We start from the raw sequence: 57,113 nt of genomic DNA, 5'->3' as shown, positions 1-57,113 counted from the left end.
CTCCCCCAGACCCGGTACAGGACATGGATCACATAATTGGCCATGAAGAGCATATGGAACCGATTTTCGAGGGTATAATCCTCTTTCTTATGCTTCCCATATAGTTTCCGGTAGAAGCTGTAGAGGTCGATGTTGTTCTCCATGTCATCGGACAGTTCTTTTGCCAGTTCCGCACTGGCCTTTTCGGCACTGGCGATGATTTCCTCCGTATAAGGGGTCTCGATGATGCCCATGAGCCAGGATGGGTCGATCCCGAACAGGGCATGGAAATCCTTCAGTTTCCCCATGGAAGGATTGACCCTCCCGATTTCTAGGTCGCTGATATTGCTCCTGCTTTTGTATCCCAGCAGATCAGCCATCTCCAGCTGGGTCAGTTTGTAGATTTTTCTCAGTCTGATGTATCTGTTCTCATTTTCGATTTTTTCCATTTCCATCTGGGGCTCAACCGATTCGTCCATATCCATCGTCTTTCCTCCTTCTTTCCATCTTTCTCTCCCAGAGGTTCCCGATGACTGTCATCATGTAGCTTTCGATGGGGAGGTCTGACATCCGGTGTATTTCCCGATGGACTCTTCCGCAACCGGATTGAAGCCATCCACTCCGATGGCGTTATCCATTGCAAAGTTCTTCTTGATCAGACTCCCATAGATCCATCCGTCATTCCATATACTCCATCCCCTGAACTTGTAATCCCTCATTTTCTCTCTTGCCTCTTTTCCCATTCAGTGCCCGTGACTTCCGGCCACGGTTCATTCAGCAGGATACTGGACAGTTCTTCAAGGACTCCGTCCCCAGCAGCACTCCAGTATCCTTCGCTTTCGTCCCACTCTACAGTCCACAATTCATCATGATTTCCATTGGTGAGAATATCACCCTCGTAGATATCCTCTTTGTAGTAATCTTGGAAACCAGTGAACTGGCCCACGGATTCCGGGTCCACCGCCAGGGCGGTGCCGGAATCATCCAAGATGGCCGTGACGATTTCTTTCTTTCCGTCATTGCTTTCGGGGCTGATCCTGCAATGGAACAAGTCGCCGTACACCCAGTCTTTTATTTCCTTGTTCCATCCCCGGAACTTGATTTCCCTCATCTTTCTGCTCCTTCCATTATTTTCTCTATTTTGTGTTTTTTGATCTCTTCGGTTCCAATTATGATGATTTTCGTATTTTTTACGATGGCACAATCGATCATCATATCTTTTGTATACTTTGTAATGATACAATCCCTGAATTTTCCGTTCTGGAGCCAGGAGATTGTATCATTGTTCGTGTACCTTTCCTTCTCCTCGAAGGAAAGGTCGCAGGACTGGAATTCGCACCGTTCCAGATCGCTCATCCGGATGATGGCATCCTTGAAGCTGCATTTCCTGAATCTGGTCCGCTCCGCATACCATTCCTCGATCCGGGATTTCTGGAACCGGCAGTCTTGGAACATGCAGTCCTGGAACCACAGATCCTTCAGGTCCATGTCTCTCAGGTCCATGCCCACGAAGGTGCAATGGGTGAACTGGATGTAGACCAGCTCCTTGTCTGAGATGATTTTTTTCAGGAATTCCACATCTCTCTGGCCATGTTTTCCAGAGTAGTTCTCGTCTGTTACATACAGACGAGAAAAATCTATTTCTCTCATGGCAGCCTCCTTCATTTCAGGTCATCCCGGATGAGCTGGCGGACGTATTCCGAAAAAGTGATCCCGTTCTTCCGGGCTTTCTCTTCTGCCGCTTTCTTCATGCTGGGGGCCATGGGGATCATGGCCCGTTTGGTGTACTGTTCCCGGTCTATCCAGCTCTGATAGACCGGGGCCTGGGCATATTCTGTCCCGGATTCCTTTTCGTTCCTGCTGTCCTTTTCCGGTTCTGCCGTCCCCTTAGTCTTGGACACGAACAGTTCCGCCGGGTTGATCCTATCGAACTTTTTCATTTTCTTCTTCCTCCAGTTCGTCGATGAATGTCCGGTAGCTGATGACTGCCGGATTGTGGGGAGCATAGGTGAAGATGCTCATCCTCTGGTACTCCGCTTCCCGGATGGCCACACTCTCCCGGACCATGGAACGGTATACCCTGGACCCTATGGCCGGTGCGATTTCTGTCTGCAAGGTGGCCAGCAGGCTCCGGTTCAGCACCAGTTGGGGATTGAACCGGACCAGGAGGATGCCCCCGATCCGGATTCCCGGGGTGATGTTCTCCTCCACAGCGTCCACCGTCTCTTTCAGTTGGGCGACGCCCTGGATGCCTAGGAGTGAAGCCTCCGTCGGCACTATGACCTCGTCACAGGCCGCCAGCCCGTTTATGAGGAGAGTTCCCATGGCGGGAGGGGTATCTATCACGATGAAGTCGAAATCCTTCCTGAGAGGCCGTATGGCCTTCTTCAGGGCTTCCAGTTTCCCGATGGCCTTCAGCCCGGTCAGGTCCTGGTCGATGTTGGCCAGGATGCCGTTGGCCGGGCTGATCCAGCCGTGCTCTCCAGTCTCCTGGAGGGTCTCTCCGATGGGTATTTCCTTCTTGATGACTTCTGCCGTCCCAGGAGCTTCCGTATCCGCCTTCACCCTCTTGCTGAGACTCATCTGGGGGTCCAGGTCGATGCCCAGGACCCGGTATCCTCTCCTGGTGAAGCCGGACAGCATGGCCGCTGCCGTGGTGGTCTTTCCGGCTCCGCCTTTCTGGTTGGCCACCACATAGATCTTTCCATTTTTCTTTTCCATGTCTTTCTCCTTCCGCATATCCATGCAGTTCTTCATCTGCATGGATATATATAACTTTTGTTTCCAAAGGAAAGCGGACGAGGGGTCCGCTTTATTTCCGGGGTGCGGTCGGGTCGATGAAACGGGAAAGATTCCGGCCCGTTACCGCATTTTTGGAGTCCCAGACTGGATTCGAACCAGTGACCTGCCGATTATAAGTCGGTAGCTCTCAGCCTCTGAGCTACAGGGACATCATTTCTTTTCACATCTTTATTTTATCACATATGAACGATGGGTTCCAGGGATTTTGTCATTTTAAATGACATTTTTCTGCTCTGGTTTTACTTTTTTTCCATGGTGTTTTTGGTCATTTCAAAAGTCGATTTGAATCTTCTTCTTTTCAGCTGTTCGAAGCATTCTTTCCGCCATGCCAGGGCATCCGGATTTTCCGTCCGGGTCAGCATCATCAAGATTTTCTTCGTCGCTCGATGGTGGGGCGGGTTCGTGTCTTCGTATTCCAGGGTATAACGGTATACGCCTGTGACTCCGGTCTTCTCCCATACCACCACGGCAGCAAAGATTCTCCGGGTCCGGGCATCCCGGAAGGCTGCATAGCCGATGTGCCGTCCCTCCTCCTTCCGTATGCTCTGGGCTACCAGAGGATACGGTTGGATGGAATGGATGAATTCTCGATTCTTTCCGTAAAATGTCACGATTTTCCATTGTTCCATCTTCCCATCTCCTGCCGTCGTATTTTTCATTCCTCGAAATCGCAGCAGGTGAGTACGCCATCCACGAACACACTCCATGGTTTCCCAGGCGAGGTAAAGGCCACCAGATGATACTCCGGATGTTTCCGGCAGATATTCCGGACCATGACATAGATGTCATTGCTGGGCACGTGTCTGAGTCCGATTTTAAGAGCGATATCATGGATTGGGATTACGGTCATCGTATCCACTTCGATGGCTTCCAACAGGGCTTCTTTCAATCTTTGAGTGTCTTTCATATCTATCCTTTCCTTCCATGGCCCCAGCCCGGATCGGGCTGGGGTGATTTTTTGGGGAATCATTCAATCCAATTCATTTTTTCTCCTCCCATCACTTGAAACGGATGAGCAGGCCCATTTCGCCAGCCCGATAGATCTGGAATCCGTCCTTGTTGTACAGGTCCAGGGTCTTTTCGTTATCGTCGTAGAGCCACAGCCATGGTTCCTGGGTATCCAGGACAAGGCTGTAATGGCCCGGCACCGGGGTCATGCCAGCGATGAGGTGGGCTTTGTATCGTCCGTCCTCCCCAAAAGGAATCTCTCCGATTTCTTTCGAATCACTGGTCCGATAAATCAATGAAGCGATGTCACTGATTCCTGCGTATTCATCGCAGTAACGATAGTCATCAGGTCTGAGATTCTTATCCATGTTTCTGTGGTTCAGCACATAGGTCTTGTTGATTTTCATATCCATTTCTCCTTTCTTTTCTAGGTGGCGGGGCTGTGAGCCCCGCCCGGCCTTCACTCTTCGTTCTTTTCGATGTCTTCCAGGATTTCACAAAGGGTTTCTACTTCCCGGTCCGTGAAATTGTACTGATATTGGAGTTCTTCCCGGTCATCGGCCCGCCAGCCGGAGCCGTACAGGTTTAATGCAAAGTAATTTTTCAATTCTTCTTTTTCATATTCTTCATATCCTTCCCCGACAGCTTCATCTCTGAGTCGATGGCTCCCGTCTTCCTGCTCTTCCCAGAGGGCGAATCTGCGCTTTACACAAGGATTGGCTTTGGTGGCTTTCCATGCATCGGAAATCTGTTCCCAGCTCCCTACATCGACGGTCTCCCCTGTTTCGTCCTTGATCTCGTAGAGCGGTTTTTCCCCGAAAAGCTCATGATATTTTTCAGGGAGGTGCTTCCTTACCACTCTCCGGGCAGTGCTGTCTGCCAACAGGCGGATTTTCTGTCCCCCCGCCCAGGAATCGAAGCCTACGTACCGCCCATAGGCCGTCCGGGCTCCGCCCCGGCCATGGATGAAGAATTCATGGTCAGCGGTCATGTACAACTGTTCCTGGATATAATCCAGGCAATCGGTCGGCGACTCTCCGTTGTCCCATTCCCCGATAAAAGTCGCTTTTTCCGTATCGTAAGTTTTCTTGTTGATGATTTTCTTCATGGTAAATTCCTCCTTTTTTCAGCCTAATACAGCCAACACACAACCGAACAGGAACAGGCCTGTCAGCATCCCCACGATTTGGGCGAACGCTTTCACGCTCATCCTCTGGATTCCCTTCCAGGCAACCCGTCCCATCCAGAAAGGGATGCACAGGATGAGCAGGGCCACGGTCAGTAGGTCTTCCAAATCTTCAGCGAACGGGCTGTTCCGGATGTTTTCCAACGTTCTTTCCATTTCGTTTTCCCTCCTTTGGTCGCCCCAGCCCTTCCGGGCTGGGGCCGGGCTCTCAGATGAGTCCGTGTTCCTTGAAGCTGTAATAGATGCTGTCCCCGATGATGATATGGTCCACCATCGGGATTCCCAGGATTTCCCCGGATTTGAGCAGACGTTGGGTCAGATCCCTATCCTCCCGGCTGGGGGTCGGGTCCCCGGACGGATGGTTGTGGACGGCCACGATGGCGGCTGCATGGTTTACGATGGCCGGGGAAAAGGCTTCCCGGGGATGGACCACGGAAGCATTGAGGCTCCCGGTGCTGATGTTCACGATTTTGATGGCCTTTCCCTTGCTGTTCAGCAGGATGACCTGGAAGTGCTCGATGGGCTCATACCGGAGCCGGGGCATCATGAGGTTGGCTGCATCTTCCGGGCTATGGATGCTCGCTTTCCGCAGGGTTTCTGCCTGGACCATCCGTTTGCCCAGTTCCATGGCCGCCAGGAGCCGTTGGGAATCTTTCTGGCTGAGCCCGTATTCCATCTGGAACTGTTCTGCACAGTTGAAACGGCTCCCATTGTTAAAGAATCCATTCTCATCGGTCACGATTTCATCGGCCTTATTTTCATTTCTCTTGTCCAGGATCAGCCGTACCAGCTGGTTCACGGTCAAGGAAGAGATATCGCTCCCGTAGGTCTTTTCGAACAATTCATCCATCTGTAACATTGCCATTCCCCTTTCTCCATCGGCACCCCGGCACCCCGGCTCCCGTTCCAAGGGCCTGTGGCCCATGGGAGTTTAGAGGGGCGTTGCCCCTTTAGGTCTTGCCGGTGTCCCGGCTGCCCGTTTTTTGAGGCTTTTTTCTTGGCCCCTTTCTAATGGCGGAAGCCGTGAGGACAAGGGTCTGCCCGGAGGGACCGGAAAAATTTTGGCCGGTGATCTTCCGGACAAAAATTTTCCGGCCCTTGTCCGGTAGGCTGGAGCCATTAAAATGGGACAGGAAAAAAGCCGAAAAAAGTTCAGCCCGTTGCTTGGCAACGGGCTTCCTTATGGAATGGTTCTATGCGTCTTTCACTTCCATTTTTCTTTCCATGTCCCGTTGGATGTCCTGTTTTTTGGATTTTGCTTCTGTTTTTTCTTTAGGTTTTCCATCCTGTAGGGATTTCTGGTTCTCTTCTTTCTTTTCTTTCAGGTTCTGGATATCTGCTTCCATGTGTTCTTTATGGTCATGGACAATTTCACCGGCTTTCTGTTCATCCAGGCCTTTCATGCCACCGGCCAGTTCCACCTGTTCATTCATCTCCTGCCGTCTCTCTTCCGGTATCCGGTGGTCATTGACCAGGTCCTTCACTTTTTCCTTGAGGAGACCCTGCCGTTCTTTCTGGATTTCCCTGATCTTCGCCAGGTCCTTCTGGAGCTGTCCCGGCAGCTCCGTCCGTTGCCAGTGTTCCTGGATATCCTTCCATTTTTCGGAAGGGATCTTCTCGGTCTCCGGTGTCTTCTCCCTCCGGCTCCGGTAGTAGGCTTCCACAGCATTTTCCAGGACCATCTGTGTGGTCATGGTGTCGATGAGGACGGCAGCATCTTTCTGCCCATCTTTTTGTCCTCTGTTTTTTTCCTCTTCTTTCTTTTGTTCTTCCTGTTCTTTTTTCTCTTCTTCTTTTTTCTCCAAGTCTTTTTCTTCCTGGCGGAGTTTTTCTTTTTCGTATCGGATGATGTATTCGTGGTATTTCTCATCCGCCAGGCGGAGCTTCTCCACCAGTTTGCAATACAGCCGGATCAGCAGGGCTTTCAGCTGTCTTTCCAGCATCTGTTCCTTTTGGACCTGAGCTTCTTTCAGGATTTCCTGTCCTTTGTTCTCTCCCATGGTCATCCTTCCTCCAGTTCTTTATCCAGCAGGGCTTTCAGTTCGCTGCATCCCCATCCCAGCAGGGCGGCGATTTCCGGGAGCCACAGAATCCTGGCGGGGCCCTCCAGGTCTCCGTCCCGGTATCTCTGGACCCGGCAGCGGAGCCCGCTGACCCGGATTAGGGAATACCGGTCTGATGGTGTTTTCGGGTCCTGGAACAGCACATCTTTTTCTTCCAGATGGGAATCCTTCAGATATCCGGCTTTTCTCTTGGGATAGAGCCATTTTCCTTTTTCGTCCGACATATCATCCCTTCTTCCAGGAAAAGGCCCTGTCGCTGTGCAGCAGGGCCTTTGGACATCTCCTTACAGAGCGGGGGCTTCCCCGTATCTGGCTTCATATTTCCGGCAGTACAGGTCGTAGTATTCCTGGGCCGTGGAATCGTCCGGTAGGGCGATTTCCGTGTCCACCATCACATCAGGATCCATACAGGCTTCCACCAGCCCGAAGGGGATCTTGTCACCGCTCTTCACCATGATCTCTTCGTCTTTCATTCCTTTTTCCTCCTTTACCGTTCCATCTCGTTCTGTTTCTTCTTGGAATTTTCCTTGGATACCAGGGCTTTCAGCTGTTTGTGGGCTTTTTCCCTTTCCTTGTCGGCTTTCCATTGGACACCCTGTTCGCTCTGCATGAATTTGGCCGTCCGTTTCCGGGTGTTCTTCTCCAGATCCATGTCGGTGAATTCCTTGTCCAGTTTTCGATACAGATTCTTCCGTTTGGTGCTTTCCCGGGAGGTCACTTCCGGATCCATGATGAAATCTCTCAGTTCCACTTCCGTGATATCCTGGGTCTTGAATTCCGGGTGGTCTTTCCCGTATTCTTCTGCCCGTTCCGGGTGCTTCATCAGGTCCTCGGATACATTGACCAGGGTCCTGTCGAAATCCCGGTTGTAGACGTAGCTCTGGGTCCCGTCATGGTTCAGGATGGGTTTCCCATCCTTGTCCATGGCCGGAGTCTGGGTCTGGGCCAGAGTCTCCGGATATTTGGCCGCATACTGCATCAGTTTTACAGGATAGTTCTTGTCATCGAATTCCTGTTCCAGGTCTTTGATGACATTCTGGGGCGTGGCTTCTTTCATGGGGAATTTGTCGGGATAGGTCTTGGCGAAGTTCACAATCTGGTACTGGAGCCGTTCGCCGTTCTTCTTCTCGTTGAACAGCTGGGCCCGTTCCTGGGCCTTCTTGACGATTCCCTTATACTCTTTGGAGAGCACGCCTTTGTTCTCACTGTAGATCAGGGCGACCTGTTTGGCCCGCTGTTTGTAATCAGCGGTCTGGAGGTCGAAGCCCTCCCGTTCGTTGATCTTCTGGAACCGGGGGTCGTTGAGGATCAGGTTTTGGATTTCCCAGCGTTCCCGGGGATTGTATTTGTAATCCTTCCCCTGGCTCACTTCCTTTTCTGGATGGGCCTTTTGGAATTCGGCACAGGTCTCTTTCCAGACTTCCCGGTATTTTTCCGGATGCTTTTCTTTCATTTTGGAGACGAAATGGAATTTCACCTGTTTCCAGTCTTTCCCGGTCTCCTTCAGGTAGGCTTCCTTCTCTTTCGGGAAAGCTTTCCCGATGTTCTCCTGGAGGAGCTTCCCCCGCTCCGCCTTCATCTTCCTGATTTCCTCGTTGTCCTTCTGGACCTTGTCTTTCTCTGCCATGATTGTTTCTCCTTTCTATGCCAACACTGCATCTATTTCTGATAGATGTACACGTGTTTGGTATCATCGGTATAGAGTTTCTTCATTGGAGGCCGTACGATATAGATCGGTTCCATCCTTGCTTCCCAGACGGCAGGTTCATTGGTATCCTGATTTTTAAGAGGCACCGGCTTCCCATCCGGGTCCCGTGTAGTGAAATAGAGATTGATATCACTGATGGTGACGGGAAATTCGATGCCTGTGGCTTCATCTTTGCATTTCTGCTCTTTAAGGGTCTTGAACAGGATCTTCAGGACTTCCGCCACGAATTCCGGCGTTATCTCTCCAGTCTTAGGCGGAATGATCTGGACTTTCATCTTTTCTCCTTTCTTCCACTTCTTCGAAGTAGAATCGGATCGGTTTCTCATGGACTTCCACCAGGCCGTATTTCTGGGCCAGGCGGAACTGGAAGGGACGGATGGTGTTGGGCAGGAGACATTCCTGCAATTTATCCCGGAACATTTCTGGGTTCCCCGTCCCTTTGTAGAAGTTGCACATCCTGCAAGAGGGCATCAGGTTGTCCAGCTGGTTCAGTTCATCGGCGGATTTCTTCACCTCGTTCCCCGTCTTGCTTTCCGGGTCATTCCGGTAGCAGGGGTCCACGTGGTCTACCTGCATATCCTTGTATGCCAGCTCACAGCCACAATAGGCGCAATGGCCGTCATACTTCTCATAGACCTGCTGCCGTACTTTCCTGCTCAATGTTTTCCGTTTCACTCCCATGCCTCCCCGCTGGCCCGGCGGGGCCGGGTTCCCCCGGCCCGTCCCGGCCTTCTTTCACTTTGTGTAGGGTTCATATTCCTTTTGGATTTTCATCAGCTCCTCGGAATATTCATCCACTATATCCTGGTCCACTTTCTTCCCTTTCTCCAGGGCTTCATAGAGCATCTTGGCGTATTCGTACCGGGTCATTTTCTTGTCTCCCTGGAAGTTCCCGTCCGGATAGCCTTCCACCACACCGTTGCCCTTCAGGGTCTCCACGGCCTTGTTGGCCCAATGGCCTTTGGGCACATCGGGGAAGCTGCTCCGTTTGGAATCGTCCGGCAGGAGGGCGTTGATACGGCTGGTCAGTTTCATGACCATCTTCTTCAGGGCGTTGTTGTCGTCCTTCAGCTGCTTGATTTCGGCCTTGTCTTCGTCCGTGAGGCTCCGTTTCACGCTGGGCCCCAGGGCGAAGGTGATCCCTCCGTTGACCATCCGGTCATCGGTGCCCAGGGTGGCCCCCACATGGGCACTGATCCGGTCGGTGAAATGGTACCGGGCCCCCAGGGCCGTGGCGTTCTTGCTCTTGTAGCTCCCGACACCGGCTGCAATCTGCCACCGGGAATCGGAATTGTCATACTGCAAGGCAGCCAAGGCGGCAGCTCCGGCCCCTACGCCGCTGATCCGGTCGTTCATCTTGGCCATCTCGCTGTTCATGCTCTTGCCACCCAGGATGGCATCTTCGGCCACGACCTTCCCGTCCACATGGGCATCGCCCTTGACGGCGAGGTCCTTGCCTACGGTGTAGTTGCCCTGGGTGCCACTGTCACCGGATGTGAATACGGACCCGTTCACCGTGAGGTTTTTGTCCACGGTGAGGGACCCTTTATAATGGCCATCTCCGTCCACAGTCTGGTTCCCGTGGATATTGGCGTTCCCGCCCACTTCCAGGTCATGGACGATCCCGGCGCTGCCTTCCACCAGCATATCTTTCTTGATGTTGGCTCCGCCATGGACCGTCAGATCCGCCGGAGCACTTTCGCTGCCGATCACGGTATCGCCGTGGAGGTTGGTGGTCCCATGGACCGTGAAGCTGGTGGGAGCTTTCTCGGTGCCGACAGTGGTGGCACCGTCCAACTGGCTGGTGCCCTTCACATGGAGATTCTTTCCAATCTGGGCATCTTTCCCCACAGTGAGGTTGTTCTCAGTCAGCACGTCCCCTTTCAGGTCGCTCGTGCCTTTGACCGTCAGGTCCTTTCCGATGGTGCCATTGCCTCCGGCCTGGATGTTCCCGGCGAAATCGCCGTCCTGGGACAGGACATTCCCTTTCAGGTTGATGTTCCCATCCACCTGAAGGTCTTTCCCTACATGGGCGTTGCCCTGGAGGTCGGAATTCCCATTGACAATAAGATCTTTGCCGATAGAAGCATTACCGTCCATGGTAGCATCGCCCACCAGATGGCTGGTGCCATCCACCGTGAAGTCCTTCTTTACATGGGAACTCCCTCCTACGGTCTCATTCCCGGCGATGGATACGTCCTTCCCGAAGGAAGCGTTCCCTCTTGTCTCGGTGTCCCCATCGAAGGTGGCCTTGCCGGTGGTTTCGAATGTGCCATCCACCCTGGTGTCCTTCAGGTTGGTGCTGCCATTGACAGTCAAATTCTTGCCTACGGTAGCATTGCCGTCCATGGACACATCGCCTACCAGGTGGCTGGCACCGTCCACTGTCTGATTGCCTTTAGTATGGATATTGCCATCTACCGTCAGGTCTTTGCCTACATGGGCGTTGCCCTGGAGATCGGTATCTCCCTTGACGGTGACATCTTTCCCGAATTCAGTGTCTGCCAGGGCTTTGAGGGCTCCTTCCAGGGTGGTCTCACCCTGGACATCGAGATTCTTCCCAACTTCTGTGTTCCCCTGAAGGTCAGAATCTCCTTTCACCGTCAGGTTTTTCTCCACGTTCTGGTTGCCCATGGTCTGAGCATCTCCTTCCACGTAGGAATTGCCCCGTGTAGTGGTATTGCCTTTCACGTCAAGATCCTTCCCAACAGAAGCATTACCATCCATGGTTACATCGCCCACCAGATGGCTGGTGCCATCCACCGTGAAGTCCTTCTTTACATGGGAATTCCCTCCTACGGTCTCATTCCCGGCGATGGATACGTCCTTCCCGAAGGAAGCGTTCCCTCTTGTCTCGGTGTCCCCATCGAAGGTGGCCTTGCCGGTGGTTTCGAATGTGCCATCCACCCTGGTGTCCTTCAGGTTGGTGCTGCCATTGACAGTCAAATTCTTGCCTACGGTTGCATTGCCGTCCATGGACACATCGCCTACCAGGTGGCTGGCACCATCCACTGTCTGATTGCCTTTAGTACCGATATTGCCATCTACCGTCAGGTCTTTGCCTACATGGGCGTTGCCCTGGAGATCGGTATCTCCCTTGACGGTGACATCTTTCCCGAATTCAGCGTCTGCCAGGGCTTTGAGGGCTCCTTCCAGGGTGGTCTCACCCTTGACATCGAGATTTTTCCCAACTTCCGTGTTCCCCTGAAGGTCAGAATCTCCTTTCACCGTCAGGTCCTTCTCCACATTCTGGTTGCCCATGGTCTGGGCATCTCCTTCCACGTAGGAATTGCCCCGTGTAGTGGTATTGCCTTTCACGTCAAGATCCTTCCCAACGGTAGCATTACCATCCATGGTCACATCGCCCACCAGATGGCTTGTTCCATCCACGGTGGCGTTCCCTTTGGTCTCGGTATCTCCTTCTAAGGTAGAGTTCCCCTTCACGTCCAGGTCCTTCCCAACGGTGGTATTCCCTCCTGTGGTCACATCTCCTGTGAGGATACTGGTGCCATCCACTGTCTGGCTTCCTTTGATATGGGAATCTTTGTCTACTGTAGAATTCCCTTTGGTTTCGGTATCTCCCTCGATGGTGGAATTGCCTTTCACATTCTGGTTTCCTTGGACGGTGGAATCTTTGTCCACCGTCTGGTTCCCTTTCACGTGGGCGTCTCCTTCCACGGTCTCATTGCCTTTGACGGTGGAACTGCCTCCCACGGTCTCATTGCCTTTCACATCCAGGTCCTTCCCAACGGTCTCATTCCCATCGGTCACGGAATTTCCCTTGGTATGGGAATCTTTGTCCACGGTCATGCCACCTTTGGTGTGCAGGTCCTGGTCCGTGGTCCCGTCGGTATCGAAGATTCCTCCGGAAGCAGCTGCCAGTGCTTTTTTGGCTTCACCCATATCAGTGAATCTGCTAACCGTTACTTGGTATCCTCCGTTCCCTTCATTATCTGCACCTGTCCAGTAACTATCTACACCAGGACTGAATTTATATAAGTGACCTGCTTTTAAACCATATGTGCTGTTATAAGCGGCAGAATATACTAATTGGTATTCTCCTTGGTCGATTATAAAATCTTTGCTAAAATTTAAGTTTTTAGTGTCAATAGGTGATCCTGTAACATTTGCTTTTCCCATCTTATCCTTATTTATACTGCCACTGTTATAGTATGTAATATTTCCTGCCAGAATATCTGGGGCAAGTACCGGTGTTCCAGCCTGTACCAGGCTCCCACACCAGAAATTCCCCAGCAGGATGGCCAGAGCAATCCGTCTTTTCGTTTTCTGTTCCATTTCCATTTCCTTTTCGTGCCTTTAGGCACATTCCATAATCTTCTGGAATTCCCGGATCTCTGCTTCCAGGCGTTCTTTCTCTTTCTGCACTTCTTCGGTCTTCCACCAGCGGCTGAGACTGGCCATGAAGGCCAGCCCTCTCTCTTTCTCTCCTTTGAGGAAGCTCCGGAAGGCTTCCGCCTTCTCCGGGTCCTGGGCCTCGATGGTCTTGAAGGCCCGGTACCGCTTCTTGCTCTCCTCCGGCAGAAGGAAGTCCATATGGGCCTTCATCTTGATCTGGCAGGGCACGCAGCATCCACAGGGTTCCCCATGGATAGGGTCCTGGCAGAACCAGATGTGGGCCATGATGTCCTCGTCATGCCAACGTTCCACCATCTCTTTCATCTCCACTTCCTTATACCGGGCGATGGGGAAGCTGTAATTCCCGAAGAGGAGCCGGATGTCCGGGTCCAGGACGGTCCCGGGGAGATGGCCGATACCGTCCCCATCGAACCGGAGCCCTCCCACGGCGTTGAAGATGGAATAGAGGGTGCCGGGCTTCTCGTAATAGTGTTCCTCTCCCAGTTCCACTCCCGGATGGAGGGCTGCATAGGCCCCCAGCATCCGGTACTGGTCGCCCAGGGCGGGGAACCGCTCCTGGAGCCTCCGGTAGGCCTCGTCAAAGGCCCGGGGGACGGCGAAATCTTTCCCTTTCTCCACATATTCCACATGGTGGAACAGGCACTTGGGATGTTTTTCCATGAGGGCCCTCCAGATCTTCCGGATGGCCTTCTTCTCCTGCTCCACACTGGCTTTCTTCCCGGTGATGTATACTGGCTGGACCTCCACCCCTTCCATATGGGAGAGCTGGACCATCCGGAAGGTGGAATCCCACCCTCCGGTCCAGAGCAATCTCACTTTCTTTACCATGTGCTCACTTCCTTATATTCAGATTATCTTGGCCCGGGACAGGTCCTCCAGGAGGTTCTCCACCGGTTCCAGGCCCACGAACAGCCTCACATAATCCCCCACGGTGTAGTAATCCGGGCTCCGGACGTACCCCCAGGTGGAATAGGTGGTGCCGAAGGTGGGCAGCTTCCGGAAGACCTCCAGGTCCTTGCAGAAGTCCTGCTTCTTCCCGGGGAGGATCAGGCTCCCCCCTTTCCCGGCCCAGAGGACCGTATGGCCAGCCCCAACGAGAGCATCCCGGATTTTCTTGGCAGACTGGGTATGTCGTCCCAGCCTTATGTCCAGGGTCTCCAGGCCTCGGTCGATGAGGTACAGGGTCTCTGGCGGAATGTACCTCCCGGCCCGACCGATCCGTCTCTTCACCTGCTTGTAGGCCAGATGGGCCCCTTCTGAATGGCCGAAAATAATCCCTCCGGCCATGCAGTCTCCGTGGCCCATGACGTATTTGGTGTAGCTTTCTACCACGATGTCCGCTCCCATAGTCAGGGGATCCGCTCCCCCGATGGACAGGATACTGTTGTCCACCATGAGGATGGCCCCTTTCTGATGGGCCATTACCGCCACTTTCCGCAGGTCTACCATGGTCCCGAAGAAATCCGGATAATCCAGATAGACGATCTGGATGGGGACCACCTCCATGACTTGGGAGAAGATTTTCTCCCAATCTTTTGGATGCTCTTCTTCCATCATCTTCTTGAAATCCAGGTAGATCACCTTGTGGGAGGTGAACTTCTCCACCAGTTCCCGTGTCTCATAATAGGTGTTCCGGTCCATGAGGATGGTGAAGGGTGGGTTCCAGTCTATCCGCTTCTCCTCGTCCCAGATGGGGAAGCTGTCGAAGAAGGTGGAGATGGCAGCCATGCCGCTACTCGTGAGCAGCACATGGCTGGCACCGTACAATCCGGCCAGTTTCTCTTCCATGGCATCCACTTCCTTGCTGTGGTTCCTTACATAGGTGTAATCTGTCCCGTCAACGATGCTCTTTCTTATCGTTTCCAGCATCTTTCCTCCTTGTCATCAGATGGACTGCCGGAACCCGGGAGACAGTTCCCGGGTTCCGGCAGGTCCTGTTTCATTTGTCCGCTTTGGCCATGAGGGTCTGGACCAGGCTTTCCAGCCGTTCAACTTTGCTGTTCAGGCCCTGGATCTGGGCCATGGCCACCTTGTTCTTCTCTTGTTCTTTCCGGAGGGCGTTGGTGAGGGCGGTCCGGCTGAGGGCGGCGTGGCCCTTGGGCCCCAGTTTGAAGGTGACACCGGCGTTCACCATGGAGTTGCCGTTGCCCATGGTGCCTCCCAGGCTGAGGATCACGTTCTCATCAGGATGGTAGAAGGCAGCCAGGGCACCAGCATTGGCTCCCCGGTAATGGCCGTAGCCACCGGCGAATTCCAGCTTGTTGTCCGGATCGTAGTCCAGAGGATGGAGAGCGGCCAGGGCGGCAGCATTGGCCCCGGCCCGGTCGATATCCTGGGTGAGTCGGCTTCCCATATCCTGGATATCTCTCTTCAGGTCCTGGGTCTTGCCTTCCACATAGCCCACGTTGGCAGCAGAAGTGGCATCTGTCCCATCGGTTTCCACGCCTTTGACGATGCGGGCATTGCCGTCCTTGTTGGTCATATCGACTACGGTAGAAGCGGAATCACTGGACACACTGACCGTATTCCCGTCATCTTTGACGAGGCCGGAGCTTGCGGAAATATCCTTCAGAGCTTTATAGACTGTCCCGCCAGTCACCATGCTGGTGTTTCCGTCCTCCACCTTGCCGGTGGCCAGTTTTTCGGTCCATGCGTCGGTATCGATATTGGAACCTTCGGTATCAGCTTTCTTGTCAAGATCGGCTTTCAGGGTATCCTTGATGACCTGTTTCCCGGCATCTGTGATATTATCCAGGCTGGTGTTGGCTTTCCCATCCAGAGCCGTATTCATGCCAGATACCTTGCTGTCGATTTCACTCCGGTTATAGGTCTCATCCTTCGTATAGACAGAATCTTTGTCGGCCTTATCTTTCACAGCTTCATAAAGTGCATTGCCATTTACCAGTCCGGTGTTACCAGCTTCGGCCTTGCCGGTGGCAAGTTTTCTGGACCAGCTTCCAACATCGATATTGGAAGCATCTGTATTGGCTTTCGTGTCCAGATCAGCAGCCACGGCTTCTTTGGCCAGATCTTTCACAATCTGCTTCCCGGTATCGTTCAGATTGTCCAGAGCCGTATTGGCTTTCCCTTCCATGGCTCCCACGGTGGGCGTATTGGCCAGTGCCTTGTATACGGCATCCCCGGTCACTGCATGGGTGTTTCCGGCTTCCACTTTTCCGGAGGCAGCCAGGGCAATCTTGATGGAACCATTGTTGTCCGTCAGCTTCACATCATCGCCGGTTGCAAAGTTCAGGTAGTTGGCACTGGGGTTGATGGTCTTCACTTTTGCACCATCGATGGTGGCGTTCCACCCGGTAGTTACCTGGGTGTTCAAAGTATTCACAGTGGATTTCAGCTGGCTGTTGGCGGTCTTGATATTGATTACATCACTCTGTACAGAGCCGATGTTGCTGGCGTTCTCCAGGACGCTGTTATTCAGGTCAGCGATGCTCTGGTTGGTGGCGTACAGCTGACGGCCATTGACGGCATCCTTGCTCCCGGCTGCCAGCTGACCATCCGCCACGTTGCTGACGGTGGTTCCGGAAGCACCGCCCAGGGAAATAGTTGCTTTCGTAGAATCATCATAATTCACAGGGACTGCCGTATCGCTGGCAGTACCGGTATCCGCAGCCATCAGGCTGGCCATGAGGTTCACTGGAGCTTTCTTGGTCAGGAGGCTGGTGGAAAGCAGCGAATTTGTACTGACCGTGGTGGTCGCTGCCTTGGCCGGGGAAGCCGTGGTACTGGTGGAAGGACTTCCCCCGGTCTTCAAGTTCTTCATATATGCCTGGATGGCATCGTTGGCAGCGTTCACGATGACCTGTTTCCCGGCATCGGACAGATTGTTCAGGGATGCATCCGCTTTCAGGCCGTCCATGGAATCCACGCTGGATCCGATGGCGGTCACGCTGCTCTGGGTATTGGTCACAGCCTTCCTGAGGGTAGCGATGGTCTTGGTGTTATTGGCGATATCATTGGCGAACCCGGCGATGCTCTGGTTGGTAGCATACAACTGACGACCCGTCACGGCATCCGTAGAAGATTCGGTAAGCCGTGCATCCATCAGGTTGGTCAGCCGGGTACCGTTAGTCCCGGCGAAAGTGACCACATCCTTCAGAGAAGAATCATAGAGGACTACATTCCCTTTCAGATCAGCAATGCTGGTCTTCAGTCCTTCCATTGCGGTGTTCACGGTGTCCCCGCTTACCAGATCCGTATTGCCTTTTTCTACTTTGCCGTCATTCTTGGCAGAGATGGTGTAGGTCTTGTTGCCGGTGGCATCACCCACGGCTTCATCTACCTTCACCCGGTCTCCAGCCTTCACCTGTACGGCATCCTTGGACAGGTTCTTGATCACGGTCTGTCCTGCTTCCGTGATGTTCTTCAGATCTTTCAGGTCCTTGATATCTCCGGTATTGGTTCCTACCTGGGTATCCAGGGCAGCCAGGTTCTCGCCCGTGGTCTTCGTGGTCTTCACATATTTCCCATCGGCAGTGGGACGGACCTCGCTGTACACTGTTTTCCCCGTCACCAGCTGGCTGGAATCGGAAGCGATGCTGCCGGTGCCGATGGCTTCGCCCCATTGATTCAGGTTAGCCTTCTGTTCTTCTTCCGTGGCCGGAGTAATGCCATCGGATCCTTTCAGGTTCTTACCGATATTGGAAGCGTCTACATTAGCCTTCAGGGCCAGTTTGCTGTCCGTATCTGTGGTGGAATCCTGGATGGCATTTTCGATGGCGGTGTTCACGGTGTCCCCGCTCACCAGATCCGTATTGCCTTTTTCCACTTTGCCGTCATTCTTGGCAGAGATGGTGTAGGTCTTGTTGCCGGTGGCATCATCCACGGCTTCATCCACCTTCACCCGGTCTCCAGCCTTCACCTGTACGGCATCCTTGGACAGGTTCTTGATCACGGTCTGTCCTGCTTCCGTGATGTTCTTCAGATCTTTCAGGTCCTTGATATCTCCGGTATTGGTGCCCACCTGGGTATCCAGGGCAGCCAGGTTCTCGCCCGTGGTCTTCGTGGTCTTCACATATTTCCCATCGGCAGTGGGACGGACCTCGCTGTACACTGTTTTCCCCGTTACCAGCTGGCTGGAATCGGAAGCGATGCTGCCGGTGCCGATGGCTTCGCCCCATTGATTCAGGTTGGCTTTCTGTTCTTCTTCCGTGGCCGGAGTAATGCCATCGGATCCTTTCAGGTTCTTACCGATATTGGAGGCATTTACATTAGCCTTCAGAGCCAGTTTGCTGTCAGTATCGGTAGATAAGGTGTTGATGGCCTGGTAGACTACATCTCCGGAAACCACATGAGTATTCCCTACTTCTACCTTGCCGGTGGGCTTCACGGAAATCTGGATGCTCCCGTTGCCAGGGTCTGCCAGTTCGATGTCATCCCCGGTTGTAAAGTTCAGGTAGTTGGCACTGGGGTTGATGGTCTTTACTTTCGCACCATCGATGGTGGCGTTCCACCCGGTAGTTACTTGGGTATCCAGGGTGTTGACCTTGCTCTTCAGCTGGCTGTTGGCGGTCTTGATGTTGATGACGTTGGTCTGGAGGTCGCCGATGTTGGCGGCGTTCTCCAGAACGCTGTTATTCAGGTCAGCAATGCTCTGGTTGGTGGCGTACAGCTGACGGCCATTGACGGCATCCTTGCTCCCGGCTGCCAGCTGGCCATCTGCCACGTTGCTGATTTTGGTACCGGAGGCCCCGCCCAGGGACACTGTGGACTTTGTGGAATCATCGTAAGTCACAGGATCCGCTGCATATGCCATGTTCCCGGCTGCCACCATGCCCGCAAAGATGGTGGCCAGGATCTTCCCGGTCAGGGATTTCTTATGGGTGCTCCGACCATATTCACTGGTCACGACCCAACACCGTTTTGCTTTGCTCCATACCACTTTGAAAATCTTATTCATCTTTTTCTCTCCTTTTTTTGGGGATTGTTTTATGAAACCATCTGATGGGTCCGGCCCAGGAGATGTTTCTTTTATTTTTTCTTCATGTTTTCGATGGCTTTCTGCATTTCGGCCATCTGAGCTTGCAGGTCAGCAATCTGTTTCTGCTGGCCATCGATGACGGAGCCCTGGTTATTGACCACCTGGATGAGCTGGCGTTTGTTCATCCCGGCATAGGGGCTGCCTTTCCCCAGTTTCAGGGAAACGCCCAGGTTCATCATGTTTTCTCCATTCCCGAAAGTTCCGGCTACAGAAAGGGTCGTCCGGTCGTCCGGTCTATAAAAGGCACCTACAGCAGCTGCCTGGGTTCCGTTGTAGTTGCCCATACCGGCTGCAAATGAAAGTTTGTCATCCGGGTCGAAGTCCTGGGGATGCAGGGCTGCCAGGGCAGCTGCTCCTGCTCCCACCTTGTCGATCTTGGTATCCAGCTTGTTCACCTGATTGCCCAGCCGTGTCACATCCTGGTCCAGCTGATCCAGATGGGCTTCGTTGATGGCGTTCCTTTCGCCCAGATTTCCCACGCTGGCAAGGATGGCTGTATCCGCCTTCTTCCGTTCCACCTGTTCTTCATGGAGCTGGTCTCCATTCACGGCTTCTCTGGACCCGGCTTCCACCTTCCCGGCCTTGACGTTGGTAAGGGTAGTACCATCTTTCCCTTTCAGTGTCACTCTGGACCCATCGGCGGAATCATATTGGATGGTCTTGGATTGAAGGTCTTTCACATCGGTCTTGATGGTCTGCATTTCGTCTTTCAGCTTAGAGGTTTCGGTATCTCCGGCACCCGTGTCCATCAGGCTGGCCATGAGGTTCACTGGATCTTTCTTCGATAGGAGGCTGGTGGAAAGCAGCGAATTTGTGCTGACTGTGGTGGTCGCCGTTTTGGCCGTAGCAGCTGTCGTACCGGAAGCAGTCCCGGATTTCAGATTCTTCATATACGCCTGGACAGCATCGTTGGCAGCGTTCACGATGACCTGTTTCCCGGCATCGGACAGGTTGTTGAGGGATGTATCTGCTTTCAGGCCGTCCATGGAATCCACGCTGGACCCGATGGCTGTCACGCTGCTCTGAGTATTGGTCACAGCTTTTCTGAGGGTTGCGATGGTAGAAGTATTGTTTGCAATGTCTTTTGCAAATCCGGCGATGCTCTGATTGGTAGCATACAGCTGACGGCCTGTCACGGCATCCGTAGAAGATTCGGTGAGCCGTGCATCTATCAGGTTGGTCAGCCGGGTACCGTTAGTCCCGGCGAAGGTCACACTGGCCTTCGTAGAATCGTCGTAGTCGATACCGGAGCTTCCTGCACTGACTGTAGCCATTATTTTGTATTTTTTCTGGCCGATATCATTGGTCCCATCGGCAACGATACTGATGCCATTACCGGAAGTCAGTTCGATTGTCTGGCCGACCGTCGCAACATCATGGGGAGACTGACCATCGGCCACTTTGACGAGACGGTTGTAGTAGTCGGAGGTGTACTTGTTCTCCGTGATGGTAGGAGTCTTGGTATAATCATTATTTCCGTTGGAATCTTTTTGCCAGGTCACGGTATAGCCGGATACGTCGCCGCTGTCATGGCCGAAAGCGATGGTGCCATCTTTATTTGTCGTGGCCTGATATCCAACAGCCGTACCGTTCTTGATGGTTACAACAGACTGATATCCAGCTGCAAGAGCCTGGTCAGCAGAACTCCCAGTCGATCCACCAGCAATGCCGGTCGAATATCCCCCTTGTACTATTGCGTTCTTACCTCCCAAAACTGAAGAGATATTTCCTAAAGTTGTATTAGCTTCTCCTCCTAATATCGAGGAAACGCTGCCATTTGCGATATTGCCTTGTCCCCCGGAAACGAGAGAATCATATCCACTTGCCGTATTGCCTTGTCCCCCAGAAACAGAGGAATAGTCTCCAATTGTTTTACTATAAGCACCTCCAGAGATTGAAGAAGCATATCCATTTGCTGTATTTTGAGTCCCCCCCGAGATGGATGAGTAATTACCGCTCGCAGTATTGTTGCTTCCCCCAGAAACTGAAGAACTATTCTCAGTTGCTTTATTACGCAGTCCTCCTGAGATAGAAGCGAAGGTTCCGCTTGCTGTATTTGCATCTCCCCCGGAGACCGAGGAAGTATCTCCGCTTGCCGTATTGGCTGTTCCTCCGGATACAGATGCTCCATTTCCGCTCGCAGTATTGTCGCTTCCCCCAGACACAGATGCGTGATCGCTTTTTGCTGTATTTCCCCATCCTCCAGAGACAGATGAGTAACTTCCGCTTGCTGTATTTGCATCTCCCCCGGAGACCGAGGAGGAATCACCGCTTGCCGTATTGGATTTCCCCCCAGAAACAGAGGACCAGCGACCACTTGCCGTATTGCTTTGTCCCCCGGAGACAGAGGATTCGTTACCGCTTGCCGTATTGGAATATCCTCCAGAGACAGAAGAATAGGGACCACTTGGCACATTTTGATCACCAATATAAATACCAGTAACAGAAGAAGCTACTGTAGCATAGGTATCATCAGAATAAGTAACCAGCGCATAGCCTTTTTTTGAGGTATTATAATAAATTCCCATCAACCCCGACGCATGGTCATAATCATACGTAACCCCATCTTTCGTGTAGGTGGAAGGCATGGAAGCTGCCGATGCCGTTTGCCCTCCTCCAAAAAAAAGCGTGTTACAGGCTAAGAAGGTGAATGTTGCCATGGCTACTCGGCAGAATCGGGTGCTCAAGCGAAAGTTGAGAGGCGCCAGCTGCTGGCCGGTGCTGCTCTTCTTGTGGTTGCTGCGGCCGTATTCGGAAACCACCACGTAACACTTGCGGACTTTGGACCAGACTACTTTGAATATCCTGTTCATCTTTTCTCTCCTTTTCTTTGTATAGGTTTGTATAGGTTTGTTCGGGTCATGGATCCATCGTCCATGAGACCGGACAGATCATCTCTTTGGCACACCTCATTACAAAATCAGCACAGGGTTGGGCCATCCCATTCCCGATGGCCTTGTATCTCTTGGCATCGCTCCCACCGGCTGTCCAGTGGTCCGGCAGCCCTTGGAGCCGTTCACATTCCAACGGTGTCAATTTCCGTATGGTAAGTCCCTGCCGGTCCCTTTCCACGAAGCATTTATCCTCCTCGATGTCGAAGGTATCCAGGCCTTTGTAATCCCTGGCCAGCAGGGTCCCTGTCATCTTCTGGTACAGGACCGGGACGTTCAGGCCTCCCGTCCCCATATGGGCGGTCAGCGTAGGAGCAGTCCCGTCCTGTATCCGGACGGCAGCATCATGATGGGCGATATCCATCAGGAGGGTTCTGTTATCCTGGCCTGGACCCTGATGGCTTCCAGAAGAGGTCCCGGGATTTTCTTCTTCCGTCTTGCGATTCTCCTCAAGATTCCCTGACAGGCTCTGGGGCTCAAATAATATTTCTGTTCCGTCGTTCCCTGATAGATTTGCGATAAGGAAGATTCTTTTCCTTCTCTGGGGTACTCCCCAAAATTGAGCGTCCAGCACTCGCCAGCTGGCAGCTCTTTGTTCAGTTCGAACCATCCCGGCGTTTGCCCATCTTCCACTAGCAGGATCTGGAATCTCGGTTTGGAGGATTTCCTCGAGGACGATACGGAAATCCTTGCCACCATTGGAAGAAAGAGCTCCCGGAACATTTTCCCAGATAAAGCAGCTGGGATACTTTCCAGCGGATTCTCCCCGCATCTTCCAAACAAGTCTTGTTGAACATAGAAACAGGCCACTTCTCTCTCCTTTCAGCCCTTCCCTCTTCCCCGCCACGGACAGATCCTGGCACGGGGACCCTGCACATATGATATCGGCGAAGGGCAGTCTCTCTATCTTGGTGATGTCTCCCAGTTGGTCCACTTTCGGGAAATGGGAATGGCTGATGGAAGCAGGGAACGGGTCGATTTCGCTGGACCACAGAGGTCTCAGTCCGGCCCTTTTTGCCGCCAGCAGCCACCCTCCGATTCCGTCGAAGAGGGAGCCTACCGTGATTTCTTTTCCCATGTTTTCTCTCTTTTTCCTTTCCCTTCTATTTGTTTCATAAAGAAATGATTGATTACTTCTTTGTGAATATTTTAGGCATAAAAATCCACCTTCATTATACCATTTTTCCCTGTCTTTTGAAAGGAAAAATCATGGTTCCAGCAAGGCTTTATCTTGTTTTTCAGGTCTGTAAATATCGAAGAGAGCGAAGGGTTTGAAGGTTTCCATAGAAGGTCTTTTTCCTTTCATTTTCACATCTTTCATCTGTTTTTCTGATTTTCTTTTTTCTGTATCCCTTTCGGTTTTTTCTTCTTCTCTCTTTATCAGTTCTTTCTTTTCTTTTCCCTGTTGGAAGGAAAATCCTAGGGCAGATTTCCGGTAATCCGGTTTCTTTTTCCGCTTCCTGACGATGACCATCCCGCCCTGATCCGGGACCATTTCTGCCCCATAGATGCTGGTCTCGATGTAGCAGTCCACGGACCCGAACATGGAGGCCGGAGTCTCGTCGCTCTCCCAGACTCCTCCATGGCTCTCCCCGTTCTGGATGGTCCCTCCGTCTTCTGTCACCATGACAGCGTGGTTCCCGTTGTTCACGACGGCGATATCCCCGGCCCTCGGGATATATCGGCTGGGGTCCCGGAGAAGCCCGTATTCCCCACCTGTTATGATGGCCTGGTCCACATTGATTTCCCCTTCGAATGGAGTCCCTGTGAGAGCGATTCCGATGGTCCTCATGCAGTTGGTCCCATCGGGAGCATAGTAGCCGATTTTCCCTTCCAGATATCTCATGTTGTCCACTACGCTGTTCCCGGCGAATGCTGGAGCGGACAGCAGCAGGGACAGTCCGGTTAGCAACAATGTCTTTTTAAGCAAGTGTGGTCGTCTCCTTTGGTTGTCTCATCCCATGATCCGGAGCTTGGTTTCCGGTACATTTTGGCCAATCATCAGGTCATACAGTTTTGGTGTATTTATTTTATTTCCTTGGATGTAGATGCCTCTTCCGGTGATCAGTTCTTCTTCGAACCCATTTTCATCCCGTTTTTCTTTGATTGCTACCATTTCATAAGACTGGTAATATACCTGGAAACTTTCGCTTACTGGATCCCATTGTACGATACCAAGATAGGTCTCGTTTCTTTTGTTCCGCTTTGCCAGGATATCTCCTTCATAGATGATCCGGTTCCTCTGGTCCCTGATCCCGGTGCATCTGCCCAATGTAGTCGGGTCAGGGATATAGATCAGTCCGCCCCCTTTGTCCGGTTCCAGATAGAAATGGCTGTAACTGGTGAAGTCCGGATACAAGGTCCTGTTCGCTGCTGTATACAGCGACCCTTTCTTCAGTCCTCTCTGGAACAGCTGGCCATACTGCCATTGCTCTCCGTCCCAGCCTCTCCATCCCAGTTGTTCATTGTCCATGATCCGCATCTTCTTGGCTCCTCTCTTTGCAATCCAGATTGTAGAATTTCGTGATGTCCTTCCGGAAGAACAGGTTCGCTGTACCGGTAGGGCCGTTCCGTTGTTTCTGCACGATGATTTCGGCGATGTTCTTCTTCTCGGAGTCCGGATAGTAGTAATCGTCCCGGTAGATGAAGGAGATTACATCGGCATCCTGTTCCAGTGCCCCGGAATCCCGGAGATCGCTCAATGTGGGTCGTTTGTTCGTCCTCATCTCCAGCGACCGGGACAGCTGGGACAGGGCCAGCACCGGTACATCCAGTTCCCGGGCCATCATCTTGATGGACCGGGAGATTTCCCCGATTTCCAGGAAGCGGTTCTGGTTCCTCGGATTCTCCCCTTGGATTAGCTGGAGATAGTCGATGATGATAAGGTCCAGTCCATGGGCCTTCTTCCATTTTTTCGCTGTCTCCTTCATCTCGCCCACGGTGATTCCGGCCCGGTCATCGATCAGGATTTTTTTGTCCCGGAAGCCGTCCGCCGTGTTGATTATCTTCTGGAGCTCCGTCCCTTCCATCCTGCCATTCCTCAGCTTGACGGAATCGATCCCCGTCTGGCTGCTCAGGAGCCGCTGGACCAGTTGTTCCTTGCTCATTTCCAGGGAGAAACAGGCCACGGATCCGTCTTTCCGGATGGCCACGTTCTCCAGGATGTTCAGGGCGAAGGAGGTCTTCCCCATGCTGGGCCGGGCAGCCAGGATGATGAAATCCGATGGCTGGAGGCCGCTGGTCAGTTCATCGAAATCCTTGAAGCCCGTGGCAAGGCCGGTGAAAGGATTGTCTGCATCGAACTTCTGGCAGATACTGTCCAGGGTCCGGTCGGTGATGGTCCCGATCCCTTCCAGGGCCGTCTCCGTCCGGCCATTGGCAATCTCCCCGATGGTCTCTTCGGCTTTGGTCAGGGTCTCCCGGATGTCTTCCGTCTCCCGGCAGCTCTTCCGGGCGATTTCCTGACAGGCCTTTATGGTCCGTCTCCGGAGTGCCATCTCTGCTACGATCCCGGCATGGTGTTCCACCATGGCCGATGTGGGGATCAGGTTCTCCAGCACGGTCAGTTCCTTGATCCCGCCGATCTTGTCCAGCTGATCTCTTTCCCGGAGCAGCTTGGCCAGGCTGACGGCATCCGGTTGCAGGTCCTGTTTGTACAGGTCCACGATGGCACTGAAGATGATCTGGTCATCAGGCCGGTAGAAATCTTCCGGTTTGAGCCGGGCCATGGCTTTCTCGATGGCTCCTCTGTCCAGCAGCATGGCCCCCAGTACGCTCTGTTCGGCTGCTATGTCCTGTGGAAGCATCTGTCTCATCTGGTTCTGTCTCTTCATGCTTCTTCCTTCTCCTCTTCTTTCTTCAAAGCGGGATATCTTCGTCGAAGAGCAGGGAATCTTCTCCCATCATAGTCTCTCCATACTGTCCGAACCCCTCTGTCGCTTCCAAATCTTCGTTCTGAGCGTCTTTTTCCCGTTTCCAGGTAAAATGTACCTGCTGTACTACAATGTTGTTCCTGTACTGTTTTTCACCGTTCTCATCGGTGTAATTGTTGTTCCTCATCTCTCCCCGGACAAGGACCTCGTCCCCTTTGCCCACATGGTTCCCGATCAGTTCTGCGATACGGCCCCAGGCCACACACATGAAGAAGTCCGTAGGGTACTTCCCCTCCTCATCTTTCCGGACCCGTTTCACGGCGATGCGGAACTGGGCCATGGCGGTCTGTTCCCCATTCCCTTCGGTCACTTTGATTTCCGGGTCATTGACCATCCGTCCGTACATGGTCACACAGTTGTTGATGCTCATCTCATCGTCTCCTTTTCTGGCAGTTCTTTGGTCTTTTTTCCTTCGATCTGTCTTCTCTTCTGTTCTTTCGCTGTCTGCATCCACAGGGTACAGAATTCTTTCCTGTTGCTCTCCGTGTCCGATTCCGTCTGCATGACCAGCTTCGGCCACCCCATAGCCCGGATGGTCTGTGCTGTAATCGGGTTCTTGAAGGCCGGTGTCTCGTTCCAGGGGCATCTCCGGATGGTCCTGTAGACCTCCATCCATTCCTTCTGGCATTGTTCGCTGGCCAGCTGGATGTGCTGGCTCTTCCGGACTACTTTCACAGCTTCCTCCCGGATTTCAGCCACGGTGGGAGGGAACGTCTTGGTCTTGACGGTTTTCGCCACGCTGGCCTTCAGGACAGGGAGCGGGATGTCATTCAGCATCCCGGGATAGGCCTTGACCTGTGCATCGGTGAAACCGGGATAGTACAGTTTCAGCGATGCGATGACGGCTGTGATCTGTTCCAGCCAGTTCTGTTGTTGCTCCATCTTGGTTCTCCTTTCATTTGCAGGATTCAAGGAATCCTTCCGTGTCCCCTTCTTCCAGGCCGCTTGTCTTCAGGCTCTGTAGGGCCGGATTGTAGATCTGCTGGCGGATATCTTCCACCGTCCTTGCCTTCCGGTCTTTCCGGTTCTTCCAGGTGAGCAGGATTTTTTTCACATACTCGATGCTTCCAGCTCCGTTCCCGTAGGCCACGTCGATGGCATCCAGGACCTTGTCGGCCCCGTATCCCTCTACCAGCATATAGAGTTTCCCGGCAGTCATCTGGTTCACTGGACCGACCTTTCTCTTGTATGTCTCGATGATGGCTTCCAGTATATTTTCTGTCACTGTTCTTTCTCTTGCCCCATCCACTTCTTGGAGGGGGGTCTCTCTCTCTTTTTTCTCCCCTTCTTCCATTCTTCCGTCAGGAAGGTCTAGAGAGAGATTCTTCCTTGTTCTTTTCGTATTTTGTTCTTCTTTATTTTGTTTTTTCTTACTTATTATATTCTTATTTATTTGTGGCGGTTGTACCGACGACGATTTTTCGGTTGACGGAAATTCGGTCAACGGAAATACAGCCGACGGGAAATCCGCTGATAAACCGTCATTTCCGTAGGAATCTCCGTCAGCTGGAAATCCGCCGACGGAATCTGCTCCGACGGTGGCTTTTTCCGTCGTACCCCCGTAATATCCATCCATGAGATCTTCGTCTCGGATTGGCTGGTCGGAGATCAGCCAATCGTTCTCTCCGAACCTTCCTCCTTCTCTTTTCTGGAGCCGTCTCAGGTAGCCCATCCTCTCCAGATTATTCAGGGATTTCCGGAGTGCATCCCTTTTATCCAGGGCGTCATCGCCTCCCAGGACTTTCTGGAGCCCCATGATGGAGAAATTCCAGTCTTCTGGAAGATGATAGATGAATTGGAGGAGCCCACGGTCCCGGAGGGACAGCCGGTTGTCTTCGATGGCACTGTTGGCCATCGTAGTGAATCCGCTTCTCTTGATTTTCTTCAGTTTTGCCATATTTTCCGCCTCTCTGTCAGAACAAGGATTGCGTGATGATGGACATGTTCGTCCCAGGGATTTTGATTTCCTGTTCTTTTTTCTTCAGTCTCTTGGGTTCTTTTTCTCCCCTGATCCGGAACGCTGATTTGCAATGCGGACAGATTACAGTACATCCACCATGTCTTATCCCTTTTCCCACGTCCCGGAAAAGTTCTCTCTGGCATCTCGGACAAATGATCATCTTCCTTCCCCTTTCTTCATCTCTATATATATGCTCATACGTATCTACATGAACATATATATATTGAAGTTACATGACTTTGAGTTCTGGATATCTTTCCCCTCCTCCTTCCATCCATCTCATGAATTCAGCACGTGTCACCCTTTTCTGTCCTCCCACCTGGAATGTTTGGAGGTTCTTGCTGTTCATGACCTGCCTGGCATGGTAGTAGCTGACCCCCATGTATTTGGCCACATCGTTGGTGGAGAGAACTGGCGGCAGCTCATCCAGCATGGCCTTTCGGTCGGCCAGGGCTTTCTCCAGCTTTCTGATTCGGTTATTCTGCTCTTCATACTTCTCAGCCATCTCCTGTAACAGCCGGGACATATCCTCGAAGGGGTTTTCCATGGCGTCCACCTCCTTTTCATTGTTTGATATAAGAATGGGTCCAGTTTGTTATGTTCTGCATACATATCTATATCTCTATATAGATATGTAACTTTAAGTAACTTATTCATGCATAAAAAATGGTCCAGTCAAAATTCAGAATCTTGGCGATTCTTTTAGCGACTTTGGGACTAGGTTTTTTTTTCCCATTTTCAATCATGGTGTAATAAGATCTGGAAATACCTGCTTTTTGTGCCAAATCATATTGTCTCATGTTTTTATCTTCTCTAAGTTGTTTCAAGTTATTTATCATTCCATCAGCCTCCTTTTTGTTACTTTAAGTCACAAACATATTATAAGTTACTTTAGGTAACGTGTCAATACCCTTATTTTGTTTCAAGAATCTACTTGTTTTTGACGTAACTAAAGGTAACATATATGTAGGAAGGAGGTGTTCCCATGTCGTCTCTTGGCCAAAAATTAAAAGAATTACGGATAAATAGCGGGAAAACTCAGGAAGATATGAGTAAATTGCTCCATTTGAGCAGAGTTTCTTATACTCAATACGAAAATGATAAACGGATTCCTACCTTGGAAACGATGAAACGATTATCTGAAATTTTTAATGTTTCAACTGATTATCTCTTGGGAAAAAGTTCTACTGGTTCTCGTTTGAAGGCCTTACGGTTAGAGAAGGGCCTTTCCCAACAGGAAGTTGCCGATGTGCTCCATATCAATCGTTCTGCATATGCATCCTGGGAAAATGATACCAATAAGCCCATCCGGAAGCTGGATGAACTTTCAGATTTTTTCCATGTCTCATCTGATTATCTTCTTTGTTTGACTGACAAGCCAGATCAAAAGAGAGTACCTCCTGAACCCTTGGATTTGAAAAAGCTCCTCAAAGGGACCGAGGTTTTATATGATGGTGCCACTCAACCGATGAATGATGTGAAGAGGAAGATGATTGCCATGATTATCCAATCTGAATTAGGAGAAAAAACGCCTGACAAATGAAGAGGATGTACCCTTTGGTCCTGGATATCGTGAAGCATTTCCAGACCAATGATCCCAATGAAATCTGTGAGATGATGGGGATCCGGGTCCGCCGCCAGCATCTGTTGGATGGCCGGGGGTTCTATATCAAGAATCCTTGGCTGAGGATCATCGTGCTGGATGACCGGTTGAGCCTCAATATGGCTGATATCGTGCTGGCCCATGAATTGGGCCATATATTTTTGCATCATTCAGGAGAAAGGCTTTATTTTTATGACACAGCGAATAATCCGGATTATCGCAGGAAAGAGTACGAAGCGAACAAATTCGCTTTCCTGCTCATCGCCCATACGTGTCTGAGGAACAGCCCATTGATGATCGATTCCATCCGGAATGAAAAGAAACTGTCTTTCGAAGAGCTCCTCGCTCTTCTGGCACAGTTCGAGAAAGTCCAGTGTTACAGCAGGTGATAGAATGGAAATAATTAAGTCTTCCGGTTCCTGGGGGTTCCGGGTCGATGTAGGGATAGACCCGGCTTCCGGAAAAAGGAAAAGGATTTCGAAGTTCGGGTTCCGGCTGAAACGGGATGCCCAGGAAGCCGGAGTCAAATTCCTGAAGGAATTCCAGGAAAAAGGATATACTCCTGATAGGAATATCCTGTTCAAGGATTTTGTCAAAGAGTGGCTGGAGCTTTATGCTCTGCTCGTAAAGCCCTCTTCTGTCCGGGTCCGGGAAAAGAGTATAAACATCGCCCTCCCTTATTTCGCCATGCTGCCTCTCTTCAATATCACGAAACGCACTTATCAGTCAGCCATTGCTGATATCAGCAAGAGATATGCTGTCGGGACGGTCCGGTTAGTCCATACCACCTGTCGTATGATTTTCAAAAAGGCGAAAGAGCTGGAAATCATCTATCAGGACCCATCGGAATTCACCACGATTCCTCGGCCTCCCCGGCGGATCACTGATCCGGATATGGAAATCCCCAAGTATCTCGAAAAAGAAGATCTTTGGCGATTCCTGGAAGCCTGCAAGGGATATACAGGCTGGCCCATCTATGAATTCTGTTTCCTCTTGGCTTTCACCGGTCTCCGTGTCGGCGAAGCCATTGCCCTGACCTGGGACGATATCGATCTGGAAGCCGGTTCCCTGAAAGTCGTGAAGACCATCTACAATCCCAACAACAGTTCCCGTGAATATGCCTTCACCTCTCCAAAGACGGTCCGTTCTACCCGGGTCATATCCATTCCAGATGAACTCTGTACGGTCCTGAAGGAATACCGGAAAAGATATCTGAAATGGCGGTTCAGCTATGGCCCGGCGTGGCACCTCCCGGCCCAGTACCACCAGGGTATTGTCTTCCCGGCACTAAGGAATCCGGGGTATCCGACCACCCAACGATTCATCCAGATGAATATAGACCGTATACAGAAGTCCATGGACCCTCCCCTTCCCATTCGTATCCATCCCCATCTCTTCCGTCATACTCATGCTTCCCTCCTTGTAGAAGCTGGAGCATCTCTGGAACAGATTATGGACCGGCTGGGCCATGCTGATGATTCGACCACGAAGCTCATCTATCTGCACATCACAAGGACCCTGAAACTGGAAGCCGCCCAAAAGTTTTCTATACTGATGAAGAAAGCAAAAGACGGCATAGATTCTCATGGAAAAGCATAAAGATACATATAGAAAATTCCCTCCCAGAAGCAGCCTTGTTCAGCAAGGTCCGGGAGGGAATTTTTTTGAGATTTCTTGCCCAATTTTTTGCCCAATTTGGGCCATTTTTAGGCATAGAAAATCCGCATAGAGCTAGGTTCTATGCGGATTTTTTGATTTCGTATTACATCATCCCGGGCATGCCGCCGCCCATGGCAGGGGCTGCTGCGGCGCCTTTTTCAGCCGGTTTGTCGGCTACTACGGCTTCCGTGGTCAGGATCATGGAAGCGATGGAAGCGGCGTTCTGGAGAGCACTGCGGGTTACTTTGCAGGGATCCACGATACCGGCTTTGATCATATCCACATATTCTTCGGTGGCAGCGTTGAAGCCGGTGCCTTTGGCAGCCTTCTTCACAGCTTCCACGATGACGGCGCCTTCCAGGCCGGCGTTGTTGGCGATTTGCCGTACCGGTGCTTCAATGGCCCGTCTTACAATATCGATACCGGTCTTTTCATCACCGTCAGCCTTGGCTTCCAGTTCGTCCAGAACCGGCTGTACCTGCAGCAGAGCGGTGCCGCCGCCGGCCACAATGCCTTCAGCCACAGCAGCACGGGTGGCGTTCAGGGCATCTTCGATACGGAGTTTCTTGTCTTTCAGTTCGGTTTCGGTAGCAGCACCAACCTTGATCACGGCTACGCCGCCGGACAGTTTGGCCAGGCGTTCCTGGAGTTTTTCTTTGTCGAACTGGGAGGTGGTGGCAGGGATCTGAGCCTTGATGGAGGCGATCCGGTCAGCCACAGCCTGTTTGTCACCGCCGCCGTCAACGATGGTGGTCATGTCCTTGGTTACCCGTACCTGACCGGCAGTACCCAGGTCAGCCAGGGTAGCGCTGTCCAGTTTCCGGCCCACTTCTTCACTGATCACCGTAGCACCGGTGAGGGTGGCGATATCCTGGAGCATGGCCTTCCGGCGGTCACCGAAGCCAGGAGCCTTTACAGCCACAGCCTTGAAGGTGCCACGCAGACGGTTCACAACCAGGGTAGCCAGGGCTTCCCCTTCCACGTCTTCAGCAATGATCAGCAGTTCACGGCCCTGTTGTACAACCTTTTCCAGGACAGGCATAATGTCGTTGATCAGGGTGATCTTCCGGTCCGTAATGAATACGTACGGGTTGCTCATAACGGCTTCCATCTTGTCAGGATCCGTTACCATGTAGGGGGAGATGTACCCACGGTCGAACTGCATGCCTTTTACGGTTTCCAGGGAGGTGTCCATGGTCTTGGATTCTTCCACGGTGATTACGCCGTCGTTGCCCACTTTTTCCATGGCATCGGCGATCAGCCCGCCGATTTCTTCATCACCGGCGGAAATGGAGGCAACCTGTGCCTTTTCTTCCTTGGTGCTGACAGCCTTGGCGCTCTTCTTCAGTTCGTCAACCAGGGCATCGGTGGCTTTCTTGATCCCTTTCTTCAGGACCATGGGGTTGGCACCGGCCACCACGTTCTTCATCCCTTCATGGACGATGGACTGGGCCAGCACCGTAGCAGTGGTGGTACCGTCGCCGGCGATGTCGTTGGTCTTGGTGGCCACTTCACGGACCAGGGCGGCGCCCATGTTTTCAAACGGATCTTCCAGTTCAATATCCTTGGCAATGGTTACCCCATCGTTGGTGATGGTGGGAGAACCGAATTTCTTTTCCAGTACAACGTTCCGGCCTTTGGGCCCCAGGGTTACCTTTACGGCATCAGCCAGGGCATTGACACCCCGTTCCAGGCCACGGCGGGCATCTTCATCAAATTTAATCAGTTTAGCCATATTGATCGACTCCTTAATTCCAGATAATGTACGGTTTGGTATTTTCTACCAGATACGGGACGGAGGAAAGCTTTCAGTCTTCCACAACCGCCAGGATATCGCTGTCTCTCAGGATGATGTAGTCTTTCCCGTCCAGGGTTACATCACTGCCGGAGTATTTGGCGAATACCACCACATCCCCTGCCTTCACTTCGGAAGGGACCCGGGTGCCGTTTTCCAGGAGACGGCCGGTGCCTACGGCAACCACTTTGCCGGTCTGGGGTTTGTCTTTGTGAGCAGTATCCGGCAGGTAAATGCCGCTGCTGGTTTTTTCTTCTTGTACAATGGGTTCAACTACAACATGATCATCCAAAGGTTTTAACATCTTACGTATCCCCTTTCATTCTATGAGCAATGGGTTGTTTGCATTTTTTATTAGCACTCATTTCACTGGAGTGCTAACTACAGTATCTATAATAGCATGTTTCCAAAAAAAATCAAGCCCTTTGACTATTTTTTGTCAAAAGGCTTGAAAACTTTTTTCTCCAGGGTCCGGACCACCTGGTCGTACCGGTCCGGGTCGTGGGGCAAAAGGCAGCGGCTGCAGTCTTTGTTCCCATCTCCCAGCCGGGTGAAGTCCCCGCCGCAGTCCGGCACCAGGTACAGGGGGCAGTAGCAGAACAGGCAGTTGAACCGGTCCGGGTCCGCCCCTTTGTGGCAGGGAAAGAATTCGCACTGCCGGTGGGCAAAGAACTTGTACCGGCAGCTCATGGTTCCAACAGCTTCCCGTAGGACCGGGCCAGGCTGCCGAATTCGTCCATGGAAAGGGATTCCCCTCTCCGCTTCCCGTCGATGCCGGCCCCATCCAGCAGTTCCTTCACCTGGTCCGGGGTGATCCCCAGGGTCTTCAGGCAGTTGCTGAGCATTTTCCGCCGCTGGGAAAAGGCCGCCTTCACCACCTTGAAGAACAGCTTCGCCGGAACATCCACCGCCGGGTGCTCCCGTTTGTCGCAGACCACCACCATGGAATCCACCTTGGGGGCGGGCATAAAGTCCCGGGCGGGCACCGGTATGGCCAGCCGGGGCTGGGAATAATACTGGAGAGCCAGGGACAGAGGGCCGTAATCTTTCCCTCCCGGGGCAGCGATCATCCGCTCCGCCACTTCCTTCTGGACCATCACCACCAGCCTCTGAAGGGGCAGATCCTCTTCCAAAAGGGCGAAGATGATGGGGGTGGTGATGTAATAGGGCAGGTTGGCGGCCACAGTAAAGGGCCGGTGCTCCGTCACTTCCCCCAGGTCCACCTTCAGCACGTCCCCGGGGACGATTTCCACATTGTCATACCCTTCCAGGGTTTTGGCCAGGACGGGCAGCAGGGTCCGGTCGATCTCCACGCTTTTCACCTGGGCCCCGGTCTCTGCCAGGGCCTGGGTCAGGGTGCCGATTCCCGGGCCGATTTCCAGCACCAGGTCTCCGGGGCCCACCTGGGCTTCCCGGGCGATCCCCCGGACCACCTGTTCATTGATCAAAAAGTTCTGTCCGAACTTCTTCTTGGCCCGGAGGCCAAAAGTATCGAGGATGTACCGGGTCACGTCCCGGCTGGCGATCACTGGATGCAGCATGTCATTTCCCTTCCCCGTCGATTTCTGCCAGAGCGGCCTGGAATTCCTCCCGGGTCACTCCGTAATTGTTCAGCCGATGGACCATCTGCTTGGCGTTCCCGTAGCCGATGCCCAGGATGGCTCCCAGTCTGTCCCGCCGGGCCACCGCCTCCGGAGACCCTGACAGCCCGGAAACAAACAAGTCCCGAGAGGAAAATTCCTTTCGGGGCTCCATTTCCTGGAAACGGACCTTGGACAGGGCTTTCCGGATGGCCTCCGGTTGGGCCTGTTCAATGCCCACATCATGATGGGCCAGGGCCTCCGCCTTGGGCACAAAAGCCTGTCCGGCTTTGGGGAAGCGCTCCGTCAAGAATTTCCGGATCCGCTCTCCCGCGCCGTCGGGATCGGTCATGATGATGATCCCCCGTTTCCTGTAGGCTGCTTCGATCAGGGCCAGGGTATGGGGCGCCAGGGTGAATCCCCCGGTCTCGATGGTCTCAGCATCCACTGCCTTCTTCACCGCCACGGTGTCCATCTTGCCTTCTACTACCAGCACTTCTTTCAGCACGATTTTCTCCTGTCTTTTACTCCAAGAAATACACAGTCACATCCCGCCGGCCCCAGGAAATGGCATCGCCATAATCTTCCATGAACAGGTCGATGGTATTGCCGTTGATGGCGCCGCCGCAGTCCGCTGCCACAGCAAAGCCGTAGCCAGGGATGTACATCCGGGTGCCGTAGGGGATCACGTCCGGATCCACGGCCACCACCCCATGATAGGGGACCACGCCGGTGGAGGTGAGCCCTGTGCCGCTGCCTTCTGCCATGGTGTAGGCGGATGCTTCCACCGTCCGGGCAGAGCGGTAACGGACGAAACCACGGGAGGTTTCGATCATATTCAGGTTGTTCCCCGTACCCACTTCCACGATTTCAGGAACCGGTTCCGAGAGCACTTCCCGGTTCAGCTCCTGTCTTACGGTTTCGCTGCCCACCTTGATTTCCCGGTAGGTGACCTTTTCCTGCCCGTTTTGGCCGGGGGAGATCACATTCTGCCGGCCCCGGGGCAGGTTGTCATTGTTCCGCATCTCCACTTCATAGGGGATGTCCCGGGTTTCGGTGGTCAGTTTATTGGTGGGAGAAATAATGTGGATGGTCATGTCCGGGGTCACTTCCGTGTCCAGTCCCGGATAGACCTGGAATCCTTTGTAATCCACTCCCACGGCATTCAATACGTCTCGCACGGTTTTGCGTCCGATGGTGTATTCGGTGGTTCTTCCTGCTTTCCAAACTTTCACGGGCATGGCCCGGGTCACTTCGATGGTAGCTCCATCATTGAGTTTTTCCTCTTCGCCGACCAGTTCATATCCGTCGGCTTTCTGAAGAACAACACCGGCTTCTTCCAGGGCTCCCTGAACGGTCAGGGCTCTGGTCTGCAGGGTTATGGTCTGTCCGTCCACTTTGATGCTCACGGTTTTGGGCTGGGCCGCAAAGCCCACCAGGTTCACGCTGGCAGCCAGCAGCAGGCAGACAACAATCCACTTGTAGGGACGCTTAAAAGGTTGTGATTTTCGCAAAGTTTCGCCTCCTTAAAGTGCTTGCATCATACCATAAGGAGGCGATTCCTGTCAAAATTAAATTAGTACCAGGTGCTAAAATTATACACTCTAGCAGGTGTAATTTGTGACGTTTTTGTAGACTGTACAGCTGTTTTACTGGTTTGTGAGACGGAAAAACAGCTTTTTCGCATTATTTGTTGAACTTTCCATGATTTTTTCCGGTGTGGTCCCCCGGAGTTCCGCCGCCCGCTCTGCCACAATGGCGGTGTACAGAGGGTTGTTCCGCTTTCCCCGGTAGGGCACAGGGGCCATGTAGGGGGAATCGGTCTCGAACAGGATCCGGTCTTCCGGCACCCGGGCCAGGATGGATCTTACCCCCCGGTCGTTCTTGAAGGTGCTGGTGCCCCCGAACCCCAGGTACCAGCCCAGGGCCAGGGCCTCTTCCGCCATGGCCCAGTCCCCGGAAAAGCAGTGGAGCACCCCCCGGACGCCTTTGCCTTCTTCCCGGATGATCCGGAGCACGTCCTCATGGGAATCCCGGTCGTGGATGATCACCGGCAGGCCGGTTTTCCGGGCCAGGTCCAGCTGGCGGATCAGAAATTCCTGCTGCAGGCCGTGGGGGGAATGTTCATCGTTGTAGTAATCCAGACCGATCTCCCCGATGGCCACCACCCGGGGATCGGCGCACCAGGCTTCGATCTGTTTCAGGTCCTCCAGGCTGCTGTGGCTGATCTCTTCCGGATGGATCCCCACTGCCGCCCACACAAAGGGGTACTGGTGGGCCAGGGCAAGGGCCGTTTGGGAGCTGGGAATGTCACAGCCGGGATCAATGATCCCGGCCATGGTCTCTCCGATGGAACGGAGCAGCTCTTCCCTGTCTTCGTCAAAATCCTCCACGTCCACATGGGCGTGGGTATCGAACAAAGGAAGCTTATGCATGTTATTTCACCTTGCTGCCGGAGGCGATCCCCGGCACTTCCGCCAGTTTCAGGTTCCCCTGGCCGTCAGACGCGGCCAGCAGCATCCCCCGGGATTCCACGCCACGGAGTTTGGCCGGCTTCAGGTTGGCGATGACGATCACGTTCTTGCCCGTCAGTTCTTCTTCCTTGTAATAGGGAGCGATGCCGGAAACGATGGTCCGGACTTCGTCCCCCACCTTCACTGCGATCTTCAGCAGCTTGTCCGCGTTGGGCATTTTTTCCGCTTTCTGGATGGTGCCCACCCGCAGGTCCAGTTTGCCGAAGTCTTCGATGGTGCACTGGTCCGGGGTCACGACCCCTTCAGCCTTTTTCTCCGCCTTCTTGTCCTTTTTGGCCGGTTTGGCTTCCTTTTTGGGTTCCGGAGCCTTGTCTTCTTCCTCTTCTTCGATCCGGGGGAAGATGGGCTGGCCCTTGGCCACCTTGGTGCCGTCAGGGAAGTTGCCCCAGGCCACGTCGTTCAGGTCGAACTGTTCCGGAGTCTCCAGGCCCAGCTGGGCGAAGATCTTGGGTGCGGTGAAGGGCATCATGGAGGAGATCAGGATGGCGATGTTCCGGACCGCGTCTGCCAGGTTGTACATCACCGCTTCCAGCCGTTTGGCCTGGGCGGGATCCTTGGCCAGGATCCAGGGGGTGGTTTCGTCGATGTACTTGTTGGCGGCCCCCACATAGGCCCAGATGGCCTTGATCCCGTCGTTGAGGGCGTATCTGTCCATGGCGGCCCGGTAGTTCTTCAGGGTTTCGGCGGCCAGGCTGCGGAACTTCTCATCGGTTTCGCTGTCCACCACGGTCTTGTGGACGATGCCCCCGTGGTATTTGTCAATCATGGAAACGGTCCGGTACTGGAGGTTCCCCAGGTCGTTGGCCAGGTCGGAGTTGAACCGTTTGATCAGGCCCTTCCGGGAATAGTTCCCGTCGCTGCCCAAGTTGATTTCCCGGAGCAGGAAATACCGGACGGCGTCAGCGCCGAATTCTTTGATGGGCTGCACCGGATCCACCACATTGCCCTTGGACTTGGACATTTTGTCCCCGTCTACCACCAGCCAGCCGTGGCCGTACACTTCCTTGGGCAGGTCGAAGCCCATGGCCATCAGCATGGCCGGCCAGATAATGGTATGGAACCGGACGATTTCCTTCCCCACCAGGTGGAGGTCCGCCGGCCAGAACCGGTTGAATTTGTCCATGTCCTGACCGAAACCGATGCCGGTGAAGTAGGCCAGCAGGGCGTCGAACCACACGTACACCACATGTTTGGGGTCAAAGGGCACCTGGATGCCCCAGTCGAAGCTGCTCCGGCTGATGCACAGGTCTTCCAGTCCCTGTTTGATGAAGTTGATCATTTCGTTCCGGCGGGAAACAGGCTGGATGAAATCCGGATGGGTCTCGATGTATTCCAGGATCCGGTCCGCATATTTGGACATCCGGAAGAAATAGCTGGATTCCTTCATCTTTTCCACAGGACGGCCGCAGTCCGGGCACACGCCCCCGGCTTCCTCCACCTGGTGTTCGGTCCAGAAAGATTCGCAGGGCACGCAGTACAGGCCTTCGTAGTCTTTTTTGTAGATGTCCCCCTGTTCCCACACCTTCTGGAGCAGGGTCTGGACGGTCTTTTCGTGTTCCGGGCTGGAAGTGCGGACGAAGGAGGTGTAGCTGACCCCCAGCATCTCCCACAGCTTCTTGAAGTCCGCCACGATCTTGTCGGTGTATTCAATGGGCTTTACCCCGAAGGATTCCGCCTTCCGCTGGATCTTCAGCCCGTGTTCGTCACTGCCGGTGATGAACTGGACATCAAAGCCGTTGGCCCGTTTGTACCGGGCGATGGTGTCGGCAATGGTGGTGCAGTAGGCATGTCCAATGTGCAGGTCGGCGCTGGGATAGTAAATGGGCGTCGTAATATAAAAAGCAGGTTTCGTCATGGTCATTCCCCTTTGTCAAATAAAAATAATGCTCTAGTATATTATCATATCACAAATGGGCGGGAGATGCACGAAAAGGGGATGTTGCACGTGAAAAATATGCGTGCAGCATCCCCGTCAATGGTCAATTGTCAATGGTCAGCGGCTGGTGGAAGCCAAACGCGGCTGGCGTTTGGCAGGAAACGGAAACGCAGCTGCCGCTGCTAACCCACCACCAGCCCTGGGGCTGGTCCCCCGCCCTTGAAAAGGGCGGATAAAAACGCGGGGCGCAAGGGCCCCTTGTTTTGATGCTGAGAACCGCACAGAACTCTTCTGCTTTGAGATAAAAAAGCAATGGGCGTCAGCCCGAGCGTATATCCGCCCTTTTCAAGGGCGGGGGACCGTTGCGCCTGCGCAATGGTGGTGGGTTAGCAGCCTCCGGCTGCGTCTCTGTTCAAAACCATTTGCCCCCGGCAAATGGTCTCCTTCAGCTGCTGACCGTTGACCGCCTCTTACCCCCTCACTTCCCGGAGCAGCTCCCGGATGTTCTCCTGCTGGTTTTCTTCGGTCACTTCTTCGGAGAAGGGAATCACGTTGGCGGCGGGGCGGATCTCTTTGACCGGCAGCTGGCAGTTGTAGAAGCTTTCCAGCTGCTGTTCTCCGTGGGTAAGGCCGTAGAGGATCTCCAGGCCCCGTACCGCCACTTCCACCGGCTGTCCCTTTTCTTCATAGGGCACCGGGCTGAGAGACAGCAGGTATTTGTAGCTCATTTCCGGCATCAGTTCCTGGAGGACTTTTTTCCGGTAGCTGTACTTGGCGTCCAGGATCAGGTAGTTCTCCCGGTTCCCCTGCTTCCACCGGAGCAGGTAATCCGGGGTGTAATAATGGCCCTCTTCCAGGGGCTTGAAGGCGTAGGTGGTGTTCCGGTACAGGTGGATGGCCCCCGGGCCCTGTTCCGGCTGGTCCGTGAGCACCGGCTGGAAGAACAGGGTCAGTTCCTCGTCCCCCCGCTCCAGCCGGTACACGTTCTGGTACCCGGAATGGTCGTACAGGTTCCGGCTGCCCAGGGTGTACACCTTCCGGCGGCATTCCTCCAGTACAAACCCTTCCTGCCGGAGCCCCTGGAGCAGCCGGGCCAGGCAGTAGATCTCGAACACGAAGGTGTTTTCGTACAAATTGAGGAGCATCCGCTCCCGGGGAAAGTGGCGGCAGGTGTTCTGGTACCACTGGTGGATGCACAGATAGATCCGGTAATACTGGGGCACCCGGAAAAAGGGCTCCGTAGGTTCCGGCATCTGGCTGGCGTCCAGCAGGGTCACCGGCAAAATCTGCCGGTAGGACACGAACATTTCCTGGAGCCGCTCCTCCACCTCATCGCACCGTTCCAGGAAGCCCTTCAGCATGTGGGCGGCGTTGGCGTAGAGCACCTGGGAGGACAGCTGGTACCCCTCCCGGTCGGCTTCCGGCAGGTCCAGCCCCTGGACCAGGGCCCGGATTTCCTTTCCCTCCTCCCCGATGTCGTAGAGCATCCGCTGGAGGAAGCTGAGGACCACCTGGTTCTCGTACACGTCCCGGCTCATTTTGTCCTGGGTCATCAGGAGTTTTTCCGGCAGGTAGTGCTTGTCCCCCACCTGGATCCCGAAAGGGGCCTCCCGGAGGTATTCCGGGTGCCGGACCAGGTACTGGAGGGTGTGGGGGCTGACAGTCTGGACCTTTTCCGTCCAGTCCACCACTTCGGCGGTTTCCAGGGTATGCCGGCAGTTGGCCTTGAAATACCCGTAGCTTTCCTCATACACCTGGAGGATCTCCTCTGCCAGGGTCAGCTGGGACAGGAAATCCTGGAACCCGTTCCGGCTGTCCGGGCCGGTGCCCTCCGGGGCTTTATCCCGCAAAAGCGGCGCCTGGTGGGCGTAGATGTATTCCACCATGGCCTTCAGGTTTTCCTGCTGCTGGGAAGGCTGGATCAGTACCGGCAGCAGATCCGTGTACCAGGTCTCTCCCGGCTCCTCCCCTTTCTGGAGGGTGATTTCCAGTTCCACCAGCCCCATATGGTAGGCAAAGATATTGTAGGGAAACAGGATCATGTGCCGGCGGCTGTCCCAGAGACTGTTGAGAGGCTTCCCGTTAAGGGAGACCCCGGCCCCTGTGCAGTCCCAGTCTCCCGGCAGTTCCAGGTCGTAGTGGAGGTTTTCCCGCACCCCCTGGTGACCGGCGGCGGCCAGCACCCGTTCCGCCGAATGGGGACGGGGCTCCCGGGTCACCGGCAGGGTCAGGACTTCTCCGTTCTGTTCCCGGAGACGGATGAATTGTTCCATGGCCATCTTAGTGGAAGAACTGGAAGAACTTCATCCGCCGGTTCCCCCACTGGAGGATCTGGTCCAGCAGGGCCGCACTCTGGACCATCCGGTTGCCTTCACAGTCGTCCCGGAACTGGATCAGCCATTTTTCGTATTCCGCCCCGTTGCCGCTGAGTTTGGGCAGGATCTTCTGGGCCACCGCATAGTCCAGGGCGATGATCCCGGGCCGGATGTGGTCTTCCGGTTCCATGAGCCGGGCAGCCACCTTCCAGTACCGGCGGAGGGCCAGCTCGATCCGCATGCTCAGGTAGATGTTCTGTTCCGCCAGCCGTGCCTTGATCCGGTCGTACACGTTCTGTTCCACGCTGGTCAGCTGGCAGCTTTCCCGGGGCGCCACGTCGAACAGGCTCTTCAGCTGGCTCCAGGACAGCAGCTGGATATCCCCCTGGCTGATCCCCTGGGTCATTTCCGGCACCGCGTCAGTCCGGGGCAGGGTGATGATCCAGGCCCGGTCGATGAGCCGGGGAGACAGGGTCTCGGTGGTGTGGTCGTTGTTGATGGTGGCCAGGAAATGGAGGGTCTCCGGCAGCTGGAGCCGGTGGTTGTACCCCAGGCTCAGGGTGTGTTCCCCGTCCCAGTCGTCGCACACGTTCATAAAGTCCGCCCAGTAGTATTCCATGGGGGACAGGTTGGCCTCATCCAGCAGGATGTAATAGGGGAACTGGCGGATCCCCCGGGTCTTTTCCCAGTCCAGCAGCTTCAGCCCGTCGTACACGTCCCGGTTGCTTTCCTCAAAGGTCCGGGTCAGCGGGTTGTAGTACCCGATCAGGTCCCGTTTGGAGGTCCAGCCCCGTTCCACGGACACCGGGATGTACCGGTTGGCGGTGCTCATGAATTCCTGTTCCCCGATTTTCCGGTCGAACTGGGTGAGCCCCAGCACCTTCCCCAACAGGTTGCAGAAGGAGGTCTTGCCGCTGCCGGGAGCCCCGGAGAATACGGTAAGGAACCCCTGGTGGGTGCAAATCAGCAGGTTCAGGATCAGGTTCCGGCTGTACTGGGGCCGTTCCTTCTGGATGGCGGTGATCAGATAGTCCAGGGCCTTCCGGTTGTTGGTGCCGGAGGCAGGCAGGCTGTTGATGGCTTCCGCCAGTGCTTCCGGGCTCTGGGGCCGGGGCTTCTGGTTCTTCCGCTGTTCCGCCTGGGCCAGGGCCTTCCGGGTACGGGCGGGCAGCCCTTTGGCACTGCCCAGGTCCTGCCAGATGTCCGGATACCGTTCCAAAAGGGCGGTGATGAAGTCCTGGCTCCACCGCTTGTTCAGGTTTTCCAGCAGATGCCGGTAGAGGAAGTCCCCCACCTGTTCATACCCTTCCCGGGCAGCGTCGTCCCCTTCCAGGATGGCTTCCAGCCGGGCGATCCGTCCCTGGCGGATGTGGGCCGGGAGACCGCTGAACAGCTGGGTCTTTTCCCGTTCCAGGAAGCTTTTCAGCACCCCGGGCTTCACCAGGTCCCCTTCGTCCACCTGGACGGATTTCACCAGGCTCCGGAGGAGCACTTCGTCCGGCACCCGGTCCACCAGCTGGGAGGGAGACCCGGGCACCCGGTGCCAGAACACCCATTCCGTCTTTTCCTGCCGGCTGGCCCAGGTGCCTTCTGCCGGGTAGAAGGTGACGGGCTGCCAGGCTTCCGGCGGGCAGGCGGTCAACAGGTACTGGTTTTCCGGCACATCGCTCTGGAGGAAGAAGCCGAACCGGATGTTCTTCTGGACCTCATAGGGCCCGGCGATCCACCCGTCCCGGAGCTGGAGCAGGATCTGCTTGCCGGCGAAAAGGCCCGGTTCCTGGAGCCGGAGCACCGTATCCATGGAAAGAGGATCCAGGAGATGGGTCTCCGGCACCTGTTCATAGAGCCCTTCCCCAAAGGGGAACCGGAGCCGGCCGTCCTTCAGGGCGTCGATGCAGAACACCCGGTAGGCGGTGGACCGGAGATTCCCCTGGCTGTCCTTGTTTTCCACCAGGGAATGGGGTCCCAGGTCCAGGAACACAATGTCGTTTTCGTGGAAGTGTTCTTCCATGTATTTCTGGTCGCTGTGGAGGCTGTACCACAGGTTGATGTTCTTGTACTGTTCCGCCCGGGGAATCAGCTCATCGATCTCTTCCGGGGTCAGGGCCCGGTAGGTTCCCTGTTCCCATACCCCCATGGGGGTGAAGTTGTAGAAGCTGTCCACAATGTTGATCCGGCCCACATAGGTGGTGAAGGGTTCTTCTTCCGGGGCTTCCGGTTCCGCCGGAGCGGCCGGTTCGTCAGGAGCCGGGGCCGGTTCTGCCGGTGCCGGGGCGGCTTCCGGCTGGGGAGCCGGGGCGTTCCGGGGTTCCGGAGCAGGGGTTTCCGGGGCTTCCGGCCGGGCCGGGGTGGCTGTTTCTTCCGGTGCTGCCTCTTCTGCCGGAGCCGGGGTTTCTTCCGGGGCCGGTTCCGGAGCGGCGTTCTTCTTCCCCCGGCGGTTCCGGGCGGCCTTGTCCCGGTTCCGGCTGTTCCGGGGCTTCCGGGAGGCCGGTTCCTCCGGGGCTTCTTCCGGGGAAGCTTCCGGTTCCCGGTTTTCTTTGTTATCTTTGTTATCTTTGTTATCTTTGTTATCTTTGTTGTCTTTACTATCTTTATTTTCTTTGCTGTTCCTGGCTTCCTTGTTCTCTTTGGCCCCTTTCTTCTCTTTGGAGTCCTGGGTTTCCCGGGCCTCCTTTTCCTTCTTCTTCATCAGGGATTCCGCCTGGTGCTGTTTCCCTTCCGGATAGGGCATTCCGGCCATTTCCAGCACCATCCACAGGGCATTGGGACGGAAGGGCTGCTTTTTGTTCTGGCAGATCCGTCCATATTTCAGCAGCAGTTCCGCCATGGCATCCGGGCTGTATTTGCAGATTTTCCTGATATTCTCCGGATCCTTCCCTACAATCTGCTGCAGGTTCCGGCATACCTGGCCCAGGAAGGCCTGGAAGGTATAGGCGGCAATGTCCCGGTAGATCCGGTCCCCTTCCTTGTACAGTTCCACCGCAAAGGGGACGATTTTTTCCCGGACCCGGGGGGACCGTTTGTCCAGTTTCCCCAGCTGGATAATGTATTTCCGGTATTTCCGGCTGTTCCCCTTCATGGGCTTCAGCAGCACTTCCACCGGGGTAGTTTCATAGATCAGCTGCAGATACCGGTCGTTGATATTCTCCAGTTCCTCCTCAGAAACGGTCAGGGAGGAGGGTATAACAGGAGATTTTGGCTTTTTCGGCGATTTCATGGTGTGACCTCCAAAAATAAAATATAAGAGTAATTTGACAAATAAAAAGAAAGCCCACGCCTCAAAAAGCGCGGCTTTCTTTATTATACCCGTGGATGTGGGGCCGGGTCAAGGAAGAGGTCTACCCCTTCCCCTCTTCCAAGCCTTTGTGCCTTCTTTCGTGAAGAGCATAATAGGAGGCCTTGTCCTGGTACATTTCCCGGTCAGCCTGGCGGATGGCCTGCCTGATCCGGGCGGAATCCTCCAGCCACAGGGACCCTACAGCCAGGATGGGTTCCGGGTCTTCAGCCAGTTCCCGGCGGATCTGCTCCACCCGGCGGGAAAATTCCCGTTTCCCCAGGTTCCGGGCCAGCACGATGAATTCGTCTCCCCCTTTCCGGAACACCTGCTCCCGGGAAAAGTTCCTGACCAAAACCCCGACGGCCCGGCGGATCAGCTCATCCCCGGCCTGGTGGCCCTGTTGGTCGTTGGTGGCTTTCAGACCGTTCACATCGGCGTAGATCACCCCCAGGGGACGATTCTGCCGGGCCAGGCTGTGGAGAGTCTCCTGGAGGGCGTTCCGGTTGTGGACCCCGGTAAGGACGTCGTACCGGCTCATATGCTCCAGCTGTTTCACCAGCTTGTGGTTCCGGATCTTGAAACTGAGGAAATAGGAAATGGTTTCCAGCACTTCCCGGGTGTTGATCAGGTCATTTACCTCGTAATTGTCCGCTCCCAAAAAGCCCACGATCTGTCCCTGCAGGTAAAAGGGCGCAGCGATCAGCCGCTGGATGTTCTGCCGCTTCAGGTTCTCGTAGTCCACCGGATCATCTTCCCGCAGCAGTTCGATGTCTTCAATCAGCACACAGGTGGAACTTTCCAGGAACTGGCTCCAGCCTCCCATGTACAGCTGATAATCCTTGTTCTGCAGGGTCTGGATTTCCGGTTCAATTCCCGGGGCGCACCATTCAAAGGTGTTGGAGACGGTTTTCCCGTCGGTTTCCAGCACATACAGCCGGTCCGGGTGGATCATTTCTCCCAGGGCTTCCAGGGCGTGGTCCATGGAAGCCTCATACCCTTCCTCTCCGTTGAGGATCCGGGAAATCTGGAGGATCACGTCATCGGTCATCTTTCCCCGGCGCATGGCGTGGCCCTCTTCCCGTTCCCGGTCGGCAACCATGAACACAAAGGCCACCCATCCTGGATGGTTCTCCAGGGGCTTTACGGCAAAATCCAGCCAGTGGCCGATGGCCTCTTCATAGAGGCTGCTGTGGATTTCCACCCGTTCCGACACTGCCTTGTAGCAGCATTCCATCCACAGCGGATTCCCCTGGGGATACACCTCAAAGAACCGGTGTCCCAAAAGATCCTTGGGGGCGCGGCCCGCAATGGTGCAGTACAGCTGGTTCACATAGACATACCGGGCATCCATGGCTCCAGATCCCCCCTCATTGGGGATCATCTGGAACACCGCATAGGCAACCGGTACGTCCCGGAACAGATCCAACCCCATCCTGTCTTCGTCCATAGCATACACTCCCTTACAGGCATTGTCATCATCCGCTGTTGGGTAGAATGGTGAGCCAAATTGTCAGTTTACAATTCCATTATACCATGAAAAGATACATGTGACTATACAGGAAAGGGGCTGCTGAATGGGCAGCCCCTTTGGTCGCGGTCAGCGGCAGGTGGAGGCCAGATGCCCTGGCATCTGGCTTTGAACGGAAACGCAGCCCGGGGGCTGCTAACCCACCACCAGCCTGACGGCTGGTCCCCCGCCCTTGAAAAGGGCGGATAGACAGCACACCGGGATGGTGCCCTGGTGCCCCAATAGATATGGGCGGCCGGGACGGGCTCGCCTGCGGTAAGCCCCTACCACGTTGGGGTCAAAGGTTCATCACGATGATCCCCGCCAGACGGTCCTTCGATGAAACCCGTTGTTTCCCTACCCTCCGACCCTGACGCCGTAGGGGCGCGCCAAAGGCACGCCCTTCCGTGGCCGCCGGTTTTCCTATATTTCCAGGAACCCGCCCTGGGGGTTCCTTCCATAAAAAAGAACCCGCCCCCAAAAGGCGGGTTCTTTCCTTTGACCGTTGACCGAGTTGCTGTTCTTATTTCTTCACCCACACCCGTTCCTTCACATCCAGTTTCTCGATGGGTTTGGGATCGGCGGTGGGTTCCCCGAAGGGCATCTGGGCCACCAGGGTCCAGCTGTCCGGCACTTCGAAGGCCGCCTTGATGGCATCGTCGATGATCGGGTTGTAGTGCTGGATATTCACCCCCAGCCCCAGGTCCGTGAGAGCCGTCCACAGGGCGAACTGGAGCATTCCGTTCCCCTGGCTGGCCCATACCGGGAAGTTGGCCGCGTACCCCGGGAACTGTTCCTGGAGCTTTTTCACCGTGTCCGTTTCCTCAAAATACAGCAGGGTGCCATAGGCAGCGGCGAACCCCTTCACCTTGGCTTCCGTAGGGGCGAATTTCTCCGCCGGCACGATTTTCCGCAGGGTTTCCATCACAATGTCCCACACCTTGTCATGGTACTTCCCCAGGGCCACGATCACCCGGCCGCTCTGCATGTTGAAGGCCGAAGGCACCTCCCGGGTCACCTTTTCCACCGTGTCGATGATGGTGTCCTCCGCTACCGGGATGTTCCGTCCCAGGGCATAATTGGTCCGCCGATGAGCCACCGCCTGATAAAAATTCCGTTCCGTCATGATATTCATCCCCTTAACTGTTATTTTACAAAGTACATTTGATGGGTATAGTATACCATATGGGTGGGGAAAAGGGAAGGGGCGCGCCACAGGCACGCCCTTCCGTGGCCGCCGGTTTTCCTATATTTCCAGGAACCCGCCCCGGGGGTTCCTTCCATAAAAAAGAACCCGCCCCCAAAGGCGGGTTCTTTCCTTTGGCCATTGACAATTGACCATTGACAGCCCTATTCCATTTTCTCCGTCAGTTCCTTCAGATAGGCCTTGAACGCCGGGCCCAGGTCCTGTCTCCGCAGAGCGAATTCCACGGTGGCTTTCAGGTAGCCCAGCTTGTCACCGGTGTCGTACCGTTTCCCTTCGAAATTGTAGGCATAGACGCTTTCGTTGTGAGCCATCACCCGGAGGGCGTCGGTGAGCTGGATTTCCCCACCCTTCCCGGGCCGGGTCTGTTCCAGTACATCGAACACATCCGGGGTGATCACGTATCGTCCCAGGGCGGCAAACCGGCTGGGAGCCTCTTCCACGCTGGGTTTTTCCACCATGTCCTTCACCTTCAGCAGGTTGTGGTCGTCGGTTTCCTCCCCGTCGATGATCCCGTAGGCGGACACCTGTTCCGGCTTTACCACCTGGCAGCCGATCACCGTGCCCCCGGTTTTGTCATACTGGTCCATGAGCTGCTTCAGGGCCGGTTCACCGCTGCCGTTGTACACCACATCATCCCCCAGGATCACACCGAAGGGTTCCCCGTCGATGAAATCCTTGGCACAGAGGATGGCATCCCCCAGGCCCCGCTGGTATTTCTGCCGCACATAGTGGATCTTGATGCTGGAAATGGCCCGGACCTGCTTCAGCAGTTCCATCTTCCCGCTTTCGTACAGGTGCTCTTCCAGTTCCGGAGAGCTGTCGAAATGGTCCTCGATGGCCCGTTTGGCATGGCCGGAGATGATCAGGATCTGTTCGATGCCGCTGTGGAGGATTTCTTCCACAATGTACTGGATGGTGGGTTTGTCCACAATGGGCAGCATTTCCTTGGGCATGGCTTTGGTTTCCGGCAGGAACCGGGTACCGAACCCGGCAGCCGGGATCACGGCTTTACGGACTTTCATCATTGGGCATTCTCCTTTGTTTCTTCATGGGCGGCCTTTTTGGGTGCTTTTTTGTTGAACCGCTGCATCAGTTCTCCCACGTCGGCTCCCTGCATCCAGGCTTCCACCGCATCGGCGGCCTGTTCCAGGGCGTCCTGGATCTTTTCCTTGTCCTCTCCCTGGAAGGGATGGAGCACGTGGCTGATCACCGCCTGTTCCTGGTGGACCGGGTGGCCGATGCCCACCTTGATCCGGGGATAGGCCTGGCTCCCCAGGGCCCGTTCAATGGATTTCAGGCCGTTGTGGCCTCCGGAAGACCCTTTCCGGCGGATCCGCAGGGTCCCCACCGGCAGGTCCATGTCGTCCTGGATCACCAGCACGTCTTCCGGGGGGATGTGGTAAAAGTTGGCAAAATCCGCCACTGCCGCCCCGCTGTTGTTCATGTAGGTGGTGGGTTTGATCACCCAGCATTTTTCCGGCATCCGTTTTTCCAGGTAAGCGGCATTGTCCGCCTTCCGCCAGGCGTCCGTGTCCCCCCACCTGCTGGCCAGGATGTCCGCGGTCATGAACCCGATATTGTGCCGGGTCCCGGCATATTCCCGCCCGATGTTCCCCAGGGCAACAACTAGTTTCATAAGATTCTCCTATAAACGCAAAAAGGGTGCTGCACCGCAGCACCCTTTTACCCTTTAAATTTCAAACAGCTGGCTGATGGACAGCTGGTTGTAAATCCGCAGGATGGTCTCTGCCAGGATCGGAGCCACAGAAAGCTGGGTAATCTTCGGATGCTTTTTGTTGGGCGGCAGAGGAATCGTGTTGGTCACGATCAGTTCCTTGATTTCGGACTGGGCAATACGACTCAGTGCCGGATCCGTCAGGATGGGATGGGTTACGCAGGCGTAGATGTCCTTGGCGCCGAATTTCTTCAGAGCCTTGGCCCCTTCGCACAGGGAGCCGGCGGTATCCACAATGTCATCCACCATGATGCAGATCTTGCCTTCCACATTGCCGATCAGGTTCATGACTTCCGCCACACCAGGTTCCGGCCGTCTCTTGTCGATGATGGCCAGGCCGCATTCCAGACGGTTGGCAATGTTCCGGGCACGGCTTACCCCGCCCAGGTCCGGAGAAATCACCACCATGTCTTCCGGTGCAAAGCCTTTTTCCTTCACATAGTCTGCCAGGATCGGGCCCCCGGGCATATGGTCCACAGGAATGTCAAAGAAGCCCTGGATCTGGGCTGCATGGAGATCCACCGTCACCAGACGGGTGATCCCGGAAACGGTCATCAGGTCCGCCATCAGTTTGGCAGTGATGGGTTCCCGGCCCCGGGCCTTTCTGTCCTGACGGGCATAGCCGTAGAAGGGAACCACTGCGGTAATGTGCCGTGCGCTGGCTCTCTTGAAGGCGTCGCACATGATCAGCAGTTCCATCACGTTGTCGTTGACAGCCGGTCCGCAGGTGGGCTGGATCACAAATACATCCTTGCCCCGGACACTTTCATTGATCATGACCTGGACTTCTCCGTTGTTGAACCGGTTGATCACCGCGTCCCCAACCGTAGTTCCCAGATAGGCAGCGATTTCACGTGCCAGATCAGGGTTGGCGTTCCCGGAGAAAATCGCCATGTCTTCGCCTGTTTTATCACCCAACATACAATCAATACCCCCACTGCTTTATAATGTAATTCTATTAAAAAGTATACAACTCATTGAGGTTTGTGGCAAGGGAAAAAAATGAGAGGCAACAGCCTCTCATTTTTGGCCGCGGCCAAAAAAGGGGCCCAAGGCCCCTTTTTTATTTCTTATTCCGGTACTTCTCCGCCCAGCCGGGGATGTTTACCTGTTTCCCCCGGGCTACCCCCAGGGCGTTTTCCGGCACATCCTTGGTAATGGTGGAGCCGGCGGCGATGTAGCTGCCTTTGCCGATGGTCACCGGGGCCACCAGGTTGCTGTTGCAGCCTACAAAGGCGTCGTCCTCGATCACCGTCCGGTGCTTCACCTTCCCGTCGTAGTTCACGGTAATGGTGCCGCAGCCCATGTTCACCCCGCTGCCGATGTCGCTGTCCCCGATATACTGGAGATGGGGCAGCTTGGTGCCCACTCCCACATTGGAGTTCTTCACTTCCACGAAGTTCCCCATCTTCACCTTGTCCCCGATCACCGTGTTGGGCCGCAGATGGTCGTAGGGCCCCATATGGACCCCATTGCCCACCTGGCAGTCATGGGCGTAGGCGAACTGGATATGGGTGCCATTCCCCACTTTCACATTGGTGAACCGGACCTGGGGTCCCACTTCGCAGTCTTCCCCGATCTCCGTTTCCCCTTCCAGCCAGGTGAAGGGATAGAGCACCGTATCCCGGCCCACCTTCACGGATTTTTCCACAAAGGTGCTGGCAGGATCCATCACCGTGACCCCGCTGTCCATCAGTTTCCCCAGGATCCGTTCATTCATCACCTTCTGGGCCACCGCCAGCTGCCGCCGGGAGTTGATCCCCATAACCATGTCGAAATCCCCGGTTTTGATCCCGGCCACCGAGCGGCCCCGTTTCAGGCATTCCGCCAGGATGTCCGTCAGGTAGTATTCCCCCTGGGCATTGTCGTTCTTCAGGTTCACCAGAAGGTCGAACAGCAGGGGCAGTTCCACACAGTAGATCCCGGTGTTGATTTCCCGGATCTTCCGCTGTTCCGGGGTGGCGTCCTTTTCTTCCACGATCCCGGTCACCTGGCCGGCATCGTCCCGGAGGATCCGTCCGTAGCCGAAAGGATCCGGAGCTTCCGCCGTAAGCACGCTGACCCCGGCGCCGTTTTTCAGGTGGGTTTCATAGAACTTCTTCAGTTCTTCCCCTTCCAGGAGTGGCGTATCCCCGCAGAGGATCAGCGCCGTCCCTTTTGCATCTCCCAGCAGGTCCCGGGCCTGGAGCACCGCATGGCCGGTGCCCAGCTGTTCTTCCTGGACTGCCACCCGGGCCCGGGTCCCCAAAAATTCCGTCACCTGTTCGGAACCGAAGCCCACGATCACGATTTTATCGTCCGCCCCTGCTTCGTCCGCTGCGTCCAGCACATGTTCCAGCATGGGCTTGCCGCTCAGTTTATGCAGGACCTTGGGGAGCTTGGATTTCATCCGGGTCCCCTTCCCTGCCGCCAGGATAATTGCCGCCAAATCTGCCATTCTTCCTTGCCTCCTAAAAATTACCGCAGTTCAATTTTGTAGCCCGCCTTGCGCAGGGTATCCGCCACTTCTTTGGAATGCTGCGCGTTCCGGGTCTCCACATCCAGTTCCACCCGGGTCACCCCCAGGGGCACGGACCGGTCTGCCCGGTCGTGGTTGATGTAGAGGATGTTGATTTTCATTTCTTCCAGATAGCTGACGAACTTCAGCAGTTCCCCCGGCCGGTCCACCATCCAGGTGACCATCCGGACCCGCCGGCCGGTGCGCACCAGCCCCCGTTCGATGATCTGGGAAATGGTGTTCACGTCGATGTTCCCGCCGCTGATCACCGCTGCCGCCCGGTCGCTGCCCGGGACGATGTGGTGCAGCAGGGCTGCCAGAGGCGCTGCCCCGGCTCCTTCCACCACCATCTTGCCCCGTTCCAGCATCAGCAGCATGGCGGCACAGATGTCCTCTTCGTTCACCAGCAGCATGTCGTCCACATATTTGTTGATCAGGTCCCAGGTGAGCTTCCCGGGGATCCCTACGGCGATCCCGTCGGCGATGGTCTTGCCCACCCCGTGGGTCACCCATTTGTTTTCCTTTTTGCACAGGTACATGGCCGGAGCCTGTTCCGTCTGGACCCCGTACACCTTCACCTTGGGGTTCACCTGCTTCACTGCCGCGGCGATCCCGGCCAGAAGGCCCCCGCCCCCTACCGGCACCACGATGCTTTCGATGTAGGGATTCTGTTCCAGGATCTCCAGGCCGATGGTCCCCTGGCCGGCGATCACCGCCGGGTCGTCATAGGGATGGACAAAATAGGCGCCGGTTTCCTTCTGGATCTCCTGGGCCTTGGCCAGGGATTCGTCGAAGGTCTTCCCGTAAAGCACCACGTCCGCCCCGTAGCCTTTGGTGGCTTCCGCCTTGGCCAGAGGCGCCCCTTCCGGCATCACCACCGTGGATTTGCAGTGGGCCATCCGGCTCCCCAGGGCCACCCCCTGGGCATGGTTCCCGGCAGAAGCGGCGATGATCCCCTTGGCCTTCTGTTCCTCGCTGAGGGTCATGATGCAGTTGGAAGCCCCCCGGACCTTGAAGGACCCGGTGCGCTGGAGGTTTTCCAGCTTCAGGAACACGTCCCGCTCACTGATGGTGCTGAAGGTATGGTTGTGTTCCAGCGGGGTTTTGTGGACCAGCTTTTCCAGCCGCTCCTGGGCAGCCCGGATGGTTTCCAGGGTGATGGTTGTGTCTGTCATGGGAATCTCTCCTTTTTTGGGTATTGGGTACGGCAAAATATGATGGATCTGTTACAGCATTTCCGGGACGATGTCGATGGCTTTCGTCTCGTCATCCACCCCTTTCAGGGTCATCAGGGACGCATATTCGCTGACGATCTTCTTTTCCGGCTCCCGGCTGGCAATGAACAGGTAGGTGCCCACCACTTCGGCCCCCACTTCTTCCGCCAGTTCCTGCATGCCCCGGGCGGTGCCCCCCGCCCGCATGAAGTCGTCCACCACCAGTACCCGGCTCTTGGGGGCCAGGGCCTTCCGGGGCAGGCTCATGGTCTGGATCTTCTTGCTGGAGCCGCTCACATAGCTGATGGAAACCGCCGGGCCTTCAGTGATCCGGGCTTCCTTCCGGGCCATCACCATAGGGATGTTGAAGGCACGGGCAGTGGCCAGGGCCAGGGAGATCCCCTTGGCTTCCACAGTCATAATGTAGTCCGGCTGGAGTTCCAGGGTCCGCTGCATGATGATTTCCCCCAGCCGGAAGGAAATCTGGGGATCGAACAGCAGGTCGTTCATGTAGATCATTCCCCCTGGAAGCAGCCGGGCAGGGTCGTTGAGCCGTTTGGCCAGGGTCCAGAGGAATTCGTTGTCCGCTTCAGGAGAATGATAGGGAATGAACCGGACCCCCCCGCTGGCTCCCGCCACGGTTTCGATGATTCCCAGATCGTAGGTGGACAGCCCGTTCCGGACAGTCTGGACATCTTCGCTGAGGGTGCTTTTGGCCACGGCGAATTTTTCACAGAAATAGCTGAAAGGAAACAGCTGAAAAGGATGATCGTTCAGTTCTTTGGTCAGTGCCACAATACGTTCCAGTCGTTTGATCCGTGCCATTATGCATTCCCCTCCTTCTTGTTCCCTGCCTTCTGGTCAGCGTGTTCCTTTTCCTTGGCTTCGATGACCTTCAGCAGGGTCCGTTCCGCGTTTTCCATATGGGTCCGCACCGCCTTCTGGGCCTTGTCCACACTGCGCTGGGCAATGGCGTCATAAATGGCCTGGTGTTCCTTGATCATATCGTCCAGACGGCCGGGGTAAGGCATGGACCGGCCCCGGATGGCGGTGATCTGTTCCCGCAGGTTGCTGATGATGTTCATGCACCGGCGGTTCCGGCTGGCCTTGTAGATCACATCATGGAACGCCGTATCGTTTTCGATGATCCGGGGATAATCTTTGGCCGCCACCAGAGGCTTGTCCGCATCCAGCAGGGTCTTCATCTCCTTGATCTCGTCATCCCCGATCCGTTCCGCCGCCAGTCCCGCTGCCAGAACGTCCAGGGCCGTACGGATCTCGTACACTTCGTTGATGTCCTTGATGGAAATGTCCGCCACATAGGCGCCCCGCCGGGGGATCATCACCACCAGGCCCTCCAGTTCCATTTTCCGGATGGCTTCCCGTACCGGGGTCCGGCTGACCCCCATCTCTTCCGCCAGCTGAAGTTCCATCAGCCGCATCCCTGCCGGGAACTGTCCGCTGATGATGGCCTGGCGGATGTTGTCCACCACCACATCCCGCAGGGGTCTGTAATTGTCCAAAGGAATCTGTTTCAATTGCCGCACCATAATAAACTATGCCTCCTCAACCGTATGTGCCACTTCAAGTTGTATATCCTGCTGTCTCCCTGCCAGGTATTCTGCCGCCCGGGCCGCCGCCTGCCGGTCCGGGAAGATCCCGAACACCGTAGGGCCGCTGCCGCTCATCAGGGCCTTTTCCGCCCCCAGGGCCGTCAGTTCCTGTTTCAGCTCCTGGAGCACCGGATACCGGTTCACCGTCACCCGTTCCAGGTCGTTGCCCATCCTGTCCAGGATCCCCTGCCGGTTCCCCTGGCGGATGGCATTTTCCAGTCCCCGGATATCCAGGGGCACCCGGCCGGGGGTCCGGTCCATTTCCCCGTAGACCCAGGCGGTGGATACCCCCAGGTTCCGGGGTTTGGCCAGGACCAGATCCAGCCGGGGCACCGGGGGCAGGACGGTCATTTTTTCCCCCCGTCCCCGGGCCCTCTGGGTGCCTCCGTACAGACAGAAAGGAACGTCGCTGCCGATGCTGGCCGCCAGTTCCTCCAGGGCCTGCCGGTCCAGAGGCTGCCCGCAAAGGTCATTGAGCCCCCGGAGCACCGCCGCTGCGTCCGTACTGCCCCCGGCCAGCCCTGCCGCCAGGAAGATCCTTTTGGTGCAGGCCAGGTGCCAGTTGACGGCCAGACCGGTTTTTGCGCTGAACGCCCGGGCCGCCTTCACCATCAGGTTGCTGCCGTCACAGGGCAGGTCCGGGTTGTCGCAGACAAGAGACAGTCCCTCCCCTGGGGCAAAGGAAACAGTGTCCGCCAGGGAAATGGACTGCATGATCATGTCCACCTGATGATAGCCGTCAGGACGGCGGCCCAGCACGCTGAGCCCCAGATTGATTTTACCGTATGCCTTCCGCTCCATGGTTTGCTCCTTTGTCCATCAGGAGAAGTCCCCCCCGCAAAAATGATTGTGTATTCTGTATTCATTTATTGTACCGTGAAAACCCATTTGCCGCAAGAGTTGACAGGGGTTTTTATGAACATTTTTTCAAAAATTTTTCACGAACGTTCTTTAATTATAATTTTCAGTCACCGGCTGTCGGAAATATGGGGAAAATGGTACAATGGGGGAAGAAGCCTGGGGGGCGCCTCTGTCAGCGGTCAGCGGCCGGTGGTGGCCGGATGCCCCCGGCATCCGGCTTTGAATGGATTGGCCCTCTGGGCGGCCGGGAAGGGCTCCCCTGCGGGGAGCCCCTACAACGTTGGGGTCAGAGGATCATCACGGCGATCCGGGGATCCCAGCCAGGCAACCCTTCGATGAACCCCGTTGTCCCCCACCCTCCGACCCTGACGCCGTAGGGGCGCGCCGCAGGCACGCCCTTCCCGGCCGCCGGTTTTCCTATATTTCCAGGAACCCGCCTTGCGAGTTCCTTCCATCGGCTAGTGACTAGAGACTGTAATCCCATATCCATTTGCCCCCGGCAAATGGTTTCCATCAACGTGAGACGTCCGGCCCGCCCGTTGTCCATTCTATATCCGCCCTTTTCAAGGGCGGGGGACCGTTGCGCCTGCGCAATGGTGGTGGGTTAGCAGCCCACCGGGCTGCGTCTCCCTTCAAAAAATTTTGCCTGCAAATTTTCTCCATCAGCGTGAAACTGCAAAGCGGCCCTGCCGCTTTTCCCCATACACCGGGGCTGCCCTGCCAGCCCCCAAAGGAGGTCCTGCCATTGAAAAAAAACATCATCCGCTACTGCATCACTGCCCTGGGATGCCTGCTGATGGCCCTTTCCATCAACGCCTTCTTCGTCCAGCACCATTTCCTGTCCGGCGGCATCTCCGGGGTATCCATCATCCTGTACTACCTGACCGGCTGGCCCCCGGGGATCACCAGCCTGATCTTCAACATCCCCCTGTTCTACATAGCCTGGAAATACATGAGCCGCCAGTTCTTCATCGACAGCGTCATCGGCACCGTGCTGTTCTCCCTGGCCCTGGACGGCACCGCTTTTGTCCAGGCCTACGTGAACATCCCGGACAAGCTCCTGTGCTGCATGGCCGGGGGCGCCCTGGGCGGCCTGGGCGGAGCCCTGGTGTACCGGTCCGAAGCCTCCACCGGCGGAGTGGACATCCTGGGCTTCCTTACCAAAAAATACTACAACATTTCCGTAAGCACCACCAACTTTCTCTTCGACTGCTGCGTCATGCTGGCCGCCGTGGTGTTCCTGGGGCTCACCCCGGTGCTCTACAGCCTGGTGCTGTTCTTTATTACCTTCAAGGCCACCAACCTGTTCATGGTGGGCTTCGACTACAAAAAACAGGTAATCATCGTGTCCACCCACGCGGAAGAGATCAGCCGGCGGATCATGGACGAAGTGAACCGGGGGGTCACCATCCTCCACGGAGAAGGGGGCTACACCCGCCGGCCCCTCCAGGTGATCCTGGTGGTGGTGAAGCTCACCCAGCTGGCCCACCTGGAAACCATCATCAAAGAAGTGGACCCTATGGCCTTCGTAACCATCCAGGACGCCAACAACGTGTTCGGCAGAGGCTTCACCCAGCCCAACCTGGATCTGGAAGAGGAGCGGAGGCTGAGGAAGTAGGGGCTGCTGCGCTGCAGCAGCCCTGTCAGCGGTCAGCGGCCGATGGTGGCCGGATGCCGGGCATCCGGCTTTGGACCTATGGCCCTCTGGGCGGCCGGGATGGGCTCGCCTTCGGCAAGCCCCTACAGCGTTGGGGTCAGGGGATCACTGCGGCGATCCTGGGAACGGGGTTGTCAAAGGATCCGTTTCCCTGACCGTTGTGCCCCACCCCGATTCCAGCCGACCCTTCGATGAAACCCGTTGTCCCCCCCCCTCCGACCCTGACGCCGTAGACCAACTATATAAAGTCAAGCCAATTTTAAAATAAATTTCAGTTGCTATGGATCTTTGCAAAAGGGTGCACTTACCCAAGCCCCCTTTTGTGGGCTTAAAAAAATC

56 protein-coding genes, 1 tRNA gene and 1 pseudogene (1 of these 58 running past the window's edge) are annotated in these 57,113 nt (G+C 55.0%); 5 read left to right on the top strand and 53 right to left on the bottom strand.

The window, feature by feature from the left end:
* The 31 genes and pseudogenes from ACTQY1_RS07535 to ACTQY1_RS07385 form a co-directional block, all read right to left on the bottom strand.
* Positions 1–464 carry the 5' portion of a helix-turn-helix domain-containing protein gene (locus ACTQY1_RS07535; RefSeq protein WP_441373986.1) on the bottom strand. The gene continues 166 nt to the left of window position 1, outside the view, so 464 of the gene's 630 nt are visible here — the first part of the coding sequence; its start codon is at positions 462–464; its stop codon lies beyond the left edge, outside the window.
* 230 nt (positions 465–694) lie between these two features.
* Positions 695–1,090, bottom strand: coding sequence for a YopX family protein (locus ACTQY1_RS07530; protein WP_441373985.1), 396 nt, complete (start codon positions 1,088–1,090; stop codon positions 695–697).
* Entirely contained in the window at positions 1,087–1,629 is a 543-nt protein-coding gene (locus ACTQY1_RS07525) for a pentapeptide repeat-containing protein (protein ID WP_441373984.1), read from the bottom strand. Before ACTQY1_RS07525 ends, ACTQY1_RS07530 begins: the two co-directional genes overlap by 4 nt.
* A gap of 11 nt (positions 1,630–1,640) precedes the next feature.
* Positions 1,641–1,919 carry a hypothetical protein gene (locus ACTQY1_RS07520; RefSeq protein ID WP_441373983.1) on the bottom strand — a complete coding sequence of 93 codons (279 nt, stop codon included), beginning with the start codon at positions 1,917–1,919 and terminating at the stop codon, positions 1,641–1,643.
* Entirely contained in the window at positions 1,903–2,700 is a 798-nt protein-coding gene (locus ACTQY1_RS07515; RefSeq protein WP_441373982.1) for a ParA family protein, read from the bottom strand. Before ACTQY1_RS07515 ends, ACTQY1_RS07520 begins: the two co-directional genes overlap by 17 nt.
* Before the next feature lie 153 nt (positions 2,701–2,853).
* A tRNA-Ile gene (locus ACTQY1_RS07510) sits at positions 2,854–2,930 on the bottom strand.
* A 90-nt stretch (positions 2,931–3,020) separates the two neighbouring features.
* Positions 3,021–3,410, bottom strand: coding sequence for a hypothetical protein (locus ACTQY1_RS07505; protein ID WP_441373981.1), 390 nt, complete (start codon positions 3,408–3,410; stop codon positions 3,021–3,023).
* A 26-nt stretch (positions 3,411–3,436) separates the two neighbouring features.
* Positions 3,437–3,688, bottom strand: a complete 252-nt coding sequence (locus ACTQY1_RS07500) for a hypothetical protein (protein WP_441373980.1) — start codon at positions 3,686–3,688, stop codon at positions 3,437–3,439.
* A gap of 91 nt (positions 3,689–3,779) precedes the next feature.
* Entirely contained in the window at positions 3,780–4,136 is a 357-nt protein-coding gene (locus tag ACTQY1_RS07495; RefSeq protein WP_441373979.1) for a hypothetical protein, read from the bottom strand.
* 53 nt (positions 4,137–4,189) lie between these two features.
* Complete coding sequence (locus ACTQY1_RS07490) at positions 4,190–4,837, bottom strand: hypothetical protein (RefSeq protein ID WP_441373978.1); 648 nt, start codon at positions 4,835–4,837, stop codon at positions 4,190–4,192.
* Positions 4,838–4,855: 18 nt separating this feature from the next.
* Positions 4,856–5,071: a hypothetical protein gene (locus tag ACTQY1_RS07485; protein WP_441373977.1), complete on the bottom strand. Its 216-nt coding sequence runs from the start codon at positions 5,069–5,071 to the stop codon at positions 4,856–4,858.
* A gap of 52 nt (positions 5,072–5,123) precedes the next feature.
* A complete protein-coding gene (locus ACTQY1_RS07480) occupies positions 5,124–5,780 on the bottom strand; it encodes a JAB domain-containing protein (RefSeq protein ID WP_441373976.1) in 657 nt (218 codons plus the stop codon).
* Positions 5,781–6,108: 328 nt separating this feature from the next.
* Entirely contained in the window at positions 6,109–6,915 is an 807-nt protein-coding gene (locus tag ACTQY1_RS07475) for a hypothetical protein (RefSeq protein WP_441373975.1), read from the bottom strand.
* A gap of 2 nt (positions 6,916–6,917) precedes the next feature.
* Positions 6,918–7,202, bottom strand: a complete 285-nt coding sequence (locus tag ACTQY1_RS07470; RefSeq protein WP_441373974.1) for a hypothetical protein — start codon at positions 7,200–7,202, stop codon at positions 6,918–6,920.
* 60 nt (positions 7,203–7,262) lie between these two features.
* Complete coding sequence (locus ACTQY1_RS07465) at positions 7,263–7,451, bottom strand: hypothetical protein (protein ID WP_441373973.1); 189 nt, start codon at positions 7,449–7,451, stop codon at positions 7,263–7,265.
* 14 nt (positions 7,452–7,465) lie between these two features.
* A complete protein-coding gene (locus ACTQY1_RS07460; protein WP_441373972.1) occupies positions 7,466–8,605 on the bottom strand; it encodes a hypothetical protein in 1,140 nt (379 codons plus the stop codon).
* A 32-nt stretch (positions 8,606–8,637) separates the two neighbouring features.
* Positions 8,638–8,961, bottom strand: a complete 324-nt coding sequence (locus ACTQY1_RS07455) for a hypothetical protein (protein ID WP_441373971.1) — start codon at positions 8,959–8,961, stop codon at positions 8,638–8,640.
* Positions 8,936–9,361 carry an HNH endonuclease gene (locus ACTQY1_RS07450; protein WP_441373970.1) on the bottom strand — a complete coding sequence of 142 codons (426 nt, stop codon included), beginning with the start codon at positions 9,359–9,361 and terminating at the stop codon, positions 8,936–8,938. The genes ACTQY1_RS07455 and ACTQY1_RS07450 overlap by 26 nt, the downstream gene beginning before the upstream one ends.
* Before the next feature lie 60 nt (positions 9,362–9,421).
* Positions 9,422–12,589 carry an S-layer homology domain-containing protein gene (locus ACTQY1_RS07445; protein WP_441373969.1) on the bottom strand — a complete coding sequence of 1,056 codons (3,168 nt, stop codon included), beginning with the start codon at positions 12,587–12,589 and terminating at the stop codon, positions 9,422–9,424.
* Positions 12,590–13,003: 414 nt separating this feature from the next.
* The gene (locus ACTQY1_RS07440) at positions 13,004–13,891 is read right to left on the bottom strand and encodes a hypothetical protein (protein WP_441373968.1); all 888 of its coding nucleotides are present in this window, start codon (positions 13,889–13,891) and stop codon (positions 13,004–13,006) included.
* Positions 13,892–13,909: 18 nt separating this feature from the next.
* The gene (locus ACTQY1_RS07435; protein ID WP_441373967.1) at positions 13,910–14,932 is read right to left on the bottom strand and encodes a PLP-dependent transferase; all 1,023 of its coding nucleotides are present in this window, start codon (positions 14,930–14,932) and stop codon (positions 13,910–13,912) included.
* Positions 14,933–15,002: 70 nt separating this feature from the next.
* Positions 15,003–18,980 (bottom strand): YadA-like family protein, encoded by a 3,978-nt coding sequence (locus ACTQY1_RS07430; protein WP_441373966.1) that lies wholly within the window; start codon positions 18,978–18,980, stop codon positions 15,003–15,005.
* A 71-nt stretch (positions 18,981–19,051) separates the two neighbouring features.
* Entirely contained in the window at positions 19,052–20,773 is a 1,722-nt protein-coding gene (locus ACTQY1_RS07425; protein ID WP_441374028.1) for a YadA-like family protein, read from the bottom strand.
* 1,008 nt (positions 20,774–21,781) lie between these two features.
* Positions 21,782–21,874: pseudogene (locus ACTQY1_RS07420) on the bottom strand (ESPR domain-containing protein); the annotation flags it as partial.
* 46 nt (positions 21,875–21,920) lie between these two features.
* Positions 21,921–23,030 (bottom strand): DNA cytosine methyltransferase, encoded by a 1,110-nt coding sequence (locus tag ACTQY1_RS07415; protein WP_441373965.1) that lies wholly within the window; start codon positions 23,028–23,030, stop codon positions 21,921–21,923.
* Positions 23,031–23,159: 129 nt separating this feature from the next.
* A complete protein-coding gene (locus ACTQY1_RS07410) occupies positions 23,160–23,882 on the bottom strand; it encodes a hypothetical protein (protein WP_441373964.1) in 723 nt (240 codons plus the stop codon).
* A 24-nt stretch (positions 23,883–23,906) separates the two neighbouring features.
* Positions 23,907–24,425, bottom strand: coding sequence for a YopX family protein (locus ACTQY1_RS07405; protein WP_441373963.1), 519 nt, complete (start codon positions 24,423–24,425; stop codon positions 23,907–23,909).
* Positions 24,415–25,785, bottom strand: a complete 1,371-nt coding sequence (dnaB, locus tag ACTQY1_RS07400; protein ID WP_441373962.1) for a replicative DNA helicase — start codon at positions 25,783–25,785, stop codon at positions 24,415–24,417. The genes ACTQY1_RS07405 and dnaB overlap by 11 nt, the downstream gene beginning before the upstream one ends.
* 25 nt (positions 25,786–25,810) lie before the next feature.
* On the bottom strand, positions 25,811–26,254 hold the full coding sequence (locus tag ACTQY1_RS07395; protein ID WP_441373961.1) for a single-stranded DNA-binding protein: 444 nt from the start codon (positions 26,252–26,254) through the stop codon (positions 25,811–25,813).
* On the bottom strand, positions 26,251–26,766 hold the full coding sequence (locus ACTQY1_RS07390) for a hypothetical protein (RefSeq protein WP_441373960.1): 516 nt from the start codon (positions 26,764–26,766) through the stop codon (positions 26,251–26,253). The genes ACTQY1_RS07395 and ACTQY1_RS07390 overlap by 4 nt, the downstream gene beginning before the upstream one ends.
* A gap of 13 nt (positions 26,767–26,779) precedes the next feature.
* The gene (locus tag ACTQY1_RS07385) at positions 26,780–27,640 is read right to left on the bottom strand and encodes a DnaD domain protein (protein ID WP_441373959.1); all 861 of its coding nucleotides are present in this window, start codon (positions 27,638–27,640) and stop codon (positions 26,780–26,782) included.
* Between the two features lie 82 nt (positions 27,641–27,722).
* Here ACTQY1_RS07385 and ACTQY1_RS07380 point away from each other — a divergent pair, with 82 nt between their 5' ends.
* Positions 27,723–27,908, top strand: a complete 186-nt coding sequence (locus tag ACTQY1_RS07380) for a hypothetical protein (RefSeq protein WP_441373958.1) — start codon at positions 27,723–27,725, stop codon at positions 27,906–27,908.
* A 165-nt stretch (positions 27,909–28,073) separates the two neighbouring features.
* On the opposite strand, the gene ACTQY1_RS07375 is transcribed toward ACTQY1_RS07380, so the two are convergent.
* Both ACTQY1_RS07375 and ACTQY1_RS07370 read right to left on the bottom strand, forming a co-directional pair.
* A complete protein-coding gene (locus ACTQY1_RS07375; protein ID WP_441373957.1) occupies positions 28,074–28,391 on the bottom strand; it encodes a helix-turn-helix domain-containing protein in 318 nt (105 codons plus the stop codon).
* Positions 28,392–28,497: 106 nt separating this feature from the next.
* Positions 28,498–28,683 (bottom strand): helix-turn-helix transcriptional regulator, encoded by a 186-nt coding sequence (locus ACTQY1_RS07370; protein ID WP_441373956.1) that lies wholly within the window; start codon positions 28,681–28,683, stop codon positions 28,498–28,500.
* Between the two features lie 146 nt (positions 28,684–28,829).
* Here ACTQY1_RS07370 and ACTQY1_RS07365 point away from each other — a divergent pair, with 146 nt between their 5' ends.
* Genes ACTQY1_RS07365 through ACTQY1_RS07355 form a run of 3 tightly spaced genes read left to right on the top strand, consistent with a single transcriptional unit; the run spans position 28,830 to position 31,046 of the window.
* A complete protein-coding gene (locus tag ACTQY1_RS07365) occupies positions 28,830–29,387 on the top strand; it encodes a helix-turn-helix domain-containing protein (RefSeq protein WP_441373955.1) in 558 nt (185 codons plus the stop codon).
* Positions 29,388–29,401: 14 nt separating this feature from the next.
* Positions 29,402–29,836, top strand: coding sequence for an ImmA/IrrE family metallo-endopeptidase (locus ACTQY1_RS07360; protein ID WP_441373954.1), 435 nt, complete (start codon positions 29,402–29,404; stop codon positions 29,834–29,836).
* Between the two features lie 4 nt (positions 29,837–29,840).
* A complete protein-coding gene (locus tag ACTQY1_RS07355; RefSeq protein ID WP_441373953.1) occupies positions 29,841–31,046 on the top strand; it encodes a tyrosine-type recombinase/integrase in 1,206 nt (401 codons plus the stop codon).
* Between the two features lie 163 nt (positions 31,047–31,209).
* Here the strand turns inward: ACTQY1_RS07355 and groL are convergent, their stop codons facing one another.
* The 20 genes from groL to ispE form a co-directional block, all read right to left on the bottom strand.
* Complete coding sequence (groL, locus tag ACTQY1_RS07350; RefSeq protein ID WP_279127476.1) at positions 31,210–32,841, bottom strand: chaperonin GroEL; 1,632 nt, start codon at positions 32,839–32,841, stop codon at positions 31,210–31,212.
* A gap of 73 nt (positions 32,842–32,914) precedes the next feature.
* Positions 32,915–33,205, bottom strand: coding sequence for a co-chaperone GroES (gene groES / locus ACTQY1_RS07345; RefSeq protein WP_022487044.1), 291 nt, complete (start codon positions 33,203–33,205; stop codon positions 32,915–32,917).
* Between the two features lie 125 nt (positions 33,206–33,330).
* A complete protein-coding gene (locus tag ACTQY1_RS07340; RefSeq protein WP_022487045.1) occupies positions 33,331–33,591 on the bottom strand; it encodes a cysteine-rich small domain-containing protein in 261 nt (86 codons plus the stop codon).
* Complete coding sequence (gene rsmA / locus ACTQY1_RS07335) at positions 33,588–34,442, bottom strand: 16S rRNA (adenine(1518)-N(6)/adenine(1519)-N(6))-dimethyltransferase RsmA (protein ID WP_441373952.1); 855 nt, start codon at positions 34,440–34,442, stop codon at positions 33,588–33,590. The genes ACTQY1_RS07340 and rsmA overlap by 4 nt, the downstream gene beginning before the upstream one ends.
* 1 nt (position 34,443) lies before the next feature.
* The gene (gene rnmV, locus ACTQY1_RS07330) at positions 34,444–34,989 is read right to left on the bottom strand and encodes a ribonuclease M5 (RefSeq protein ID WP_022487047.1); all 546 of its coding nucleotides are present in this window, start codon (positions 34,987–34,989) and stop codon (positions 34,444–34,446) included.
* Positions 34,990–35,005: 16 nt separating this feature from the next.
* Positions 35,006–35,995, bottom strand: coding sequence for a G5 domain-containing protein (locus ACTQY1_RS07325; protein ID WP_022487048.1), 990 nt, complete (start codon positions 35,993–35,995; stop codon positions 35,006–35,008).
* A 135-nt stretch (positions 35,996–36,130) separates the two neighbouring features.
* Positions 36,131–36,916, bottom strand: a complete 786-nt coding sequence (locus ACTQY1_RS07320; protein WP_022487049.1) for a TatD family hydrolase — start codon at positions 36,914–36,916, stop codon at positions 36,131–36,133.
* A gap of 1 nt (position 36,917) precedes the next feature.
* On the bottom strand, positions 36,918–38,870 hold the full coding sequence (gene metG, locus ACTQY1_RS07315) for a methionine--tRNA ligase (protein WP_154487346.1): 1,953 nt from the start codon (positions 38,868–38,870) through the stop codon (positions 36,918–36,920).
* 491 nt (positions 38,871–39,361) lie between these two features.
* Positions 39,362–41,164: a DUF2357 domain-containing protein gene (locus tag ACTQY1_RS07310; protein ID WP_308664482.1), complete on the bottom strand. Its 1,803-nt coding sequence runs from the start codon at positions 41,162–41,164 to the stop codon at positions 39,362–39,364.
* A 7-nt stretch (positions 41,165–41,171) separates the two neighbouring features.
* Positions 41,172–44,423, bottom strand: a complete 3,252-nt coding sequence (locus tag ACTQY1_RS07305; protein ID WP_441373951.1) for a hypothetical protein — start codon at positions 44,421–44,423, stop codon at positions 41,172–41,174.
* A 121-nt stretch (positions 44,424–44,544) separates the two neighbouring features.
* Positions 44,545–45,930, bottom strand: a complete 1,386-nt coding sequence (locus ACTQY1_RS07300) for a diguanylate cyclase domain-containing protein (protein WP_441373950.1) — start codon at positions 45,928–45,930, stop codon at positions 44,545–44,547.
* Between the two features lie 583 nt (positions 45,931–46,513).
* Entirely contained in the window at positions 46,514–47,116 is a 603-nt protein-coding gene (locus ACTQY1_RS07295; RefSeq protein WP_303225381.1) for a nitroreductase family protein, read from the bottom strand.
* A gap of 224 nt (positions 47,117–47,340) precedes the next feature.
* On the bottom strand, positions 47,341–48,222 hold the full coding sequence (gene galU / locus ACTQY1_RS07290) for a UTP--glucose-1-phosphate uridylyltransferase GalU (protein WP_302574898.1): 882 nt from the start codon (positions 48,220–48,222) through the stop codon (positions 47,341–47,343).
* Positions 48,219–48,833, bottom strand: coding sequence for an aminoacyl-tRNA hydrolase (gene pth / locus ACTQY1_RS07285; protein WP_022486597.1), 615 nt, complete (start codon positions 48,831–48,833; stop codon positions 48,219–48,221). Before pth ends, galU begins: the two co-directional genes overlap by 4 nt.
* Positions 48,834–48,887: 54 nt before the next feature.
* A complete protein-coding gene (locus ACTQY1_RS07280) occupies positions 48,888–49,853 on the bottom strand; it encodes a ribose-phosphate diphosphokinase (RefSeq protein ID WP_022486598.1) in 966 nt (321 codons plus the stop codon).
* A gap of 142 nt (positions 49,854–49,995) precedes the next feature.
* Positions 49,996–51,369, bottom strand: a complete 1,374-nt coding sequence (glmU, locus tag ACTQY1_RS07275) for a bifunctional UDP-N-acetylglucosamine diphosphorylase/glucosamine-1-phosphate N-acetyltransferase GlmU (protein WP_022486599.1) — start codon at positions 51,367–51,369, stop codon at positions 49,996–49,998.
* A gap of 20 nt (positions 51,370–51,389) precedes the next feature.
* Entirely contained in the window at positions 51,390–52,604 is a 1,215-nt protein-coding gene (gene ilvA, locus ACTQY1_RS07270) for a threonine ammonia-lyase (RefSeq protein ID WP_154487360.1), read from the bottom strand.
* Positions 52,605–52,655: 51 nt separating this feature from the next.
* Positions 52,656–53,468, bottom strand: a complete 813-nt coding sequence (gene purR / locus ACTQY1_RS07265) for a pur operon repressor (protein WP_022486601.1) — start codon at positions 53,466–53,468, stop codon at positions 52,656–52,658.
* Entirely contained in the window at positions 53,468–54,193 is a 726-nt protein-coding gene (locus ACTQY1_RS07260; protein ID WP_022486602.1) for a GntR family transcriptional regulator, read from the bottom strand. The genes purR and ACTQY1_RS07260 overlap by 1 nt, the downstream gene beginning before the upstream one ends.
* Positions 54,194–54,199: 6 nt before the next feature.
* The gene (ispE, locus tag ACTQY1_RS07255; protein WP_308664486.1) at positions 54,200–55,057 is read right to left on the bottom strand and encodes a 4-(cytidine 5'-diphospho)-2-C-methyl-D-erythritol kinase; all 858 of its coding nucleotides are present in this window, start codon (positions 55,055–55,057) and stop codon (positions 54,200–54,202) included.
* Between the two features lie 805 nt (positions 55,058–55,862).
* Between ispE and ACTQY1_RS07250 the strand changes: the two genes are divergently transcribed.
* Positions 55,863–56,735: a YitT family protein gene (locus ACTQY1_RS07250; RefSeq protein ID WP_022487233.1), complete on the top strand. Its 873-nt coding sequence runs from the start codon at positions 55,863–55,865 to the stop codon at positions 56,733–56,735.
* Positions 56,736–57,113: the final 378 nt, after the last annotated feature.

Origin of the sequence: Acidaminococcus sp. HCP3S3_G9_1, from assembly GCF_052122455.1 — a bacterium.
Classification (GTDB): Bacteria; Bacillota; Negativicutes; order Acidaminococcales; family Acidaminococcaceae; genus Acidaminococcus.
This window is presented reverse-complemented; position numbering and strand designations above follow the sequence as displayed.

Coding starts and splice junctions, on each gene's coding strand:
- ACTQY1_RS07320 (WP_022487049.1), bottom strand. CDS start 36,916: ATGCATAAGCTTCCTTTGTTCGATACCCACGCCCATGTGGACGTGGAG.
- ACTQY1_RS07295 (WP_303225381.1), bottom strand. CDS start 47,116: ATGACGGAACGGAATTTTTATCAGGCGGTGGCTCATCGGCGGACCAAT.
- ACTQY1_RS07440 (WP_441373968.1), bottom strand. CDS start 13,891: ATGGTAAAGAAAGTGAGATTGCTCTGGACCGGAGGGTGGGATTCCACC.
- ACTQY1_RS07355 (WP_441373953.1), top strand. CDS start 29,841: ATGGAAATAATTAAGTCTTCCGGTTCCTGGGGGTTCCGGGTCGATGTA.
- ACTQY1_RS07380 (WP_441373958.1), top strand. CDS start 27,723: ATGGCACTGTTGGCCATCGTAGTGAATCCGCTTCTCTTGATTTTCTTC.
- ACTQY1_RS07445 (WP_441373969.1), bottom strand. CDS start 12,589: ATGGGTGAAGCCAAAAAAGCACTGGCAGCTGCTTCCGGAGGAATCTTC.
- ACTQY1_RS07415 (WP_441373965.1), bottom strand. CDS start 23,030: ATGGGAAAAGAAATCACGGTAGGCTCCCTCTTCGACGGAATCGGAGGG.
- ACTQY1_RS07520 (WP_441373983.1), bottom strand. CDS start 1,919: ATGAAAAAGTTCGATAGGATCAACCCGGCGGAACTGTTCGTGTCCAAG.
- ACTQY1_RS07515 (WP_441373982.1), bottom strand. CDS start 2,700: ATGGAAAAGAAAAATGGAAAGATCTATGTGGTGGCCAACCAGAAAGGC.
- ACTQY1_RS07375 (WP_441373957.1), bottom strand. CDS start 28,391: ATGGAAAACCCCTTCGAGGATATGTCCCGGCTGTTACAGGAGATGGCT.
- dnaB (WP_441373962.1), bottom strand. CDS start 25,785: ATGAAGAGACAGAACCAGATGAGACAGATGCTTCCACAGGACATAGCA.
- ACTQY1_RS07305 (WP_441373951.1), bottom strand. CDS start 44,423: ATGAAATCGCCGAAAAAGCCAAAATCTCCTGTTATACCCTCCTCCCTG.
- ispE (WP_308664486.1), bottom strand. CDS start 55,057: ATGGAGCGGAAGGCATACGGTAAAATCAATCTGGGGCTCAGCGTGCTG.
- ACTQY1_RS07280 (WP_022486598.1), bottom strand. CDS start 49,853: ATGTTGGGTGATAAAACAGGCGAAGACATGGCGATTTTCTCCGGGAAC.
- ACTQY1_RS07495 (WP_441373979.1), bottom strand. CDS start 4,136: ATGAAAATCAACAAGACCTATGTGCTGAACCACAGAAACATGGATAAG.
- groL (WP_279127476.1), bottom strand. CDS start 32,841: ATGGCTAAACTGATTAAATTTGATGAAGATGCCCGCCGTGGCCTGGAA.
- pth (WP_022486597.1), bottom strand. CDS start 48,833: ATGAAACTAGTTGTTGCCCTGGGGAACATCGGGCGGGAATATGCCGGG.
- ACTQY1_RS07405 (WP_441373963.1), bottom strand. CDS start 24,425: ATGGACAATGAACAACTGGGATGGAGAGGCTGGGACGGAGAGCAATGG.
- ACTQY1_RS07505 (WP_441373981.1), bottom strand. CDS start 3,410: ATGGAACAATGGAAAATCGTGACATTTTACGGAAAGAATCGAGAATTC.
- groES (WP_022487044.1), bottom strand. CDS start 33,205: ATGTTAAAACCTTTGGATGATCATGTTGTAGTTGAACCCATTGTACAA.
- purR (WP_022486601.1), bottom strand. CDS start 53,468: ATGGCACGGATCAAACGACTGGAACGTATTGTGGCACTGACCAAAGAA.
- galU (WP_302574898.1), bottom strand. CDS start 48,222: ATGATGAAAGTCCGTAAAGCCGTGATCCCGGCTGCCGGGTTCGGTACC.
- ACTQY1_RS07475 (WP_441373975.1), bottom strand. CDS start 6,915: ATGGGAGAGAACAAAGGACAGGAAATCCTGAAAGAAGCTCAGGTCCAA.
- ACTQY1_RS07395 (WP_441373961.1), bottom strand. CDS start 26,254: ATGAGCATCAACAACTGTGTGACCATGTACGGACGGATGGTCAATGAC.
- ACTQY1_RS07525 (WP_441373984.1), bottom strand. CDS start 1,629: ATGAGAGAAATAGATTTTTCTCGTCTGTATGTAACAGACGAGAACTAC.
- ilvA (WP_154487360.1), bottom strand. CDS start 52,604: ATGACAGACACAACCATCACCCTGGAAACCATCCGGGCTGCCCAGGAG.
- ACTQY1_RS07480 (WP_441373976.1), bottom strand. CDS start 5,780: ATGGCAATGTTACAGATGGATGAATTGTTCGAAAAGACCTACGGGAGC.
- ACTQY1_RS07300 (WP_441373950.1), bottom strand. CDS start 45,930: ATGGACGAAGACAGGATGGGGTTGGATCTGTTCCGGGACGTACCGGTT.
- ACTQY1_RS07485 (WP_441373977.1), bottom strand. CDS start 5,071: ATGGAAAGAACGTTGGAAAACATCCGGAACAGCCCGTTCGCTGAAGAT.
- ACTQY1_RS07385 (WP_441373959.1), bottom strand. CDS start 27,640: ATGGGGCTCCAGAAAGTCCTGGGAGGCGATGACGCCCTGGATAAAAGG.
- ACTQY1_RS07455 (WP_441373971.1), bottom strand. CDS start 8,961: ATGAAAGTCCAGATCATTCCGCCTAAGACTGGAGAGATAACGCCGGAA.
- ACTQY1_RS07260 (WP_022486602.1), bottom strand. CDS start 54,193: ATGGTGCGGCAATTGAAACAGATTCCTTTGGACAATTACAGACCCCTG.
- ACTQY1_RS07465 (WP_441373973.1), bottom strand. CDS start 7,451: ATGAAAGACGAAGAGATCATGGTGAAGAGCGGTGACAAGATCCCCTTC.
- rsmA (WP_441373952.1), bottom strand. CDS start 34,442: ATGCTGCATCCAGTGATCGCCAGCCGGGACGTGACCCGGTACATCCTC.
- ACTQY1_RS07310 (WP_308664482.1), bottom strand. CDS start 41,164: ATGGAACAATTCATCCGTCTCCGGGAACAGAACGGAGAAGTCCTGACC.
- ACTQY1_RS07365 (WP_441373955.1), top strand. CDS start 28,830: ATGTCGTCTCTTGGCCAAAAATTAAAAGAATTACGGATAAATAGCGGG.
- ACTQY1_RS07500 (WP_441373980.1), bottom strand. CDS start 3,688: ATGAAAGACACTCAAAGATTGAAAGAAGCCCTGTTGGAAGCCATCGAA.
- ACTQY1_RS07470 (WP_441373974.1), bottom strand. CDS start 7,202: ATGTCGGACGAAAAAGGAAAATGGCTCTATCCCAAGAGAAAAGCCGGA.
- ACTQY1_RS07490 (WP_441373978.1), bottom strand. CDS start 4,837: ATGAAGAAAATCATCAACAAGAAAACTTACGATACGGAAAAAGCGACT.
- ACTQY1_RS07460 (WP_441373972.1), bottom strand. CDS start 8,605: ATGGCAGAGAAAGACAAGGTCCAGAAGGACAACGAGGAAATCAGGAAG.
- ACTQY1_RS07390 (WP_441373960.1), bottom strand. CDS start 26,766: ATGGAGCAACAACAGAACTGGCTGGAACAGATCACAGCCGTCATCGCA.
- ACTQY1_RS07530 (WP_441373985.1), bottom strand. CDS start 1,090: ATGAGGGAAATCAAGTTCCGGGGATGGAACAAGGAAATAAAAGACTGG.
- ACTQY1_RS07370 (WP_441373956.1), bottom strand. CDS start 28,683: ATGATAAATAACTTGAAACAACTTAGAGAAGATAAAAACATGAGACAA.
- ACTQY1_RS07340 (WP_022487045.1), bottom strand. CDS start 33,591: ATGAGCTGCCGGTACAAGTTCTTTGCCCACCGGCAGTGCGAATTCTTT.
- glmU (WP_022486599.1), bottom strand. CDS start 51,369: ATGGCAGATTTGGCGGCAATTATCCTGGCGGCAGGGAAGGGGACCCGG.
- ACTQY1_RS07435 (WP_441373967.1), bottom strand. CDS start 14,932: ATGCTGGAAACGATAAGAAAGAGCATCGTTGACGGGACAGATTACACC.
- metG (WP_154487346.1), bottom strand. CDS start 38,870: ATGACGAAACCTGCTTTTTATATTACGACGCCCATTTACTATCCCAGC.
- ACTQY1_RS07430 (WP_441373966.1), bottom strand. CDS start 18,980: ATGAATAAGATTTTCAAAGTGGTATGGAGCAAAGCAAAACGGTGTTGG.